Source organism: Roseomonas sp. KE2513, from assembly GCF_016107305.1.
Taxonomy (GTDB): Bacteria; Pseudomonadota; Alphaproteobacteria; order Acetobacterales; family Acetobacteraceae; genus Roseomonas.
In genome coordinates, this window is record NZ_RCVR01000007.1 from 169,335 (window position 1) to 225,772 (window position 56,438).

Below are 56,438 nucleotides of genomic sequence, written 5' to 3' on the forward strand. Positions count from 1 at the left end.
CTGTTCGGCGCGTGCAGGAGCGCATCCTGGCACCCCTCTCGCCGACGGACCGCGCCACCCTCATCCGTCTCCTCGGCGAATTGGCGGAGGTGCACAACGAGGTGACGCCAGCGCCGCTGCGCCGCCGGGCAGTGGGGTAGCCGCTACCCCCGGAAGCGCCCGAGGAAGGCCACGACCTCCTGCAGGGTCGGCGGACGGTGCAACACCGCCCAGCGATCCCTCAGGAAGGCGAGGTAGGCATTGCCCAGCGCGGTCGTCAGCCCATAGGCCACCGCCGCGTTGATCGCACCGCCCGCGATGCTGCCGACCCCGGGCACGAGCTTCAGCAGCGTGCCGAAGGCCCGGGCCGCGACCCTGCCGCCCATCCCCGCCGCGGCCGGGCCGAGCAGCGCGGCGGCGACAGCCTTCAGCGGCATCTCCTCGGCCGGCGTGCCCATGCGGACGGTCACGTCCACGATCATCTTCGCCTGCAAGCCGAAGAGCAGCGCGGCATCGGCGAAGGGCAGGGGGGTGGCCGAGAGGGCGGCGGCCGCCCTCGCATGCGCGGCAATGGCCGCCTCCGCCTCGGCGATCTTCGGCGCGAGGGCGACGAGATTCGCCGCCGCCGCCGCCGCGCGCCGCCCGGCCGGCAGGGCCGCGACGGTGGCCGCCACCAACTCCTCCAGCCCGCGCGCCTCTACCTTCGCGCCGCCTGGAAACAGGCGCGGGGCCGCCACCACCCGCAGCACGGCCGTGGCCTCCGGCACCAGCGCCCTCGCGGCCTCCGAGAGCCGGTCCTCCCCCCAGGCCTTGGTCAGCACGAGGATCACCGGAACCCCGCCCTGCGCCAGCAGGCGAGCGAGATCCCGGTCCGCCGGCTCCACCCGCTCCCCCGCCGAATCGACGCAGAGCCAGGCCACGTGCAGCCGCTCCTCCTCGGGCAGGGCGGACAGGCGGGCCAGCTCCGCCTCCACCGCCTCCCGCGTCTCGCCATAGGCGCCCGGCTCCAGCCCGCGCGTATCGGCCAGGTGCAGCGGCGCGCAGGGGTGCCGGTACCAGGTGGCGGCGGAGGAGACCGGCGCGCCCTCTCCCGCCTCCGCCACCACGCGCCCAAAGACTGCGTTCACCAGGGTGCTCTTGCCCGCCCCGGATCGGCCGGCCAGCAGAACGTTGCAGCGCTGCATCCCCGCCAGACGGTCCTCCACGCCAGGAAGCGCCGCCACCGCGTCATCCAGCAGGGTCGTGCCCCGCCCGAGCAGCCGGCCGAGCCATGTCCCGCGCCGCGGGGCGGGGCGGGTGAAGCCGCGCACCACCGCTGCCCGATCTCCCAGCGCCGAGAGCTTCTTCACCCGCAGCGCCGTCAGCAGGGCGATCAGCCCCGGCGCGGCCTCCGCCCCCTCCACCAGCATCGGCCGCAGGGCCGTCGCGAGCGGCAGGGGGCCGGGATCGGGAAGCCCCGCCGCGGCCGCGATCTCCGCCCGCTCCGCCCGGGTGCAGAGCAGCAGGAGCGGCAGCGGGTCGCCCCCGGCCACGGCACGGCGGGCGTGCTCCAGCGCGACGGCGATCGGGTCGGCCTTGACGGGCTTGCGGCGCATCACGACGACTCTGCCCGGCATGTCCCCTCCCGTCCAACCCCCTCCAGCTCTCCAGGCCCCTGATCAGGAGGGCGGCAGCGCCTCTCTCATCGCCGCCCTGCTCGCGGGCAGCGAGGCGGAGCTGGCGGCGGAGCTGGAACCAGCGGTGGAGGCCTTCATCGGCAACGCCGTCTTCCGCTACGTGGCGGAGGAGGCGCTGGTCGCCATCTCCGTCACCGCCGTCTTCTTCGCTCTCGCGGCCGTCGCGCCCCTCCTGCCCAGCGTCGGCTGGGCCATCGCGGCGGCGGGCGCGGTGCTCCTCTGGTACCTCCTCCACTTCGCACAGGGGGTGATCTCCACCTGGCCGCTCGTCCGCGCCCTGTTCCTGCTGCGCGGTGCTCCGGTCTTCCGCTTCGCCCTCTTCGTTCTTGCCCGCCACGCGATCACAATGCTGGAGACGAAGATGGAGGAGGTGGGCCGCGCCGCCTCCCTCATCCCCCGCCTCGGTCTCCGCGCCGCGCGCCTTGTCTACCAGGACGACCGCGACCGCGTGGCCCTCGCCCTGGCCGACGCCCTCGGCAAGGCCGTGCGGCGGGAACTCCTCTGGACGGCGGCGCTCGGCCTCCTGCCCATGCTCGTGGTGATGTTCGGCTTCCGCTCGGCCCTCATGTGGAAGGCGGGCCTCTACGGCGTCGCCCATATGGCCTGGTGGGAGCTGCTGCTGCTCCCCTTCCGCGGTATCGGCATGGGATTCTAGGAAGCACCCCAGGGTATCGCGCCGCCCCGCATGGCCGCCCGGGCGTTACACCAGGGGCCTCACTGGCCCGGGCGAGGATGCAAGACGATGAGGATCCCCACCCTCTTCACCGCGGACCGCCGGCACGCGATCGGCACCCTCGCCGCCGCGGGGCTGGGCGCGGCCTCCGGCCCGGCCGCCGCGCAGGGCCGCCAGCCCGGCGGGGCGGCGCATGTCGTGCTGCTCGGCGACTCATCCTTCGACAACAAGGCCTATGTGGGCGGCCAACCCGATGTTGTGACGCATCTGCGCGGTCGGCTGCCGCCCCCCTGGCAGGCGACCCTGGCCGCGGTGGACGGCGCGGTATCGGGCGACGTGCCGCGGCAACTCGCGCGTGTTCCGGCAGAGGCCACGCATCTGGTGGTCAGCGTCGGCGGCAATGACGGTCTCCGGCAGGAAGGGGTGTTCCAGCAGGCCGCCAGGAGCGTCGGCGAGGGCGCGGCCAGGCTCGCTGATGTACGCGAGCGCTTCCGGCAGGACTACCGCGCCATGCTCGACGCCGTCCTCGCGCGGGGGCTGCCGACGGCCCTCTGCACGGTCTACGACCCGCGCTTCCCCGATCCGCTGCGCCAGCGCCTGGCCCTGGCGGGCCTCGCGCTGTTCAACGACGTGATTATCCGGGCCGCCTTCTCGCGCGGCCTGCCCCTGCTCGACCTGCGCCTCATCTGCAGCGAGGACGCCGACTTCGCGAACCCCATCGAGCCCTCCGGACAGGGCGGCGGCAAGATCGCGGGGGCCATTCTCCATCTGCTCTCGGAGCACGACTTCGGCCGACAGCATCCCGAAGTCTTCACCGGCAGCCCTCGCCGGTAGTGCCTCAAGCCCTCGCGCGCCGGTCTCAGCCACGCCGAGGCGCCCTCCCGGCCCGAAACTCCCTGTTCGCCAGGAAGGACAACCTGTGGGTGGATGCCGAGCCCGCGCATCACGCTGAGCGCGACGCCGTAACCGCCCGATCCATGCGGACCTCGCCTGCCAAGCCGGGAGGAGGCTGGACCACCCGGTGTCAGCCGCCGTCGTGCCCTTCCGGCAGGAAGGCCCGCGAACGGCTCAGCAATTCCTCCACCCCATGGGCGGGCAGCAGCACCGTCCCATCCTCCCCCACCAGCGCCCGACTGTTCACGGCCGCGATCGCCACCTCCGGCATCGTCTCCGCGATCCGGCTGCGCAGCCGCGCATGGCTTGCCTCCCCGGGCTCCGCATGGGTCAGCACCACGAGGCAGGGGATGCCGGCCGAGCGCAGGGAGGCGGCCAACCCCGCCAGTGTTCCGGTCCCCGCGAAGGAGCGCCCTCCTTCCGCATTGATCACCAGCCAGACGAGATGGGGCCGCCGCTCCGCCGGCAGCGCGGCCAGCGAGGCCTCGAAGGCCCGCACCTGCGCCGCGCTCTCCGCCGCCTCCAGCCCCCGCGTGTCGCCCAGCGCGAGGGGGAGGGGGGACCTCTCCCCGTACCAGCTCGTCCCTGCCGTCACCGGCGCCCCGGCGCCCGCTGGCGCCGTTCCCTCGCCGAGGACGGCATTCACCAGCGCGCTCTTCCCCGCGCCTGTCGGCCCCACGAGCAGGATTCGCCCGCGCCCTACCGCCCAGTCCGGTGCCGCCGCCCTGGAACGGAAAAGGCCCGGGGCGGCGCCGCGAAGCGCCCCCCAGGCCTTTCCAAACAACCGCGCCACCGGCAGCCTAGCGGAAGTTGAAGGGCGGCGGCTCCTCTTCGCCCGTATCGGGCATCGGCACTTCGATACGGACCGTGCTCGGATCTACGCCGGTTCCCTTGTCGATCCAGTAGGTCACACTCTCCGGCCAGAGGATTACGACTCCCACCAGCACCACCTGCAGCACCAGCCAGGGAATGGCGCCCCAGTAAATGTCGCGCGACAGCACCGTCTTTGGCGCGATGCCGCGCAGGTAGAACAGTGCGAAGCCGAAAGGCGGGTGCATGAAGCTCGTCTGCAGGTTAATGCAGAGCAGCACGCCAAACCAGACGAGGTCGATGCCCAGCTTGGCTGCCACCGGCGCCAGCAACGGCACGATGATGAAGGCAATCTCGAAGAAGTCGAGGAAGAAGGCGAGGAAGAAGACGAAAATATTAACGAAGATGAGGAAGCCAATCTGCCCGCCCGGCAAGCCGGAAAGGATGTGCTCCAGCCAGATGGAGCCATCGACGCCCTGGAACACGAGTGAGAAGACGGTGGCGCCGAGCAGGATGAAGATCACCATGGCGGTGATGCGCATGGTGTTGCCCATGGCCTCCCGCAGCAGCGCCCAGGTGTAGCGCCCGTTGGCGACGGCCAGGACGACGGCGCCCACAGCGCCCATGGCGCCCGCCTCGGTCGGCGTGGCCAGCCCCATAAAGATAGTGCCGAGCACGAGGAAGATGAGGACAATGGACGGCACCATCCCCTTGGCCACGCGCCAGATCAGCGGCCAGCCGCGGGCGCCCAGCGCCTCGTCCGGCAGCGGCGGCACTTTGTGCGGCGCGAAGATCGAGACGCCGACGATGAAGAGGATAAAGAGCAGGATCTGCAGGATCGAGGGCCCGATCGCGCCCGCATACATGTCGCCCACCGAGCGCCCGAGCTGGTCGCCCAGCACGATCAGCACGAGGGAGGGCGGGATGAGCTGCGTGATGGTGCCCGACGCCGCGATCACGCCCGTCGCGATCCGCATATCGTAGCCGTACTTGATCATGATCGGCAGGCTGATCATGCCCATGGCGATGACCGAGGCCGCGACGGTGCCCGTGATGGCGCCGAGCACCGCGCCCACGAGGATCACCGCATAGGCGAGGCCGCCCGGGATCTTCCCGAAGAGCTGCCCCGTCCCCTCCAGCAGGTCCTCCGCCAGCCCGCAGCGCTCGAGGATCGCGCCCATCAGCGTGAAGAAGGGGATCGAGAGCAGCAGGTCGTTCGACAGCGTGCCGAAGACACGGAGCGGCAGCACGCCGAGGTAGTCTGTCGTGAAGAAGCCGAGCTCGATCGAGATGAAGCCGAAGAACAGCCCCACCGCGGCTAGGGAGAAGGCCACGGGGAAGCCGATCAGAAGAAACACCACCAGGCCGCCGAACATCAGCGGCGGCATGTAGTCCGCGTTCATGTGAAGGATCGTCCAGTCAGGGTCTGGTGGGTCACTGGAGCGGCCGCTCGTATTCCACGACCGCCTCCCCCTCGGGCTTCAGGCCCCGCAGCAGCGCAATCCGCTTGATGAGCTCGGATACTCCCTGCAGCGCGATCATGAGGAAGCCGACCGGCAGGATCAGCTTCACTGGCCAGCGGATCAGCCCGCCCGCGTTCTGGCTACCCTCGCCCCGCTGCCAGCTGTCGAGGAAGAAGGGCCAGGTCATCCAGGTCAGCAGGATCATGGCCGGAAGGAGGAAGACGATGATGCCCAGGATATCGACCCACAGTCGCGCCCGTGGCCCGAAGCTGCCGTAGAGGATGTCCACCCGGACATGCTCGTTCCGGAACAGCGTGTAGGACGCCCCCAACATCACCATGCCGGCGAAGAGGTACCACTGTACCTCCAGCCAAGCATTGGACGAGTAGGAGAGGCCGTAGCGCACCGTGGCGTTGCCAGCGCTGATCGCGCAGGCCAGCAACGTCATCCAGTCCGCCGCACGGCCGAATAGCGCGTTCACGCTGTCGACCATGCGGCTGAAGGCCAACAAGGGCTTCATCGTCACCAGTATCCTTGTGCCTGCCCGGCCTCAGCGCCGGGGCTGAGCCCCCGCGGCGGCCGGGGCCTGCTGCTCCTGCGCCTGCATAAGGTAGACGAAGCTATCGTAGGAGTTCTCTGCCACCCGGAACCACTGGAGTTGGGTGTCGCGGAAGGCCTTGAAGTGGTCGTAGACCTTCTTGAAGCGCGGGTTCGTTGCCGCCGTCTCGTCATAGAGCTCGAAGGTGGCGCGGTAGCAGGCCTGCATCACGTCGCGCGGGAAGGGGCGGAGCTGCGTGCCGCTCGCCAGCAGGCGGCGCAGCGCCGGCGGGTTCTGCGCGTCGTACTTCGCCATCGTCTCGATCGTGGCGTCCCGGCAGGCGCTGTTCAGCGCATCCTTGTAAATCTGCGGAAGCTCGTCGTACTTCGCCTTGTTGATGTGGAGCGACAGGTTGAGCCCGCCCTCCCACCAGCCCGGGTAGTAGTAGTAGGGGGCGACGCGGTTGAAGCCGAGCTTCTCGTCGTCATAGGGCCCGATCCATTCCGCGGCATCGATCGTCCCGCGCTCGAGCGAGGCGTAGATGTCGCCGCCCGCGATCTGCTGCGGCACCGAGCCCAGCTTCTGGATGACGTTGCCCGCGAAGCCGCCGATGCGGAACTTCAGGCCCTTCAGGTCCTCGACGCTGCGGATCTCTTTGCGGAACCAGCCGCCCATCTGCGCGCCCGTGTTGCCGGCCTGGAGGGAGACGATGTTGTACCCCTCGAAGAACTCGCGCATCACCTCATGCCCGCCGCCGGCATTCAGCCAGGCGTTGAGCTGACGGAAGTTCATGCCGAAGGGAACCGTGCCGTCAAAGGCGAAGGTCGGGTCCTTGCCGACGAAGTAGTAGGAGGCTGTGTGGGCGCACTCGATATTACCCTGCTGCACGGCATCCACCGTGCCGAAGGCTGGAACGATCTCGCCGGCGGCGAAGGTGCGGATCTGGAACTTATTGTCCGTCAGCGCCGCGACCCGCTTTGCCACATGTTCGCCCGCGCCGTAGATCGTATCGAGGCTCTTCGGGAAGGAGGAGGCCATGCGCCAGCGAAGCTCGGGCATGGTCTGCGCGACTGCGGGGGCGGCAAGGGTCGTCGCCGCGGCAGCTGCCAGAGGCGCTCCCGCGACAAAACGGCGTCGATTCATCAGATCTTCGTCTCCCTTTTCGGCCCATCGCGCGCGGGCGTTCCAAAACGCCCCTTAAACTTCCACAACGCCGCTGCCTAGCGTCCTTCTCATGTTGTGAAGCCGGAATGGAGGGTGCCGCACGGGGTGGGTGGCCGCAGTGGTTGCGCGAGCCCTGCGATTTCCTAGGTCAGCCGCGTTTGTTCACCTTTCCTTCACGCTGGCGCCGGAATGCTGTGCGGGCCGGAAGATCCGGCACCCACCCTGGAAAAGGTCTCCGTCCGTGTCCCCCTCCGCCAACCCCTCCCGCCGGGCCTCCCGCTCGATCCAGCCGCGGTTCCTTCCGCCGGTTCACTCCGCCGCCCTCATGCAGGATCCCGCGGGCCTTACCCTGCAGCTGCAGGGAGACTGCGGCGCCATGACCCAGGTTCCGCTGACCCTCGCCGCCCTGCGGGAGATCGCGGCCCTCGCCGGCTCCGCCCTGTCCGAACGTGCTCCGCCCGCCCATGTCGCCGAAGCGCAGTCCACCCGCGTGCCTCAAGGCATGGCGGAGGCCGGCGCCGGCGGGATGTCCCGCTGATGCGGCTGCCTCAGCCCAGCAGCGCCGCCACCCGCTCCGCCAACTCCACCTGGCGATAGGGCTTCTGCAGCACCGGGATGTCGGGCGCTATCGTCCCCAGCTCTGCATAGCCGGTGACAAGCAGGATCGCGAGCCCCGGCCGGAGCGCCCTTGCCCGCTCGGCCAGCTCCGCTCCGTTCATCCGCGGCATGGCGAAGTCCGCCACCATGAGGCTCACGGCCGCATCGCCTTCCAGCATCCGGAGCGCCGCCTCCCCGTTGGGCGCCTCGATCACTTGGTGCCCGAGATCAGAGAGGAAGCCGGCCGTCACCTCCCGCACGGTGATGTCGTCGTCCACCACCAGCACCCGCGCCGGCGCGCGAGCCTGGGCGGCATCGGCCGCCTCCGGGGCCTCGGCATCGCCCTCTCCGGCATCGGCGGGAAGAAAGAGCGCGACGCGCGTTCCCTGTCCCGGCGCGCTCTCGATCGTCAGCCCGCCGCCGGACTGGCGCACCAACCCATAGACCATCGACAGGCCCAGTCCGGTGCCCTTGCCGACCTCCTTCGTCGTGAAGAAGGGCTCTAGCACGCGGGCGAGCACCTCCGGCGACATGCCGCTACCCGTGTCGGTAACGCAGATGCGGACATAATGCCCGGCCGGCAGTTCCGGCACCTCGTCCGCCCCAACCCTGACCTCCGCGGTGGCCAGGGTGATCGTGCCGCCGCCGGGCATGGCGTCCCGCGCGTTGATGCAGAGGTTGAGCAGGGCCAGCTCGAGCTGATCCGGGTCCACGCGGGTGGTGCCGGGATCGGCGCGCAGGTCTCGCCGCAGCTCCAGCGTGCCGCCAGGCGTGGTGCCCAGCGTCCGCGCCAGGAGGTCCGCCATCCCGAGGATGAGGCGGTTCACTGCCACGCTGCGCGGCGCCAACTCGTTCTGCCTGGAGAAAGAGAGCAGCCGCCGGGTAAGAGCCGATCCGCGCTCGGCGGCCATGGTGGCGTTGCGCATCAGCCGTTGCAGCCCCGGCTCATCCTTCACCCGCTTCCCGGCCAGGTGCAGGCTGCCCAGGATGGCGGTCAGCAGGTTGTTGAAGTCGTGCGCGACGCCGCCCGCCATGGTGCCCAGCGCCTGCATCTTGTCGGCCTGCCGCAGCCGCGCCTCCAGTCGCCGGGCCTCCGTCACATCCCGAGCGATGGTGACGAGCACGCCATCGCCGAGTGCGACTCGGCTGACATGAAGCCAGCGGGGCAGCCCGTCGGGGCCCGCGCCCGTTTCGGTCACCTCCGACACCGTTCCCTCGGCAAGGGTTGCCCGCTCCGCCTCGGCCAGGCGCGCGGCCTCCTCGGGTGGCAGGAACTCCTCCTCTCGCTGGCCGAAGCAGGCGGCCACGCTCGACCCCAGCGCCGCGGCCTTGGCGGCGTTCAGGCGGATAAACCGCCCCGCCGCGTCCTTGAAGGAGAGTTGCTCCGGCAAGTTCTCCAGCAGGCCCCGCATCAGCGCGCGCTCGGTCTCGAGCGCGCGGCGCAACTCGTGCCGGTCCCGCGCTGCGGCCACCATCGCCAGCAGCGCCGCGGGTTCCCAGGGCTTGGCGGCATAGCCCGCGATCCGCCCGCGGTTCAGCGCGCCCACCACCGCTTCCAATTCGGCATAGCCGGTCAGCAGCAGCGCCTCGGCGTCCGAATAGGCGCGCGCGCGCTCGAGGAAAGCGTCGCCGGTCAGGCCCGGCATGCGCTGGTCGGACAGGATGACGGCCGGGCGCAGCCCGCCCGCGAGGAGCGCCAGCGCCTCCTCCGGCCGGGTGGTGGTCGTGACTTCGAAGCCTTCCTCCAGCAGGTCCGTCAGGGCGGTGAGGATTTCCGCCTCGTCGTCCACGAGAAGGATCGTGGCGCGCCTGCCCGCCCGGAACCCGTCCCCGCGCTCGCCGGCGGCATCGCTGAGGCCGTCGTTCACGCTGCGCCCTCCAGCGGGACGCGGATGGTGAAGCGCGCGCCGCCGCCCTCCCAGGGCGCGTCGTCCACCGCGATGCTGCCGCCATGGGCCTCCACCACCGCATAGGCAATGGATAGCCCGAGACCGGTGCCCGCGCCGATCGGCTTGGTGGTGAAGAAGGGCTCGAAGATGCGGCCGCGGATCGCTTCGGGCACGCCGGCCCCGCTGTCGCTCACCTCGATCACGTACTCGCCGCTATCTATGAAGGTGGCGAGGCGAATGCGGCCCTGCCCCTCGATCGCGTCCGCGGCATTGCCGACCACGTTCATCACCACCTGGTTCAGCAGGGCCGGGGAGCAGCGAAGGATGCGCGGCGCCGCGAGGTCGCGCTCCACCAGGATGCGGTCCGACAGCTTGTGGGTCAGCAGCACGAGGATGGTGCCGATCGCCTCCGGCACGTCAACCTCCTGCGCCCCCGCCTCGTCCAGGCGGGAGAACTTCCGCAGGTTGCCCACAAGATCCTGGATTCGACGAAGCCCCATGGACATGGAGTCCGCCCGGGCCATCGCCTTGTCCAGCAGCCGCGTCGCCTCCGCATCCTCCGCCACGCGCGGGGACACCTGCGCCAGCAGGCGAGAGACGGTGCCCTGGTGGGCGAGGATGAAGGCGAGCGGGTTGTTGATCTCGTGCGCGATCCCCGCCACCAGCTCGCCCAAGGAGGCCATCTTCGCCGCCTGCACGAGCTTGCCCTGGGTGTCGCGCAGCGCCTGATTGGCCGATTCCAGCTCGGCATTCGCCCGGGCGAGCGCGCCGGAGAGGGCCGCCCGCGCCTCGGCCGAAGCCGCCTCGGCCCGCGCCCGCTCCACCTCACGCAGCTGCTCGCGCATGGCGTTCTCGATCCGCCGGTTCTCCTCGCGCAGCAGCTTGCGCCGCACGAGGGCACGCACGCGGAGCCGGATCACCTCCGCCCCGGCCTCGGCGGGCAGCACGTCGTCGGCGCCGGCCTCGAAGGCGGCGGCGGGTCGGCTGCCTTCCAGCGCGACGATCCGGAACCCGGCACCGGCCTGGCGCAGCGCCTCCAGTTGGCGGAGCAGATCCAGGCCTCCCGTGGGCATGCCTGCGAGGTTCACCAGAACCCCGTCCCAGGGGCCGTCCGTCCGCGCGGTGAACTCCGCGCCGGCGCTGCCGATCGTCTCAACCCGGTCCCCGTCGGCCGCCAGCAGGCTGGCGAGCCAGAGGCGGTGGGTGGGCCCGTCATCGACCAGCAGCAGGCGCGCGGGGCGGAAGCCGGCGCCGGGCGACTCGGCGCCCGGATCGGTTTCGCCCTCCCCCCGCCGCAGCAGTGCCCGCAGACGCAGCAGGATAATCTCCCGCCCGGCAGATTTCGGGGCATAGGCATCGGCGCCGCTCTCCAGCCCCTGGCGCTCGAGGTCGCCGCCTTGGGCATCGGTCAGCATGAGCACAGGCAGCGCTCGAGCGCGGACGTTCAGGCGGATGCGGCGGACCAGCTCGTCCCCGTTGATGCCCGGCAGGTGGTAGTCGGCGATCACCAGGGCGGGCAGGGGACCGTTCAGCGCCTCAAGCGCCGCCTCGGCGCTGCCGGCGCGGCTGACAAGGAATCCCTCCGTTTCCAGCATCCGGCGGAGCTGGAGGGCCTGTGTATCGGAGTCCTCGACGAGCAGGATGCGCGGTGATGCGCCAGTCGCCTGCCATGCCGTTTCCGCGCTCACTGCCCGCCTGTCGCCTCCAATGTCCCCCCGATCGCCCTGAGGAGCCGCGGACCGATTCCATCCAGCGGCAGAGAGGCGCTCACGCCACCGAGACGGACCGCCGCCGCGGGCATGCCATAGACGATAGCGGTCGTCTCGTCCTCCGCGAGAGTAATTCCGCCGACGGAATTAATTGCAACGAGGCCGCGCGCCCCATCCTCGCCCATACCGGTCAGCAGGATGCCCATCGCGCGCGGGCCGAGCGCACGAGCCATGCTGTCGAACAGAACGTCCGCTGCCGGCCGCTGACCGCCCACGGGCGGCGTATCCGTCACCCGCAACAACCCGGCCGGGCTCAGCGAAAGGTGGCGGTTGCCGGGAGCGACGTGCACATGCCCCGGCTGCGGCCGCAGCCCATCCCGCGCGAGCAGCACGCGGGGGGCCACCAGCCCGTCCAGCCAGGCGGCGAAACCCTCCATGAAGGGCGCGCCCATGTGCTGGACGAGGAGGATGGGCGCCGCGAAGTCGGCCGGCAGGGCGCCGAGCACCCGGGCGATCGCGGGTGGCCCCCCCGTCGAGGCGGCGATGCCGACCATGGAGGGGCGCGAGAAGGACGGGGCTCCCGCGCGGGCGGAGGCGGCGCGGCCGGGGCCCGCGCCCATCCCGCCGATGCCGCGCTGCCGGATCACCGGCACCTGGCTCATGATGAAGAGCTGCGTGCAGATCGCCTCGGCCGCGGCCTCCCAGCCCTCCCGCCCCGGGCCCAGCGGCTTCTCCACCACCGTCAGGGCGCCGGCGCGCAATGCATTCATGGAGATGCGCAGCCCGCGCTCCTCCACGGCATCGGCGATCACGACGATCGGGGTGGGGTGCTCCGCCATAATCCGCCGCGTCGCCTCCAGCCCGTCGAGGCCCGGCAGGCGGATGTCCATCGAGATAACATCTGGCCGGACGCGCTCGATCTCGGCCAACGCCTCCTCCGCCGAGGCGACGGCGGCGGCGAGTTCCAGCCGCGGGTCGCGGGAGACGAGGTGCGCGAGCAGGTGCCGCACCACCGCACTGTCCTCGACGATCATCACGCGCACGGGGCGTGGCTCAGGGCTGGTCACCGGCAAGCTCTCACGCGCGGGATCAGACGAGCTGGGCGATCGTCGCCAGCAACGCCTGCTGGTCGAAGCCCTGCTTTGTCAGGTAGGCGCTCGCGCCCAGCTCCATGCCGCGCTGCACGTCGCCGGGACTGTCGCGGGAGGTCATCAGGATCACGGGAAGCCCCGTGAACGACGGATCCGCCCTGATCGCCTCGAGCAGGCCGAATCCGTCCATGACCGGCATTTCAACGTCCGCGAGCACGAGGTCAACCGTTGCACCCGGCGCGCGCAGAGAGTTGAGCGCGTCCGCCCCATCCACCGCGAGGGTCACGCGGTAGCCGCCGGATTCGAGGATGCTGCGTTCCAGCGTGCGCGTCGTGATGCTGTCGTCCACCACCAGAACGTGCCGCCGGGCGGTCGCGGCAGGCGCGGGCACGGCGGCGGGGCCGATGCGCGACGCCTCGCGCAGCCCGCGATCCAGCAGCCCGCCCGGCCGGAGGACGAGCGCGACCGCGTCGTCCTCCATCAGCGCGGCGCCAGAGACGAGCCCGGCATCGAGGCCGGGCGCGTCCACTTCGGTCACGACGAGGCTGCGGGCGTCGTGCAGCGCCGCGACGGTGAGGAGAAGCCGCGCCGTCCCCCGCCCGAGCAGCACCGCCGGCCGAGGCCCCGGCCCGGCCGGCTCCGCCTCCCGGCCGAGCAGGGCAGCGAGCGGCACGACGGGCACCAGCCCCTCCCCGCCCGGCAGGGCCAGCCGCGCGACCGCCCGGCCCTCCGCCGTCGTCATGGCGGAGGGATCGAGGCGCAGCGCCGGCCCCACCGTGATGAGCGCCGTGGTGCCGGGAAGGCCGAGCACCTGCCCGCCCGCCTCCACCAGCAGCAGAGGCCGGCGCCCGGTGGAGGGGGGAAGGGCGATCACCACCTCGGCGCCGCCGCCCGGCCCGGGCCGCAGCGCGGCGGCGCCGTGCAGCGCCATAGCGGCCTCCGCCACGACGGAGAGGCCCATCCCGCGCCCCGAGAGGTTGTCCACCGCCCCCGCCGTCGAGAAGCCGGGCGCGAAGACGAGGGCGAGGAGGTCGTCCGCTGGAACCGGTGGCGCGCCCGGCGGGCGGGGCGCCAGGAGGTTCGCCCGCAAGGCCGCGGCCTCGATGGCCGCAAGGTCGGGGCCCGGCCCATTGTCCCGCACCGTGACGGTCAGCCCCGCCTCCGTCGCCTCCACGCGGAGAAGGATCTCCGCCCGGCCCCCGTCCCGCGGGGCGCCGTGGCCGAGGGCGTTGCGGAGAAGATGCAGCACCGGGTCCTTCAGCGCCTGGAGCACGCGGCGCTCTGCCTGAGCCTCCATGCCCTCGGTCCGGACCGTCACCTCCCGTCCGGCCTCGCGCGCCATCTCCCGCAGGGCGGCGGCGAGCGGCCCGAGCACGCTGCCGGCGGGGACGAGGGCGATGGCCTCCACCTCCTCCCGCAGGGCGTTGGAGGCGCGATCGAGCGCGTCCGCGGTCTCGCGCCCCTCGCGCGCCAGGGCAGCGACCCGGCGCGTGACCTCCCCCAGTGCCGCCTCGAAGCCGCGCAGGCGCGGGGCGAGGGCGGCATCGGCAGGCAGGGCGGTGCGCAGCCCCTCCCAGCCGCGGCGGAGCGCGCGCAGCTCGGCCTCCATGCCGCGCAGCCCGGCCGCCGTGCCGCCGCGCCCGAGAAGCGCCTTCAGCCGGAGGTTGGCGGCCGAGAGCCGCTCCACCCGCGCGGCCTCGACGCGAAGGTAGCCCTCCGCCGGGGTGGGCGCCTCGGCCGGGGGCGGTGTCGAGGGTGGGTCAGGAGGAGGCGCGGCCGGCGGTCCTGGGCGCGGGACCTCGCCCCCGCCGGGCGCGGCGTCCAGCGCCGCCAGTACGGCCTCGAGCGGCGGCGGGGGCGCACCCGCCGCCATGGCGGCGGCCTGGGCCTCGATCGCATCGAGCGCACGGTTCAGCAGTGCCACCAGCGGCGCGGGCAGGCGGGCCTCGCCCCCGGCGGCCGCGTCCGTCTCGCGCGCCAGCAGCCCCTCCAGCCGGTGCGCCAGCGCCTCGACGCCCGCGAGGTCCACCGCGCGCGCGGCCCCCTTCAGGGAATGGGCACGGCGGAACACCTCGCGCAGCGCGGCCGGCTCCAGCGTCACCGCCCCGCCGGCATCCTCCGCCGGAAGGGCGGCGCGCATGGCGGAGAGGTGCTCGCGATATTCGGCCGCGAAGGCCGCCAGCAGCTCCGCGCGGAAGTCAGGCATTGGCAGGGGCGCCGCGGGCGGGGCTAGAGGCGGTAGCGGTCGGCCAGGCGCACCAGCCCCTGGCTCAGCCCGGCCATGTTCGCCGCCGCCTGGTCGAGCTGGCGCGTGCCCGAGGCCGTCTGCTCGCTCGCCTGGCGGATATTGGTCAGCGCGCCCATCACCTGCTCGATGCCCAGCTGCTGCTGGTTCGTGCTGGCGACGATCTGCTGGAAGGTCTGCACCGCCTCCTGCACGCGCGCGGTGATCTCGCGGATTGTTTCCTGGCTGGCCGTCGTGCGCTCGCGGCCCGTCGCGGCCCGCTTCACCGCCTCCTCCGTCAGCATCACGGAGGCGTTGATGCCGCGCTGGATATCGCCGAGATTGGCGCGCACCTGCGCCGTCGCCTCCTTCGCCTGGTCGGCGAGCGACTTCAGCTCGGCCGCCACCACGGCGAAGCTGCGCCCGGCCTCGCCCGCCGCGGCCGCCTCGATGGCGGCGTTGAGCGCCAGCAGGTGGCTCCGCTCGGAGATGTCGTTCACCGTCGCGGTGATCTCGCCGATCGCCTGCGTGCGCTCGCTCAGCGCCACGATGTTCTCGGCCACGCGCTCCGCCTGCTCGCGGATCTTGTCCATGGCGGCGACCGTCTCGGCCACCGCGCGCAGACCGTCGCCGCTGGTGCGGACGGTCGCCTGCGCGGCGGCGATCACCTCCTGCGCACGCTTGCCGATCTGGCTACCGGAATGGGTGATCTCGTCCACCGTCGCCGCCGTCTCCTGCACGGCGGCGAGCTGCTCCTCCACGCTCGCGGCCTGCTGCTGCGTGCTCGCGCGGATCTCGGCCGTCGCGGCATCCAACTGGTGCGTCGCGTCCCGGCTCTGCACGGCCAACTCGCGCAGGCCCCCCACCATGGCGTTCAGCGTGGCGCCCAGGCGGCCGAACTCGTCACGCCCCTCGCGCGCGGGGGCGCCGGCCAGCTCGCCGCGCCCGATGCGCTGCACGAACTCCATCATCGTCTCCAGCGGCCGCGCCAACGCGCGGCGGACGAGCGCTGAAACGCCGATCGCGAGCAGCACCGCCACCCCCATGCCGGAAAGGAGGAGGGTGCGCGCGTTGTTCGACACCTCATCCACCCGCTGCTGCCCGGCGGCGGCGAGCCGCTCCATCGCGCCCTCCACCCGGCTCACCGCGGCGTCCAGCTCGTTGGCGCTGGAGGCGACGCCCGGCTCGGCCGCCATGACGCCCGGCAGGTCGTCGATCTCCATGAGGCGGAGCTTCGCCTCCACCCGATCGCGGTGCCGGGCCAAGAGGCTGCCGACCTCGTTCAGCCCGGCCAGGACGCGCATCCAGCCCTCCCGCCGGGAGGGGGCAATAGCTTGGGCAGAAAAGCCCTGCGCCGAAGTCGTTGCCTCGCCGAGGGCCGTCGCCATGCGCGCGCTCTCCCGCTGCCATTCCGGCGTGAGGGGAGGGGAGGCGGCCGCGCCCGGCAGGGCATGGCGTCCGAGGTAGCCGATCATGATCCGCGCCCGCACGTCGCGCATCGCGGCCTGCGCATCGCGCACCTGCCCCACCTGACGAGAGACAGAAACATCGCGGGTGGCAACGGACTGGCTCGCGTTGCGCACTGTCTCGAACTGGTCGAGCGACCAGAGGCCGAGCGCGATGGTCAGGAGCGTCAGCGTCACGAAGCCCAGCAGGGCGCGGTTGGTGATCGACACGCGGGTTCAGGCTCCGGGCAAGGGGGCGGCGTAGGGAAGCAGGAGGCGATCAAGGTCGAGCACCCCGACCATGCGATGGGCATCCTCGGCCTCGGTGCCGGGGATGGTCGCGCGGAAGGCGATGACCCCGGCGGCGTCCTGTGGGCCGAGTTCGGGCGGAAGCGGCTGGGGCGCCACGGCCGAGAGCGCGCGGCCGACGCGAAGCGCCAGCCGGCGCCCGGCCGTGGGGGAAATCCCGGCGATCGGCAGCGGCCGCAACAGCACGTCGTGCTCGCCCGCCCCGCCCTCCAGTCCGAGCATCCAGGCGAGGTCGAGCACGGCATGGATCCGCCCGGCGCGGGCACGGAGCCCCAGCACCTCGGCCGGGCTGCCGGGCAGGGGGCTTGCCGCTTCGGCCGGCAGCACCGCGGCGACGCGCGCGAGCGGCAGGCCGAGCAGCTCCTCGCCGAGGGCGACCACCAGCACGGGCGCCGCTGGGGGCGCGGAGGGGCCCTCCCCGCGGCGGGCGAGAAGGCGCGTGCGCTCCTCCAGCAGGCGCGCCGCGCGGGCCTCGCCGAGCTGACCGAGGACGCCGGGGTCGGGCAGGAACCGCAAGGCCATCAGCCCCGGCCCTCCGCCAGGTGCTGCCCTGCCAAGCCGAGCAGGGTTTCCGCCGTCATGCCGTCGCCCTCCTCAAGGATCGTCTCGCCGGGCAGGGCGCGGGCGAGGCGGGCTGCGTTGGCGATGCTGCGCCGCCCCGCCTCCACCGCGCCACGGTCCAGCAGCAGCAGGCCAAGGTGGTAGTGCGCCGCGACGAAACCGCTGTCGAGATAGACCGCGCGGCGCAGCGCCGCCTCCGCCGCGGCGTCCTCCCCCAGGCCGCGCGCGACCAGCCCGTCCAGGTGGTGCAGGGCGGCGTCCATCGGATGGTCGCGCAGCCCGGCGCGGAGCATTGCCCGCGCTGCCTCCAGCGCGCCCGCATCGGCCTCGGCGCGGGCCCGGTCGGCCGCGAGGCGCGCGGTGCCGCCCTCCGGCGGCGGGTCGGGTTCCGTCGCCATCCCTGGTTCCTCCTCGGGCGCCTGTTGGAGCGGGGCGAGCTCGGCCGGCGCCAGTGCGGCGGGCGAGGGGGGCGGCTCCGGCATCTTGCCCAGGATGAGGGGCAGAGGCCGCCACGCCGTCGTCCCGGGAAGTGAAACCGGCTGCAGGAAGCTGCCGAAGGTCGGGTCGGGCTCGGAATGGCCGAGCAGCATCCAGCCGTGCGGCGCCATCCTCTCGCCGAGGGCGCGCACGATAGCCGGCACCGCCGCGCGGTCGAAATAGATGAGCACGTTGCGGCAGAGGATGAGGTCGTAGTCGCTCATGCCGAGCGGCATGGTGCCGTCGAGGAGCGAGAGAAGGTTGCCGTACTCGAAGCGCACGCCGCTCCGGTGCTCGCGGCGGAGCTGGAAGGCGCGGCCCTCCTCCATGGCCAGGAAGTCCCGCTCGCGCTCGACGGCGGGCATGCCGCGCAGCGCCCAGGGGCTGAAGCGGGCAGCGCGCGCCGACTCCAACGCCGCCTCGCTGATGTCGGTGCCGAGAATTCCGATGGCCCATTGCGGGTAGGCAGGTCCCAGCAGGCGGCGCAGCAGGATCGAGACCGAATAAGCCTCCGCCCCCGTGGAGCAGCCGGCGGACCAGATGCGCAGCCGCCGCTCCGCCGCACGGCGCCGGATGAGGCCGGGGAGGATGACCTCCCGCAGCGCCTCGAACTGGGCGGCGTCGCGGAAGAAGAAGGTCTCCCCGATTGTTACCTCCGATTCGAGGGCGGCCCACTCGCCCTCGTCCGCCTCCAGCAGGGCGAGATAGCCGGCCGAATCGCCCGTGCCCGTCGCCCGGATGCGCCGCCGCAGCCGCTCCCAGAGCGCGCCGTCCTTGTCCTCGTAATAGGCATGGCCGGTGCGCGCGATGACGAGGCGCTTCAGCGCGGGGAAGGCACCGTCCAGGGGCGCCTCGCCCAGGGGAGCGCGCTCGCGGGGGGCGCTCATGGATGCGCGCTCAAGCGGCCGTGTCCGCCACGCCTCACGTGCCGCTCGTGGGACTGCTCTCGGTCCCGGGAACGGCCCAGCGCGCCAGCCGCGCCCGCGCCTGGGCAGTGAGCGCGCCGAGCACCGCCGCCTCCTCCGCCAGCAGCAGGCGGTCGGTATCCAGCAGGGAGGCGGTGAGATCCCCCACCTCCAGGTTGCCGATGATGAGTCCGTTGAGGGAGCTCTCCGGCACCACAGGCCGGAGCGGTGCGCCGGGCGGCAGCACGTCCAGCACCCGGTCCACCAACAGCGCGAGAGGATCGCTCCCGCTGCCCGCGTCCTCATTCAGGAGGATCAAGTGCCGGTAGGGATGAGGCTGGCCTTGCGGGACGTCTAGAAGACGGGCGAGTTCCACCACGGGCACCGCCGTTCCGCCGAGGTTGAGGAAGCCGGCCAGCGGCTCGGGCAGGCCTGGCGGGGCATCGAGCCGCGGCAGGGGCAGCAGGGCGCGGACGCATTCGCGCGGCAGGGCGCAGACGGCGCCTCCAGTGGCGAAGAGCACTAGGCCGGCGGCGGAGGGCGGCGTCATTGGCGTTCGTCGGCTTCGCGCGGGCGCGCTGTGCGGCGGCCGGGCCTCAGTGGCGGCCGCGGGCGGCCCGATGGCGTGCACCGCCGGCCGACTGCCGCTGCACGCCCTCCGGCAGGGGCTCGGCGCCGTCGGGCCGGCCAGCATCGAAGCCGAGGAAGCCGACTTCCGGCCGCGGCGAGCCGCCATCCCCTGCGAAAAGCCGGGCGCGCAGGGCAACGGGGGCGGCGGGCGCGCCGCGGCGTGGCGGATCGGAGAGCAACCCGGTGGCGCGGGCGGGCGGCGCCTCCTCGTCCAGCGCCGGGGCGCGGGCGGCGGGAACCTCGCGCCCGCCCCGTCCGCGCCGCGCCGTGGGGGGCGGCGCCGGCTCGGCCGGCTCGATCGTGGGGCCGCCGCCGACGCTGCCACGGGCAGAGAGAAGATAGAAGGCGATCTCGTTCCGCCCCTGGTCCACCGCCGCGTCGATCGGGCTGAGCCCGAGCTGGTTGCGCGCGTTCAGGTCGGCGCCCCGCGCCATGGCCTCCCGCGCGGCGGGAAGGTCGCCGCGGGTGATGGCGTCGAACAGCGCGGCGTTGGGGGAGAGGCTGGTCGCGGGCGTCTCGGCCGGGATGGGCTCCGGCGCGCGGCGGGCGGCGAGGCCGGGCAGGGCCGGCGGCGGCGGCCGGCTGGCGGGGCCCGCGCTCGGCGGCGGCGCGTTGCGCCCGATGCCCTGCGCGAGGACCGGCGTCGCGGCCGTCAGTAGCGTGCCGGCCAGAAGGAACGGGGCCAGGAGGAGGGGGAGGGAGGGGCGGCGCATGGACCCCTACCTATAGCCGGCCGCGGACGCGGGAGCCACACCCGCCGTCGCGCGCCCTCAGCTGCAGCCCTGGCCCCGGTAGGTAAAGGAGGCCACCCGCCCCTGCCGCAGGGCGAAAGTCACGTCACACTGCACGGGGGCATAGGTCGTGCCGAAGCCCGCATAGGCGCCGCCATAGTAGCCGCGCCAGGGCCCTCCGAATGGCCCGTAGAAGGGCCCGCCCGCGACGCCGCCGGGCAGCGCGATCGTGCTCTGCTCCTCGTAGGCGAGGAACTTCTCCCCGCCCGTCTCGTAGCTGCGCGTGGGCACGCCGAGCGCGGAGACGAGCTCGAGTTCGGAGCGCCCGACATAGGTTGAGAGGCGTTCCGGAAGGCTCGGCCGGGTCGCGCAGGCCGAGAGGGCGAGGGCCGTGACGGCCAGAAGGGGGAGGATGCGGCGCATGCCCTCTATCTGGTGCCGCCCCCTGCCTGCCGTAAGGCGGGCGATCACGTCTCTGCCCAGCGGCGCAGCAGCGCGGCGCGGGACTTGGCCAGCAGGTCGAAGGCCCGCGACTTGCCCTCGCGCCCGAAGACGTCGCGCCGCGCAGCGTCGAGGTCAAAGAGGATCTCCCGCTGCGCCGGGTCCCGCACGAGGCTCTGCGCCCAGGTTGCCGCCACCAGCCGCTCCCCGCGCGTGACCGGGGCCACGCGGTGCAGCGTGCCGGCCGGATAGGCCACCGCCTCCCCGGCCCCCAGGCGTACGGCCATCTCCCCGGCCGTGGTCTCGATCATCAGCTCGCCGCCGTCATAGGTGTCGGGGTCGGAGAGGAAGAGGGTGACCGCGACATCCGCCCGCAGCGGCGCCTCGCCCCAGGGGTCGGAGGGGACGCCGCCGCCCATCAGCGCGTCGTCCACATGCGTGCCATAGGTCCGCCCAGGCGTGGTGCGGGAGAGAAGCGGCGCGCGCAGCCGGCGGGGCAGCACCGCCGCGCGGAACACCTCGTTCGCCTCCAGCGCCGCGAGCACCATTTCCCCGGCCTCCCGCGCGAGGGGATCCACCGGGTTCGCCTGCTCGTTCCTCTTGACGATGCGGGCGTGCCAGCCGGCCGTGGCGGCGCCCTCCGTAAAGGCGGCCCTGGCCAGCAGGCCGCGCAGCTTGCCGATGTCCTCGGCGGGCAGCACATTGGGGATGCAGAGAATCATCACGTCGAGCCTGACAGGAGAGCTTGCCCATGGGGAGTGGCCCGGTGCGTTTCGGCCCGCTGCGGCTGTGGCTCGGGGTGGGGGCCTTCGCCCTTGCCGGCGCGCCGGTGCCGCCAGGCCAGGCGCAGCCCGCCCCCGCAACGGAGGAGTCCCGCCCGGCTCCGCCGATCGCCCCGGAGGCGATCCCATCGGCCGAGCCGCCGGCGGACGTGCCCGTGGTCTTCCAGGACCAGCCGGCCGCACCCGCTAACCCGGCGCCCCCGCCGGCCGCTGTACCACCGCCAGCCGCCTCGCCCTCGTCGGCAGCCGCGCCGTCGCCTGCCGCATCCTCGCCGGCCGCGGATCCCGCGCCGCCGATCCCGCCGGCCGCCGTTCCCGCCCCCGAGCCGCCGCCGGCCGACCTGCCGGTGGTCATCCCCGGGGCGACACCTGCGCCGTCCCCGGCCGTGGCTCCCGCGCCAGCCGCGCCCGCGCCCGTCGTGGTGCCGCCCGCCCCGGCCGCGACGCCGCATGCCGGCCATGGTGGCATGACTGCCGGCCAGGGCGGTGAGGGTGGCGAAGGAGGCGAGGGCGGCGAGCGCGGCATCACCTTCGGCGCCTCGCCGGAGGTGGCTTTCGCCGCGCAGCTCATGCTCGTTCGCGGCCATCTCGCGATCGGGATGGAGCTGGCCCGCGCCGGCAACTGGGACGACGCGGTGTTCCACTTCCTCCACCCCATGGAGGAAATCTATGACGACCTGCGCCCCGAGCTTCGCCGCCGCCGCGCCCCCGGCTTCGCCGCCGCGCTGGAGACGCTGTCGAACCGGGCGCGCGCCAAGCGCGGCGGCCCGGGGCTGGAGGCCGCCTATCGCGACGCCGTCTCGCGGGTGGATCGCGCCCTGGTGGCCGGCGTGCCCGCGCGCCTGCGCAACTCGGCCCCCTTCGTGACGGAGGTCGCGGCCCGCACCATGCGCGCCGCCGCCGCCGAGTACGAGGCGGCGATCGAGGACGGCCGCATGGCCAATGTCGTGGAGTACCAGGACGGCCGCGGCTTCCTCATCGAGACCGAGGCGCTGCTGAACCGCAACGCCGCCACCCTGCGCGCCGGCCCCCGCGGCGCGCGGGACTGGGCGGAGGCGCAGGAGGCACTTGCCGCCCTTCGCACGGCCTGGCCGACCCCGCGCCCGCCCGCTACCCCGGCGATGAGCGTCACGGATCTCATCGCGGCCGTCGCGCGCTTCGAGCGGGCGGCGCTGCGCTGGCGGTGAGGCCGCGCGTCCTCGACGGGCTGCTGGCCTCGGCGCTCCTGCTGGCGTCGGCGTTGAGCCTCGGCGCGCTGGTCTCCCCGGCCGGCTCCGCCGATCCAGGCTCGGCCGCCGAGGACGCGGCACTCCGTGCCGCCTATCGCCGCCCGGCCGAACCGCCACCAACCCCTGCCGATAACCCGACCACCGCCGCCCGCGCCCAGCTCGGCCGGCGACTCTTCTTCGATCCCTCGCTGTCCTCCACCGGCAAGATGTCGTGCTCCAGCTGCCACCAGCCGGCGCATGGATTCAGCGACGGCCTCTCCCTCGCGCGTGGGGCGGAGGGGAAGCCGCTCCGCCGCCGCTCTCCCACCATCTGGAATCTCGCCTGGGCGCCCTTCCTCTTCTGGGATGGTCGCGCCGAGGGGCTGGAGGCCCAGGCCGCCGCCCCGATCGAGGCGCATGAGGAGATGGGCCAGCCCCTCGGCACCCTGGTCGAGCGCATGGCCGCCGACCCCTCCTGGCGCGCCGCCTTCGCCGCCGCCTTCCCGGGCACGACGCCCGCGGTCACGCAGGACAACCTCGTTCGCGCCCTCGCCGCCTGGGAGCGCACGCTCGTCTCCCCCCGCACCCGCTTCGACGCCTGGGTGGAGGGCGACGACCGCGCGCTGAGCCCCGCCGAGCGCCGCGGCCTCTCGGTGTTCAACGGCCCCGCCGGCTGCGCCACCTGCCACGAGGGCTGGGCCTTCACGGACTACGCCTTCTACGACATCGGCCTGCCGCAGCGCCCCGACGCGCCTCCCGACCTCGGCCGCGGCCCGGTGCTCGGCGAGTCCCGTGCCGACCACGCCTTCAAGACGCCCACCTTGCGCGAGGCGATGCGGCGCGCGCCATACATGCACGACGGCTCCCTGCCGACGATCGAGGCGGTGCTGGACCACTACGAGCGCGGCGTGGTCGATCGCCCGACGCTGCCGCCCGAGCTGCCGCGGCGCCTGTCCCTCGATCCCGGCCAGCGCGCGGACCTGGTCGCTTTCCTCAACACCCTGACCAGCGCCCCCGACGCGCCGCTGCCCGAGATGGCGACACCGCCCGTGGCGCCCGCTCCGCCGCCTGGGCTGACGCCCGTGGCCCGCGCGCGCGTCTCGCAGAAGAACCGCCAGTTCGCGCCCCTGCGCGTGGCCCTCACCCCCGGCGGCACGCTCGAGATCGTCAACGACGACACCACCGCGCACAACATCCGCATCGATTCTCCGGACCTGCAGCGCAACAGCGGCATCCAGGATCCCGGCCAGACCGTCACTTGGCGAATCCAGACCGCCGGCCGCTACGTCGCCTTCTGCGGCATTCACCCGAGAATGCGCCTCGAGGTCACCGTTGCCGCGCCCTGAGGATTGGCCGAGGTATGACCGCCGATCTCGCGGTGGGCGGAGCGCTGCCGGGAGCAAGTAATTAAAGAAGCGTTACGTGATCTTCTTTGAGAGAGGCCTTCCAAGGCGCCCGCAATGGAAGTGCGGTGTGTCTGAAAGAGAAGCTGGGCCCGGATAGCCCGGTCGCGGCCGAATGCTGCGGCGATGATGCGGATCGCGGGCGGGCCCGATGACCGTTCGGCCGTCGTCAGGGCCATTTGCCTCAGCTTCCTGGCCCTTCTCATGATCTATCTCGAGCTTCGATGAGTTCTTTTGCCCCGCTTCCGGGGCCTGGGCGTCATCGCCCCCTGGCGCGAGGGCGCCGCGCGGAAAAGGATAGGGCAGGGGGGAGGCCCCCCCGGCTCCGACGCGAAGGACACCCCGCCTTGCCCGATCCCGCCCTCCTCGCCCGCCTGCGCAGTGCCGTCGACCATAACTTCGAGGCGCAGACCGCCTTCCTGACGGAACTCGTCCGCTTCCCCAGCCTGCGCGGTCGCGAGGCGCCCCTGCAGGACTGGTTCGCCCGCACCATGGCTGCCCGCGGCTACGCGGTGGATCGCTTCACCCTCGCGGACGTGCCCCTCGCATCGCACGAGAAGGCCGCGCCCATGGTGGATGTGGATCCGGCAGCCTCCGTCCAGGTTGTGGCCACCAGTCGTGCCCCGAACCCAGGCGGGCGGAGCCTCATCCTTCAAGGCCATATCGACGTGGTGCCGGAGGGTCCCGCGGAGATGTGGACGCACCCGCCCTATGCCGGCGTGGTTCGCGACGGATGGCTCTACGGGCGCGGCGCGAACGACATGAAGGCGGGCGTCTCCGCCATCGTCTTCGCCATGGACGCCATCCGCGACGCCGGCCTGCGCCCGGCCGGCGACGTCCACCTCCAAACGGTGACGGAGGAGGAGAGCACCGGCAACGGCGCCCTCGCGACCTTGCTCCGCGGCTACCGCGCCGATGCCTGCCTCATCCCCGAGCCCACCGGCGGCACGATCACCCGCGCGCATACGGGCACGCTCTGGTTCCGGCTCCGGGTGCGCGGCGTGCCCGTGCACGTGGCGGTCGCGGATGCCGGCACCAACGCCATCCTTTCCGCCATGCACCTCATCCGCGCGCTGCAGGACCACACGGTGGCACTGAACAGGGCGGCGGAGCGCGATCCCTCCTTCGGCGCGGTGCGGAACCCCATCAAGTTCAACCCGGGCGTCATCCGCGGCGGCGACTGGGCCTCCTCCACCCCCTCCTGGTGCGAGGTGGATTGCCGCATCGGGCTCACCCCCTCCATGGAGGTTTCCGAGGTGATGGCCGGCGTGGAGCGCTGCGTGGCCGAGGCCCGCGCCGGCGACGCCTTCCTCGCCAACAACCCACCGGAGATCACCTGGCACGGCTTCCAGGCCGACGGCTACGTGCTGGCGCCGGGCAGCGAGGCGGAGCGCGTGCTGGCCACCGCGCACGAGGCCGCCTTCGGCGCACCGATGGAGGAACGCCTCTCCACCGCCGTCAACGACACGCGCTACTACGGCCGCTACTACGCCATGCCCGCCCTCTGCTACGGCCCGGGCGGAGAGGGCAACCACGGCTTCGACGAACGCACCAATCTCGATCTGCTGCGCAAGGCCACGCTCTCGATCGCCGGCTTCATCGCCGACTGGTGCGGAGTGGAGGAGGCCTGAGCGCCTTCCCCAGGAGAAAGGCAATGCGCCGCGGGGGCTGGCGAGCCCCCGCGGGCCGGGTTCAGGCCTGGCGGGCGCCGCGCCGGCGATAGGCAAGGCCGAGGCCGAGCACGCCCGTGAGCATGAGCGTCATCGAAGCCGGTTCCGGTACCGCGACGGGACGGATCGCGCCCGCGGCGACCGGCAGGTTGGGATCGTAGGTGCCGGCGGTCGGCCCTGCGAGGGCGAAGCCCCCGTGCATGTCGAAGACCCGAAAATCGAGCGGCAGCAGGTCGGCCGTCGTGAAGCCGGGCTCCGTCACATTCTGCCCGAGATCGAAGACGGCGTTGTAGATGAGCGTCGTGGTCGCCGCGGTGACGCCGAGAAGCTCTGCCTTCGTGCCCGGATCGTGTGGCGCGAGGGAGAGGATGACGGGACCAATCTGGCTGACCGCCTCGGGCGTGGTCACCACCCCGTCGTTGTTCAGGTCGCCGTTCGGCGGCACGGGCGGCGGCGGCGCGGGCGTGTCGAGCGGGACGCCGGGGGAGATGTCCTGCCCGTGCACGTGCAGGAGGTGCGGCTGCCCCGCGACCACGTTGTTCGCGACGAGGTTGAAGGAGAGCATGCTGCCGTCGAGGCTGAACCGGGCCGTGCCGGTCACGCCGGAGCCGTTGGCTGGATCGAGGGCGGCTTCGTAGAGCAGCGGCGCGGCCGAGGCAGCGGCCGGCAGAAGAAAGCAGGAGAGGGCTAAGGCAATAGTCGAGGATCGCATGGTCTTCTCCAACCGGGTGGCAGGGGCCACCGCCGGCGTTCCGTGAGGCGCAACGCCAGTAACCAAGCGTTCTGCTTGGTCAAACGACTGACGGTCAGCTCCCGCACAAGAAAGAGACCGCGTGCAACAGGGAGAAGGCTGTTCTGCAACGATCTTTCGGGGCGCCATGCGGAAAAGCCCTGGTCACCCTACTAAAATGAGAAGGACGTTACGCCGTGACTCCGCGGCTTTCTCAGAGATCGTCATTATTGCCATGCGCCATCTTCATCTTTCCGGCGGATCTGGTCCGTCCTCCGCCGGCAGCTTCGGCCTAGCGCCCCTCTCGCCGCCAGGCGATCACCGCGACGCCGAGCACCAGTAGTAGTGCCAGCCAGGGCGGCAGCAGCGGCAGGGCGGAGATGCCGGTCACCGTGTGGTCCTCCCGCCGCACGAGCCCGATCCAGCCCGGCCCCGAGGCGTCGCGCCCGGTGGATACGCGGCGGAGGTCGGGCAGGGCGGTGCCGTCGCTCATCCAGCGCGCCGTGCCGCCGGAGGAGGCGACGAGGGACTGCATCCGCGCGGGGTCGGCGCGCAGGTCGGCCACCTCTGGCGGGTTGGCGGCCTCGGCCGCGGCAAAGGCGGTGCGCGTCCCGTCCGTCGCGGACCAGACGCCGGCGCGGGTGGCGGGCAGTTCCACCACGCCCCGGCCACCCTCGCGGCGCTCTGGCGTGTGGCGGGTCCGGGTGCCGTCCGGCGCGGTGACGGTGATCTCCGGCGGCGGTGCGTCCGCGAGGCTGCGGCGCGTGACGGTCAGCCTTCCCTGAGCAATGGAGGCGGTCAGGTCCTCCTCCTCCAGCTCCGGCTCGCGCATCAGCCAGTGCGCGATGCGGCGCAGCAGTTCCGCCTGCGGGCCGCCGCCGTCATGTCCGCGGGACCAGAGCCAGATCTGGTCCGACAGCAGCAGCGCCACCCGGCCCTCGCCCACGCGGTCCAGCTGCAGGAGCGGGTTGCCGTCGGGCCCGTTCATGACCGTGGAGCCGCCGCGGGGCTCGGCGCGCAGCATGCGGTACCAGCGGCCCCAGCTCGCGGCATCGGCGGCGGCGGCATTGGCGCCCGTCAGCCCCTCGGTGACGGGGTGGCGCAGCCCGGTGTCGCTCACCTGCGCGCGGAAGGGCGCCTCCAGCAGCGCCTGATTGCCGGGCAGCGGCCGGGCGGGAAGCACCGCGCCAAGCGGCGTGTTGGCCAGGGATTCCCGCCCCGTGAACTCCGGCCCCACCGAGAGCAGCAGCGCGCCGCCCTGGCGCACGTGCTCGGCGATGTTGCGCAGGTATTGCGGCGGCAGGATGCCTCGGTTGGAGAAGCGGTCAAAGACGATGAGATCGAATTCGCGCAGCTTCTGCTGGAACAGCTCGCGCACCGGAAAGGCGATCAGCGCCAACTCGTTCAGTGGCGTCAGGTCGTCCTTCTCCGGCGGGCGAAGGATGGTGAAGTGGACGAGATCGACGTTCGGGTCTGCCTTCAGCAGGCGGCGCCAGGTGCGCTCGCCGGCATGGGGCTCGCCGGAAACCAGCAACACGCGCAGCCGGTCGCGCACGCCGTTCACGGTGACAATGGCGGTATTGTTGAGCGTGGAGACCTCGCCGGGGCGCTCCTCGGCGGTGATCTCGATAACACTCGGGCCGCCGCGCTCGATCGGCACGGCGATGCGCTGCTCGCGGCCGGGCTGCACGCTCTCGGTGCGGGGCGCGCCGCCGTCGCGGCGGATGGTGAGCCGCAGCGGCTGGGCATTGCCGGCGGGCACGCCGAGGTCCTCCACCACCAGCCGCAGCTCCACCCCGCGGCCGACGATGCCGAAGCCCGGCGCCTCGATGATGCGGAGCCGCCGGTCCACCTCGCCCGCGCGGCCGGGCAGCAGAACGTGCAGTGGCGCCTCGATCGGCAGGTCGCGCGGCACGTCGTGAACCTGCCCGTCCGTCAGCGCGATGACGCCCGCCAGCCGCGCGCGCGGGATGTCAGCAAGGCCTCGCTCGATCGCGGCGAAGAGGCGCGTGCCCTGGCTGCCGCCCTCCTCCGCGGTGACGGTCCGCAATTCCAAGTCCGGCAGCCGGCCGGCGCGCGCCTCGATGGCGGCGCGCGCGCGCTCGACCGCGGCGCCGCGCCCGGCGACGGTCGTGGAGGCGCTGTTGTCCACCGCCAGCAGCGCGATGTCCGGCCGCATCTCCCGCGTCTGCTGCACGAGGCGCGGGTTGGCGATGGCGCCGAGGATCAGCAGGAAGGCCAGCGCCCGCCACCAAGCCCCGCGCGCGCGCCGGACGATCGCGGGCAGCAGCGCGAGCACCGCGAGCACGGCCAGGGCGGCCAGCAGCCAGTAAGGAAGAATGGGCGCGAGATCGATCGAGGAGAGGGAGCGGACCATCAGTTACCCAGGCGCTCCAGAATGGCGGGCACGTGCACCTGGTCGCCCTTGTAGTTGCCGGTCAGCGCGTAGATCACGAGGTTGACGCCGAAGCGGTAGGCCAGCGTCCGCTGCCGCGCCCCGCCCGGCAGCACGGCGTAGGGATTGGCGCCGCGCGCATCCACCGCCCAGGCCGCCGCCCAGTCGTGCCCGCCAATGATCACGGGGCTCACGCTGTCATTTGCCCGGTCCGTGTCGCGCGCCACCCAGACGGGGCCGCCCGCGTAGCGGCCGGGCAGGTCGGAGAGAAGATAGAAGGCGCGGCGGAGCACGTGGTCCTCCGAGACCGGAGCCAGCGGCGGGACCTGGAGGTTGCGTGTCAGCCGCCGCAGCGCCGCGTCCGCGCCGAGCGAGACGCCCTCGCCCGATCCCTCGTTCCGCGTGTCGAAGACGATGATCCCGCCATTGCGCATGAAGGCGTTCAGCGCGGCGATGGCGCCGGCATCCGGCGCAGGGGCCTCGGGCAGGACCACCCAGTAGAGCAGCGGATAGAAGGACAGGTCATCGCTCCCCGGGCGAAGTGCCACGGGCTCCGCGAGGCCGGCGGCGGTCCGGCGGTTCACGTAGTCCGACAACCCGACGAGCCCCTGGCGCGAAACCTCGTCCGCCTGCGCGTCACCTGTCACGACATAGGCAAGGCGGGTCGCCAGCGCCGCCGCGCCGTCGGGCGGCGCACCCTGCGCGTTCGCGACGGCAGGCAGGAGCAGGACGAGCGCGACCACCGCCGCCCGCGCGCGCAACCCGAGGTCGCGGCTCTGGAGCGAGAGCAGCAGGTCGAGCGCCAGCAGAACCAGCGCGGCCGCCAGCAGCCAGGGGCCGAGGTCGCGCTCCGGCGGCGCGCTGCCAATGCGGCTCTCGCGCGCTCCGGAGGGGGCAGGAGCCATGGCGGCGGGCGGCGGCAGGCGGGCCGAGAGGTTGAGCGCGCGGCGCTCCCCGCCCTCGCCCACGGTGCCGTACCAGCCCGGCGGGTTGCGCGGGCCGGCCACGACGCTGTCGATCGCGGCGGCTGGGACCGGCCCGGCGGCGGGCGGCGGCGCGCCGAGGCGGCCGAAGCCGTCCAGCGTCTCAATTGGCGCGAGGCTGGCCGCGCCCTCTCCGCCGGCCACGCCGGCCGAGAGCGCGACGAGGCGGCGCAGCATGTCGATGTAAAGGCCCGAGAGCGGCAGGTCCGACCAGTCCGCATTGGCGGTGACGTGGAACAGCACGATCCGCCCCGCGCCCCGGTTCTCGAAAGTGACGAGCGGCGTGCCGTCCGAGAGACGGGCCCAGCTGCGCTCCGCTAGGCGCGGAATAGGCTCGGCCAGGACCTGCGTCGTGACGGTCACCTCCGGCGGCGGCACCAGCCCGGCGAAGGGGCTCCCCTCGGGGAAGGGGGCGAGGGTCTGCGGCCGTTCCCAGGAGAGCGCGCTGCCCAGCGCCCGCTCCCCCGCGCGCAGCGGCACGGGCAGCAGGCGATCGCCCCGCTCCGCGAGGCGCGGGCCGGCGAAGCGCAGCAGCAGCCCGCCACCCTCGACGAAGCGCGTGACCGCCTCGATCTCCGGCCCGTCCGCGAGCGGCCGGTCGGCGAGCACCAGCACCGAGAGGCGGCGGGAAAGAAGTTGCTCAAGCGTGCCGCGCCGGATCTCGGCCGTGGGGGAGAGGGCGCGGTCGAGATAGTAGAGCGAGCCGGTGAGCGGCGTGTCCGCCGCTTCCTCCTGTGCGGCCAGCAACCCCACGGGGCGGCGGCGGAAGCGCTCGTCCAGCAGCACCATGCCGGCGGCGCCGGGCGCATCCCCCTCCAGCGCGAGTTGGGTGACGCTGTTGCGGATCTCGATCGGCAGTTCCAGAGCCCCTTCCGCCTCCGTGGCGCCGGCAGCCAGCGGCAGGACGGCGCGGCCGAGGGCGCGGCCGTCCGGCGTCATGGCGAGCACGCCGGCCTCCCCCGCCGCGCCACCGGGCGGGCGGCGAAGGCTGAGGACAAGGCGGTCGGCCTCCGCGCGCGGCGGCAGGAGGACGCGGGCAGAACCCGGCGCGCCGCGCGCCACCTGCAGCGGCCCGGCGGCGGCGAGCGCCGCCATCAGTGCCGCCCCGTCATCCGTGCCGTGCGCGAGGTCGTCGGTGACGTAGAGGCTGGAGAACCCGCTCTCCCGCCAAGCGGAGAGAGCGGCCAGCGCTGCCGGCCGGTCGGGTGCCCAGGGCTGCGGGCGCAGCGCGGCGAGGCGCGCGCGGGCCTCCTCGGCCGGCATCCAGGCGGTGGGGCGGGGCGCCTCGCCCGTGGCGGAGGGGGCGGTGGCCAGGATGGCGGCGCGGCGCCCGGCGCGGGCGGCGGTGTCCAGCGCGGCGCCGGCGGAGGCCACCCGGTCCGGCCAGTCGGCGGCCGAGGCCCAGCCGTTGTCGATCGCGACCAGCAGCGGCCCTTCCTCCGCATCACCGAGCGCCGCGTTCCAGACGGGGCGGGCAAGGCCCAGCACGATGAGGGCGGCGGCCACCAGCCTCAGCAGCAGCAGCCACCAGGGCGTGCGGGCAGGGGTCTCCTCCACCGCCGGCAGATCGCGCAGGAAGCGGGCCGGGGGGAAGGACTGGGTGCGCGGCGTCGGCGGCGTCACCCGCAGCAGCCACCAGAGGGCGGGCAGGGCGGCGAGGGCGAGCAGCAGCCAGGGCGCGGTGAAGGAGAGGGCGCCCATCAACCGCGGTATCCGCCCGTCTCGGCCATCATCGCGCTCCCCCTGGCGCCAGCGCCTGCCACAGCGCCATCAGCGCGGCCTCCGGCGGGTGATCGGTGCGGTGGGCGAGCAGCCGGAAGCCGAGGGAGCCCGCCAGCACGGCCAGCCCTTCCCGATGGGCAAGAAGCCTTTCCTCGTAGAGCGCGCGGATACCTTCCACGCGGGGAACCAGGGCGTGGTCGGTGCCATCAAGCGGCTCGAAGCGGACCCGTCCGCCATAGGGCAGGGTTTCCTCCGAGGGATCGCGCAAGGTGACGAGGGTGGCGCGCACCCCGGCCGCGGCCAGCGGCGAAAGGGCGGTGCGTAGCTCGTCCAGCGGCGCCAGGAAGTCGCTGAAGAGGACCGCGCGGCTGTGGCGCGGCAGGCTTTCATCGGCCGGCGGGCCGGACTGGCCCTCCAGCCGCATCGCCAGCGCCGGCAGGGCGCCGCGCCCGGACAGCCCGCGCCCGCCGCCGAGCAGCCGCACCCGCTCCCCTCCGCGGAGGAGGAGGGAGGCGAGCGCGAGGAGGAGAAGTTCCGCCCGCTCGCCCTTGGTCGGCCGCCCCGCCGCGCCGGACCAGTCCATCCCCGGCGCCGCGTCGCGCCAGAGGGCGACGGTCTGGGCAGATTCCCACTCGGTCTCCCGCAGGTAGAGGCGATCGGATTTCGCGCTCTGCCGCCAGTCCACCCGGGCGGCGTCGTCGCCGGGCAGGTAGGGGCGGAACTGCCAGAAGGCGTCGCCCTGGCCGGAGCGGCGCCGGCCGTGCACGCCCTGCATCACCGTGGCGGCCACCCGTTCCGCGGCCACCACCAGGGGCGGCAGCCGCGCGGCGGCGGCCTCGGCGCGAAGGGGAAGCGCGGCCTCGGCGCCCCCCCTAGCCAAGATCGGCCTTCAGGGCGTCGATCACCTCGGCAAGCCTGATTCCCTCGGCCCGGGCGGCGAAGCCCAGCGCCATGCGGTGGCGGAGGATGGGCTCGGCCAGCGCCAGCACGTCCTCCACGCTCGGGGAGAGACGGCCGTCCAGCACGGCGCGCGCGCGGGTCGCCAGCATCAGCGCCTGCGCCGCGCGCGGCCCGGGGCCCCAGGCGAGGTGCTGCTTCACGGCCGGAAGCGTGGCCGTATCGGGCCGCGCGCCGCGCACGAGGCGAAGGATGGCGTCCAGCACCGCCTCCCCCACCGGCAGGCGGCGGATGAGGGACTGGGCGGCGATCAACTCCTCCGCTCGCAGCGCCTCCTCCGGCCGCGCCTCGCGCGCGCCAGTGGTGGCGAGCAGCATGGCGCGCTCGGCGGCCGCGTCGGGGTAGCCGATCTCGATCTCCAGCAGGAAGCGGTCGAGCTGCGCCTCGGGCAGGGGATAAGTGCCCTCCTGCTCGATCGGGTTCTGGGTCGCCAGCACATGGAAGGGGGCGGGCAGGTCCAGCACCTGGCCGCCGACGGCGACGCGCCGCTCCTGCATCGCCTGGAGCAGCGCGGACTGGGTGCGGGGCGAGGCGCGGTTGATCTCATCGGCCATCAGAAGCTGGCAGAAGACGGGTCCGCGCAGGAAACGGAAGGCGCGGCGCCCCCCTTCCGCCTCCTCCAGCACCTCGGAGCCGAGGATGTCCGAAGGCATGAGGTCGGGGGTGAACTGCACGCGGCGGGCATCGAGGCCCATCACCGTGCCCAGCGTCTCCACTAGCTTCGTCTTGCCGAGGCCAGGGACACCGACGAGCAGCATGTGCCCGCCGGCCAGAAGGGTGACGAGCGCCTGCTCCACCACCTCCTCCTGCCCGAGGATCACCCGGCCGACAGCGGCCCTGACGCGCGCCAGGCGAGCGGAGAGCGCCTCGGCCTCACCGAGCAGCTTCTCTGCATCGGCTGTCGCTTCCTTTGTGCCGGGCACTTCAACCACGGGTGGCCCCTTCTCATATTGCCCGAGGGTAACGCCCTGACCCTCGCCACTCCGGGCTACATGGAGGCGTGCCGGGCGAATGGGGAGGGTAGGGCCCTTCGATGGCGCGGAGGAAGTCACATGGCGCTGGGGATGCATGATGTTACAGGCGGTGGGAAAAGCGCCGCGCCGGTTCTGGCGTCCATGATGGCGCCTCAGCCCGTGCGGATGCCTCGAACGATCTGCGGCGACTTTCACATGCGGATCGCCCGCGACGGCACCTGGTACTACCAGGGCAGCCCGATCGGGCGACGACCGCTCGTCTGCCTCTTCGCCTCCGTTCTCAAGCGGGAGGCCGATGGCAGCTACTGGCTCGAAACGCCGGTGGAGCGAGGCCGCATCGAGGTGGAGGACGCGCCCTTCGTCGCGGTGGAGCTGAACTGGGGCCACTGCTGCAGCGGTCCCACCTGCGACGGCGAGGCCGGCGGCACGCGCCGCGCCCGGCAGTGCCTCACCTTCCGCACCAACCTCGACGAGATGGTGACCGCCGACGAAAACCACCCCATCCGGGTGGAGGTGGACCCCGTGACGCGCGAGCCGCGGCCCTACGTCACCGTCCGCCCCGGCCTGGAGGCGCGGATCAGCCGTCCGGTTTTCTACGAGTTGGTTGCCCTTTCCCAAACTGAGGTGGTGGACGGGCGCGAGGTGACGGGCGTCTGGAGTGAGGGCGTGTTCTTCGTGATCGACGACAGCCCTTCCGAGGAGGAGTCCGATCTGGACGACACCCTCTCCGTGGACGACGAAGTGGCGTGACCGCGCCGGAGGCGATCGATCACCTCCCGGCGCCGCTCGCGCCGGCCCGGACGCTTTTGCCCTCGGAGATTGAGGCTCGGCTCTCCGATCCCACGCGCCTCGCGCGCGGCGCGGCCGATGTCACAGCGGAGGAGGGCGTCCGTCGCTCCGCCGTGCTGGTGCCGATCCTCTTGCACCAGGAGCCGACGGTGCTGCTGACGCTTCGCGCCGCCACGCTTTCGGCCCATGCCGGGCAGGTGGCCTTCCCCGGCGGCCGCATCGAGCCGGGCGAGACGCCCGAAGCCGCCGCCATCCGGGAGGCGGCGGAGGAAGTGGGGCTGGACCCGCGCCTGCCCCGCATCGCGGGGCGCCTGCCGGCCATGGTGACGGGCACGGGTTTCCACGTGATCCCTATCGTCGCGCTGCTCGACCCGCCGGTCACCCTCACCCCTGAACCCGCAGAGGTGGCGGAGGTGTTCGAATACCCTGTCTCCCGCCTGCTGGACCCCGCTTGGCCCGAGCGGCGCAGCGGCGTTTTCGGCGGCCGCGCCCGCCAGTACTGGACTTGGCCACATGAAACCCAGCTCATCTGGGGTGCCACGGCCGCCATGCTGCGGAGCCTTGCCCTCGTTCTTCGTGACGACGGTTAGGCCGACTCCGGAGAGGGCCGGCTCTTTCTCGGCACTTTTCCTGCATGTGCAGTCGCCTCAGGTGAATGACCCGAGGCGCACCGGCCGTTCAATGGTTCGAACCAGTAGAAAAAGATGATGGAGAGGGGCCTCGGTGAGAGGAAGAGCCCCTTCTTCCCCTCGCCCGGTGTTACCAGAACCGCCGAAGAGGAAAGCGCCTACCCACCCAGCGGCAGCGGCATCACGATATCGCAGACGAGCCCTGTTTTCGCCCAGGACAGGCTCACCGAGCCGCCGAGTTGCTGGTTCACCGTGCCTTCCAGTACCCGGGAGCCGAAGCCGCGGCGGTCGGGCGTGCCGGGCAGTGGGGGGCCGCCTGCTTCCGCCCAGCGGAGCCGCAGGTTCGGCCCCTCGGCGATGTCCCAGGTGATGGAGAGTTGGCCGCCCGGTACCCCCAGGGCGCCGTGCTTCGTCGCGTTCGTCGCCAGTTCGTGCACCGCCATGGCGAAGGGCTGGGTGGCGCCGGCCGGCAAGGTCACGGGCGGGCCTTCAAGACGCGCGCGCTGTCCTTCGCCGCCGAGGAAGGATTGCAGCTCCCCCTGGAGAAGGGCGCGCAGGTCCGCGCCCGACCAGCGGTCCTCGGCTAGCAAGGTCTGGGCGCGGGCGATCGCGGCCACCCGGCCGACGACGGTGTGGCGGTAGGTTTCCAGGTCCTCCGCCCGGGTGAGGCGGAGCATTGCCTGCACCACGGCCAGCGCGTTCTTCGCGCGGTGGTCCACCTCGCGCATGAGCAGGGCGCGGCGCTGCTCGGCGGCTCGGCGCTCAGTGATGTCCTGCGCGACGCCGGCCACGCGGAGCGCCGCGCCGGTCGCCGCGTCCCGCTCCACGACCGCGCCGAAAGAGGAGACCCAGGCCCATTCGCCCCCGGGGCGGCGCACGCGGAACTCTGCCTCGAAGCGCGGGCTCTCGCCGCGGACCACCGCCCAGAAGCGCGCCTCGACGTCATCGCGCTCCTCCGGATGCATCGCCTCAAGCCAGCGCTCGAGGGGGAAGTCGCCGGGGGGGAGCTGGGGAAGCGTGCTCATCAGCGGGCCGGCGCGCGAGCCGGTGCCGTGGCGCAGGTCGAATTCCCAGGTGCTGAGGCGCGCGGCCTCCACCGTGAGGCGGAGCCGCGCCTCGCTGGCACGGAGCGCCGCCTCGGCCGCCTTGCGGTCGGTGATGTCGAAATGCGCCCCGTAGGTCAGGTCCCGGCCGGCCAGGCGCAGGCCCTGCGCGCGCACCAGCACGTCCCGCACCTCGCCGGTGCGGGTGCGGTGGCGCGCCTCGAACTCCTGCAGGCCCGGCCGGATGGTTCCGGCGCGGCCCTGTTCCCGGATCGCCGCCGTCTGCCCGAGGGCGTCGATGTCGGCGATATTGAGGCGAGTGAACTCCTCGCGCGAGTAGCCGTAGGTGGCGCAGGCGTGCTCGTTGACCTCCAGCACCTTGTGCGTCGCAGGGTCGATGACGATCACCGAGAAGGGCGCGCTCTCGAAGAGGACGCGGTGGCGGGCCTCGCTCTCCCTCAGCGCCGCCTCGGCCCGGGCGCGGGCGACTGTCTCCTGGGTTCGTTCCGCCACCTGGCGGAGGAGATCGACCTCGGCGGCGAACCAGCGCCGGGGGCGGTTGGCGTGCACGTAGAGGATGGCGTGCAACACCCCCGCCTTCAGCAGCGGGGCGGCGATGAGCGCGCGGGTGCCAAGTACCGACCAACTCGCCCGCTCCTGTGCGCCGTCGGTGCGCGGGTCCGTGGCGCAGTCCTCCACCACCACGGTCCGGCCCGCCCGGATCTCGGCGACCAGGGCCTGGCCGAAGCCCTCCAGGCGGCGAAGCTGGCCGCCCAGGCTGACCGCCTGTCCGTCGGTCCAGTCCCTCTCCACCCACATCGTGCCGGCCTGCGCATCCACCTCGCCGTAGCCGGCGCGGGCGGCGCGGAGATGGGCGCCGAGCATGGCGGCCGCGCAGGCCATGGCGGCGCCGGCGTCCGACTGGATGCGAAGCTGGTCCTCGAGAAGGAGGCGGAAGGCGGCGTCCTCGGGCGAGCCGGCGGGGTCCATCGCCAGCAGGGCCGCACGGATCACCTCTGCCGAGTCGCGATAGGCGCCCGTGGAGAGCCGGGCCGCAAGCAGGGATTCGATCTCGGGAGTCAGCGCGAGGGTACAGGGTTCGGCCGGCATAACGGCCTAAAGCGGCCTCAGCCCTCCCGCGATGTCAATGCGGCATGCCCGCGGGCGGTGTGCGTCAGTCCCGCCCCGTTCCCATCAGGCCGGCCGCGCGCAGGGCGCGCACGATGGTGGCGCCAGGGCCGCTGAGCAGCGGGTCGGCATCCGCCTGTCCCGGCATCCGCGTCACCGGCCCCTGGCTGGGGGTAGGCCTGCGCGTCTGGATGGGCACGGGCGGGAAGACCTTCGCCCGCGTGGGGTGGGGTTGCTCCGCGGCGGGGCGCGGAGCCGCCCCGGCCGGGGATCCGGCCGCAGCGGCCTCCGCGCGGAAGACGGGCTCCTCGGCAGGGCGGGCCTGGGCCGGCTGCGGACGCGCCGTGGCGGTGCCGATGCCCCAGAAGCCGAGGATGGCGTGGGAGGAGGAGATGCCGACGTCCAGCATATAGGCGCCGGCCGCGCCCGCGCGGTCCCCGCCCTCGCCGGGGCGCAACGGCACGCCGTGCGCCATGCCAGCGATGCGGTGGCTCTCGACCATGACCCGCCCATCGGGCGCGCGCCAAGTGAGGTGCGTGTCGCCGGAGGCGGCGGCCTCGGTCACCGGCCGCGCGGCCGCCAGGCCGTGCAGGTCCAGCCACTGCTTCACGCTCTCCTCCGCATTGCTCGGGACAACAGTGGTATCGGCCCCGCCGTGCCACACCGAGACGCGGGGCCAGGCACCGCGATGCGGGGAGGCGGCGCGCACGGCGGCACCCCGCTCGGCCGCGCCGAGGGAGAGGGGGCGCGACATGGCCCGCAGCGCCTCCGCCACGCCGAGGCCCGCGCCATAGGGCAGGCCTGCGATGATGGCGCCGCCCGCGAAGACCTCGGGATAGGTGGCGAGCATCACCGCCGTCATCGCGCCGCCCGCCGAAAGGCCGGTGACAAAGACGCGCGCAGGGTCGATCGTGTGTGTCTCGAGCATCTTCGCGACCATTTGGCGGATGGACAGCGCCTCGCCGGCCCCGCGCGCGATGTCGCCCGACTCGAACCAGTTGAAGCAGAGGGAATGGTTGTTGGCCCGCTGCTGCTCCGGCAGCAGGACCGCGAAGCCCAGCCGGTCCGCGAGCGAGGACCAGCCGCAGCCCTCGTCATAGACGGCGGCGTTCTGGGTGCAGCCGTGCAGTGCCACCACCAGCGGTGCGCCGCGCGGCAGGTCGGCCGGCACGTGCACCATCATCCGCAACGCGCCGGGGTTGGAGCCGAAGCCCGTGACCTCCGTCAGCGCGGACCCGCCCCCGGTCCCGCCCGCCCGCGCCGTGGCCTCGCGCCGGCGGCGCTGTAGGCGGACGAGCGCGCTGAGGTCGATCTTAGGGTTAGGCATGAAAAATCCTCTGGCGCGGAGCGGCGAAAGGCCCGCCCGCTCCCCTCGACATCGATGTTGCGGTGCAGCATTACAACGGGCGAGACGCGGAATGGTTGGACTTCCATCCTTCGGGCGGACCTTTCGCCTTCAAGCCGTCGCGAGGCTGAGCACGAGCCCGTAGTGGCAGGCCGCCGCCGCAAGCACGAAGCCGTGCCAGATCGCGATGTTGTAGCGTAGCTTGGTCGCGAGGTGGACGAGCACGCCGAGGCTGTAGAGCAGCCCGCCCGCGGCGAGGAGGCCGAGCTGCCAGCTGCTGAGGGTCTGCGAGAGGGGCACCAGCGCCACCACGCCGACCCAGCCGAGGACGAGATAGGCCGCGATCGAGCCGCGCTCGAAGCGCGCGGGGGCGAGGAGCTTCATGGCGGCGCCGATCAGCGCGCCCGTCCAGACGAAACCAAGAAGGACGGCTCCCAGGGTACCGCCGATCGCGAGCACGGAGACCGGCGTGTAGGTGCCGGCGATCATGATGAAGATAGCCGCGTGGTCCGCCCGGCGCAGCAGCGCACGGCGGGGCCCTGCGGGTGACAGGTTGTAGGCGGCCGAGAAGGCGAAGGTGGCGACCAGCCCCGCCATGTAGGGGGCCAGTGCCATGGAAAGCGTGGCGCCCGGCGGGAAGGGCGCCTGGAGGACCAGGAGAAGGCAGCCTGCTGCCACGGCGAGGAGCCCCGCGGCATGGACCGCGGCATCGGCGCCCCGTTCGGCGCCGCTATAGGGAGGTGGATCGGACATGGCCCATCCTGGGGCCGAAGGGCGGCGGCCTCCAAGCGACCAAAGGGGGCACATGTCTGGGGGGCGCGGGCCGGCGGGTCCGCGCCACCGGGTCAGCGGCGGGACTTGCCCCGCTCGATCTCGCGCTCGATCGCGCCGCGCTCGGCCGAGCCGAGCTTGCGCGCGATCTCGCGCACGATGGCGACGGAGACGCGGTGCCGCTTGGCCAGGTAGGCGATTGTCTCCTCCAGCCCTGCGGCATCGGTCCGGTCGGTTCCGGAAGTGGTCTTGGTTTGCGACACGCGTGCCTCCGTGATTTGGCAGGGGCCGTCCGTGCGCTGCGCGCCGGTGGCCTGAAGGGGTTCGTTAAAAAAGGGCTGGCGGCGCGGGGCCGTGGCCCCGTGCGGCCGGCAGCGTCAGCCGGTGACGGGCCAGCCCTTGCCGAGTGCGGCGGCCCGGCCGGCGCGGAGCTGGCTCTCGCGCACCACGCGCTCGTGCCCGTCGCGCTCGCTCTTCACACGGTACTCGCGGTCAGAGGCGTCGTTGGGGAGGAGGCGGGTGATCACGTACTGGCCCGTCATCCCGGGCGGGGTGAGGACCCCGGCGACCAGCTCGACGCTCTGGCCGATCTCGTAGCTGTGACGCTGCATGGTGGTTCCTCGCATGGGCCGGCGGGGGCGCCCGCGCCGCCCCGCGTTGAAAAGGGTTCCCCGGCGTGCGGGGCCGGGACGTCTGGGGACCGGCGGATCAGCCCGCGGCCAGTTTGCCGGGGGAGGCGTCGCCGTGCCGGCAGCCGCCCTGCGCGGGCAATCCTGGCGGACCGTTCCCAGGGCGCATGACGCTGCCTCCCCTGGTCTCGTCGAGCCAGGTCAGGGTGCGCGTCGGCATGGCTGGGATCCGATCGTCAAACAGGTGCCGCCCCGTGGCGTCACGAGGCGGATCAAGCTTCGAGGAGTGACGGACACCGGGCTCGGCGCTCGTAACGAGCTGATGAGAGCAGGCCGGACCAGACGAGGTTGATGCATCTTACTTAGGCGGGGAGGCCATTAACTTCAACCTTGTCGCCCCCGCAGCGAGGGGTGGCGAGCGCAGCCCTGACCGGCGCTGGCCGACCCGCCCCTGTGGTTGCGCAGGTGCGGACCCACCCAGATATGCGGAGGGATATGACCATCCTGAAAATCGGCCTGCTGCTTTTCGTTCTCTTCTACCTCCTGCCGCTCGGGGTTTCCGCCGCCCGCTACGGGGCGGGCGGGGCGGCGCGCGACTGGTGGAGCGCCGACAGCTCTAGCGCCGGACTGCTGCCGCCCGCTCGCAGCCCGGGCGCGGTGGTGCGGGTCTTCGCGGCGCCGACGGTGCGCTGGCGCGGCATCTTCGCGGTGCATTGCTGGATCGTCTTCAAGCCCGAGGGTGCGGGCGCCTACACGCGCTACGACTACACCGCCTGGGGCGAGCCGATCCGCATGAACGGCTTCGAGCCGGACGGCCGCTGGTTCGGGAGCGTCCCGGAGGTGGTCTTCGCGGCGGACGGGGCTGCGGCGCAGGCGCTGATCCCGCGCATGCGCGAGGCCATCACGGGCTATGCCTGGCGGAACCAGGGCGACTACCGCGCCTGGCCCGGTCCGAACTCGAACACCTTCGTCGCGGCGGTGATGGACGCCGTGCCGGGTATCCCCGTCAGCCTGCCGCCGACGGCGATCGGTAAGGACTATCCCTATGACGGCCGCTGGCTGCGGGCCACGGCCTCCGGCACTGGATTCAGGCTGACGTTTGGCGGCTATGGGGGCCTTACGCTCGGCTGGGTGGAGGGGCTGGAAGTGAACATCCTCGGCGCCGTCGCCGGGATCGACCTGCGGCGGCCCGCCATCAAGCTTCCTGGCATCGGGCGAATCGGGATGCGCGGACCGGACGGGTCAGGCACGCCACCGGCGGTCGCTGCGGTCCAGTAGGGAAGGGGCTGCGGCTGTAAGACGGCAGGAGAAAAAAGGTCGGTTTTTCAGGTGCTTCAGGCCGATTTTTTGTCTCGAAACGTGAGCAGTGTCGCAATCGTTACGGACAACACGGAAGGTTGTAGAAGAATGGTTCAACTAGCAAACGACCTGTGATATCCATGCATTATGTTCCGATATCGACTTGAAATAGGTGCGCTCGGCGGCCGTGCCTGCGCTCCGGCGGGCGGCCCTGCTCGCCCGGCGAGCTGACCCGGTGACGGACGCCGCATCCGCGCCGCTGCGCCGCTCGGTTGGCGCGCCGCCAGGGCGCCGCGCCCATGGGATGGCGCGCGAGCAATCGATCGTCGCCGCCGCGGCCGATCTCTTCGCCGAAATCGGGCTTGAGGCGACGACTCGCGACTTGGCCGCGCGCCTCGGCATCACGCAGCCGCTTCTCTACCGCTACTTCGACAACAAGGAAGCGCTGATCGACCGCGTCCTGGACGACGCCTTCGCCGGTGACTGGAGGCCGGAATGGGGTGCGCTGCTGGACGACCGCGCGATACCCCTGCGCGAACGGCTGGTCTCCTTCTACGTCGCCTATTCCGAGGAAGTGCTGACCTACCGGCGCGTTCGCCTGCTGATGTTCTCCGGCCTGAAGGGGCTCGCCCGCAGCCGGCGGGTGGTGGAATCCCTGCGTGGACAGGTGCTGCAGCGCGTGCTGGCCGAGAGCCGCCACGCCTTCTCTCTTCCCGCCGCCTCCGCGGGCTGTGCGCGTGACCTGGAGACGGTCTGGAACCTGCACGACGCGGTGATCTCGCTCGCGATGCGGCGGCACGTCTTCGGTCTTCTGGAACCAGGCGACCTGCGTGCGGCCATCGTGGACAAGGTGGACGCCTTCATTGGGGGAGCCCCGGCGCTGATGGCGCGGCACTCGACCAGCGTCCCGGATGCCGCGGACGACTCCTCGAGCTGGGCTGTAGAGAGCCTGACGACCGGCGGCTCGGTCTGGGCTAGCCCTTCACCGGTTGAGGTGCCGGCTATCGTCGCGACGGGTGAGTTGAGCGCGGCAATCCTGCAGAAGAGCGAGCCGTCACGGTTGCGTCCTCTCGACTGACGATCCGCGGCTGAAAGCCTCAGCCCCCGAGAGTCCTACAAGCTGGGTGCCGCCTTCGTCTTGTGCGGGTTCACGCCCTGGCTGGCCTCGGCTGGCTGGGGCCGGGCACGGCGGCGGCTGATCCGCTCCTGCTCCGCGCGTTCCAGAGTAACGGTGTGCAGCCATGGCCGCTCTTCGGTCCTGGGTGTCCTGCGATGTGCCATGTCGCCTGTCGTCTTGTAGATGAACCGAGATGGCTCAACGCTATACTTCAAGTATGGAACGGTTTCAGGTTGAATGCATATCGGGTCAGAAGAATCCGCCTTCAGAACTTAAAATAGAACTGAATCTGCAATATTATATCACGTTCCTGACATACTTCTGATTGGCCGTGGAAAGAGGGTTTTGGTGCTGGGGGTAAGAGTTACTGTCCCGCCGCGCCGAGATGTTGATCAAAATGATCAGCAAAACGCCGCTGAAAAACGGAATGTTCTACGATGCTGCCGTAGTTCATCCAAAATCTCGGGCGGGAGAATTTGGTGTTGGACCGGAAAGATTTCGAGGATCCCACCGCGCTGAACGCGGACGGCGACCTTGCGGAACTCGATGAGCCCTTCCTTGAGGAAGACGTCGAGGCGGATGGCGGCGCAAAGAACGCCGAGGGCAAGCGCAAGCGGAAGAAGGCGCCGGGTTCGACGCGGCCGCGAACGAACTCGATTGAGGGAGCCCTGGCGGGGATCGGTGGCTCGGACCATCCGCGCTCGGCTGCGGCATCCGATCATGTGGAGCAGGGCGCGCGGCAGGGATGGCTCGCCCAAGGTTCAGGGCTCGGCGCGGTCACGCTTCTCGCGCCCCTGCTGGCGGGCGCGGAGCATGCCTGGGCAAACCCGGTACTGGCGGGTGAAGGGGACGGTGCCAATTCGTTGCTGCACCATGCCTGGTCGGGCAGCCTCACGACCGTCCACGTCTTCGGGAGTGGTGGGGTGCCCACGCGGGCCCTCGACGCCGCGCCCGCAGGGCCGTCGATTGCCTCCTCGGATCCCTTCGGCGCGCCGGCCGCGCTGCACGCCTCCCAACCGCTGGCCGAGTTGGGAACTACCGGGCATCTCGCTCTCGGCTTTCCGGAACTCTGGGTAGCCCCGCCCGTGCAGCCCGCCCAGGCGGCCGCGACTGGCAGCGCCGCCGCGCCGGCCCCGCCCGCGGTTCAGCCCGACCGCCAGGACGCCCCGCCTGAACCGGGTGCAAGCCGAGCAACGGTAGCGGGCGAAGTTGAACGGACGGACGCGCGCCCTGCCGGCAGGGAGGCTGCGCCCGCGCCGGTCCCCGCTGTGGCGCAGCCGGCCCCCGCGCCGGCAAGCGACAGCGGCAATTCCCCCGGCAAGGGCTTTGCCTTCCAGGCCCTGGCACCGTCGCTGGAGGGCGCGACGATCTCATACCCGGTTCAGGCAGCAGCATCCCCGCTGAACAAGGCCGTTTCCGACTGGGCTTCGGCCCCCCTGTCCTCGCGCCCCGCCGTGGTGGAGGTACAGGAGCGGGCTCGGGCGGATCAGGGCGCGACCGAGAGCGGCCCATTGAAGGCCGCTGCGCAGTCGGGGTCGGTTACGGACCGGGGCGAGGGGCAGGAAGCAGCCCATCGGGCAGTGAACGACCGGGGGCGGGAGGATGCCTCGCCGGCCGACAAGACTTCCTCGGACGCCCGGTCGGAAACCTCCTCGCCCAAGTCCTCGAATGCGTCGGCAGAGGTCGAGCAGGGGAACCGGGCGAACGAGAATCAGGCTTCGAACGCGGTCGACGGCCACGTTGCCTCCAAGGTCGGACAGGCGGCGACGGCGCCAGTGGCTTCGTCCGTTGTTGGTCACGGCACGGCTGCCGACCCGGTCACGAAGGCGCCCGCCGGTAGCGCACCTTCGGCGGTGACGACGCCCGCGGCAGCGGTGCTGGATGCCCTGCCCAAGGCCAATCCGGATGCGGCTGCCAATCCTGTGACGAAGGCGCCGGCTTCGACGGTCCTGCCCCCCGCGGCGGCAGTGCTGGATACCCTGCCCGCGGCCGGCCACGGCGCGGCCGCGAGCCCCACCGCGGAGGCGGCTGCGGGTCACCCGGTCGCTACCGTTCCGGCGCCCGCAGCAGCGGTGTTGGGCGCCTTGCCCGTCGCCGGCCACGGAGCCGCGCAGGCGGGCCCGGCCGTAAAACCCGCCCCCAACTCCTCGCCTGCGGCAGCGGCACCGGATGCCGTGGCCGTGGTGGGCCACGGCCCGGGGCAGGCCGATCAGGCCCCGGTGGTGGGTCACAGCCCGTCCTCTACTGCCCTACCGCCCGCGTCGAGCACGCTGCCCTTGGCGGGAATTGGTTCTGCGCACGCGACTCCAGTGGTGCCCGCAACCGGCAACACGGCCTCGTCCGCCATCCCGCAGCCCTCGGCACCGTTGTCGGACGCGCTCCCTGTTGCCGCCCACGGTCACACAGAGGGCGCGGCGGCTGTCGGTAACCCCGCATCCGTCGTTCCTGCGCCGGCGGCGCCACTGGTCGACGCTGTGCTCGCGGTTGCCCATGGCCCCGCCGAGGGGAAGGCGGCTGCCGGCAATCCGCCATCGATTGTTCTTCCGCCGGTGGCGCCACTGCTCGACGCTGTGGCCGCGGTTGCCCACGGCTCCGCCGAGGGGAAGGCGGTTGCCGGCAACCCGGTATCCATCGTTCCTACGCCGGCGGCACCACTGCTCGACGCTGTGTCCACGGTCGCCCACGGCTCCACAGAGGGGAAGGCGGCTGCCGACAACCCGGCATCCGTCGTTCCTCCGCCGGCAGCGCCGTTGCCCCATGCTCTCCCCGTAGTCTCCCAGGGTCTCGCCGGGGGCACGATGCCTGCGGGCAACACGGCATCGGTCGTTCCTCCGCCGGTGGCGCCGCTACCCGACGCTCTGCCCACGGCTGCTCATGGTCTGGCGCCGGTGGATCAGGCCGGGACGGGGAAGGCCTCCTCCCCGCCCGTCCTCCAGCCGCCGACGCCGGCGCCGATACAGGACGCGCTCTCCGCCGATCACGGTTCGCCGCAGGTGAGCGGGCCTGCGAAGGCGGTGATGGGCGGGTCCGCGCCGGCGGTCCTTCCGGTGGTGGATGCGCTACCCTCCGCCGGTCATGGCCCGGCCCATGCCGGTCCGATAGCGAAGGCGGCCGATCCCGGGCTTTTCGTCTCCATCCTCGACCCCGGCTTGATGATCTCATCCGCCCAGCCCGGGCGGAGCGCGGCTGGGCGCGCCGCCGACATGGAAGGCCCTGCCGCTCAACACTCCGTTGCGGAAACCGTCCCGGATCATCCGGGGGCGTCCTACCCGCTCCAGGCCGGGAAGGGCGTTGAGGTCCCGCTCGTGCTCCCCGTAGGCGATTCCGCGCCGGCGCATAACGTGCTCGCCTCCGCGCCACTCCTGCACGAAGGAACGCACGGCCTGTCCCAGCCACCGGCCCATGACTGGCATCTGTAGAGGGGGAGCCGCATCCGGTTCCTCCTGCTGACCACTTGCCTGAGGCGACGTAAGGGGCGAGTGACCACCCTGGTCGGGGCTGGCGGCGGTGATGGGGCAAAGGGTCCGGCATGCAGCGGCGTGCCTCCCCCGCTTCCACCAGGGCGCGCGAACTGGCACATGTCTTGCTGAAAGCGCTTTCAGATCGCGCCTACCCGCCCTGATGGCCCCATCAATCGGAGCACCCATGGACCGTCGCTCACTTTGCCTGTCCGGCCTCTCGCTGGCGGGCCTGTCGCTCGCGACGGCTCGCCCGGCACCCGCGATGAACAGGCCGCTTCAGAAGGTCCGCATCGCCGTCAGCACCACTGTGCTGAATGTCGGCTATCCGATGCTGACCCTGCCGCTGACCCTCGGCTACTGGCGGGAGGAGGGCTACGACGTCGAGCTGATGCCGGTGGGGGCCTCGCTCCAGTCCATCCAGCAGATGGTCGGCGGCAATGCCGAGTTCGGCGAGGTCAACGCCAGCGTCATCGTTCAGGCGAATTCCAAGAACGACCTTCCCGTGCGCATCGCCATGGGCAACGGCGTCATCGACTGGTCCGTGGCGGTGAACGCGGACGGGCCGATCCAGTCGGCGAAGGACCTGAAGGGCAAGACGATCGGCGTCTTCAGCCTCGCCACGGGCGGCATCGCCTATTTCAACAGCTTCCTGCGCAGCAATGGCCTGGACCCCGCCAAGGACGTGGAGATGATTCCCCTTGGCCTCGGCGCCCCGCCGATCGAGGCGATGCGCTCCGGCCGGGTGCAGGGCCTGCTCTACTGGGCGGCCGCCGTCGCTTCATTCGAGAATGCCGGGCTGAAGCTGCGCAAGCTGATCGGCGAGGACTGGCGCGGGTACCCGGACTACACGCTGGCCGTGATGCAGAGCACGGTGGATAGGAACCCGGACATGGTCACGGGCATCGCCCGCGGCATGGCCAAGGCCACCGTCTACGCGCTGGCCAACCCGGATTGCGCGCGGCAGCTCCACTGGGACCGCTACCCCGCCACCAAGCCAACCGGCGCCGACCCGGCGACGCTCGTGCGCTGGGACCTCAACACCCAGCAGGCCCAGCTCGACAGCATGAAGGACGCCTTCACGCTCAATGGCGGCAAGCTCTGGGGCAATGCGGACCCGGCCGTCTATGACCGCCTGGTGCGCTTCATGGTGGAGAACAAGCAGATCGATAAGCCCGTCAGCGCGGGGTCCCTGATGGTGCGGATCCCCGACTATTTCGAGAAGATCAACCGCTTCGATGTCGCCGCCGTGCAGGCTGCTGCCGCGGCGTGCAAGTCCTGATGGCGGAGGGCGCTTTCCTTCGCATCAGTCAGGTTGCCAAGACCTACGCCGCCAAGGACGGCAGCAGCGTCCAGGCCCTGACCGCGATCGACCTCGACATCCGCGAGGGCGAGTTCGTCACGGTCGTCGGGCCCAGCGGCTGCGGCAAGAGCACGCTGCTGAAGATCCTCGCGGGGCTGCTGCCGCGCTCCGCGGGGGAGGTGACGATCCAGGGCCGGCCGCTCGCCGGGCCGAACCCCGCGCTCGGCGTAGTCTTCCAGGCCCCGGTGCTGCTGCCCTGGCTCACGATCCTGGAGAACGTGATGCTGCCGGCCAAGGTCCAGAAGCTCGATCCTGCCCTCGCTCGCACGCGGGCGCGGGAACTCCTGGCGATGGCGGAGCTGGACGGCTTCGAGAACCGCTATCCCTCCGAGCTCTCCGGCGGGATGCAGCAGCGCGCGGGCATCTGTCGGGCGCTTGTGCACGACCCGTCCATCCTGCTCATGGACGAACCATTCGGGGCGCTGGACGCGATGACGCGCGAGACCATGAACGAGGAATTGCAGCGCATCTGGAGCGAGAAGCGAAAGACCGTGCTGCTCGTCACCCACAGCATCCCCGAGGCGATCTACCTGGCCGACCGCATCGTCGTCATGGCGCCGCGCCCCGGCCATATCGTGGAGGTGGTGGAGGTGGACCTGCCGCGCCCGCGCACGCTGGACATGCAGAACACACCGGAATTCGGCCGCTACGTGCGCCGCCTGCGCGAGCACTTCCGCGCCGGCGGGATGGTCGCGGCATGATGCGCGGGCGATCCCTAACCGCCGGGCCGGTGCTGCCGGTGCTGATGGCCGTGCTCGTCTTCGGCGGGTGGGAAGCGGCGGTGCACCTGCTTTCCATCTCCAAGATCGTCCTCCCGCCCCCCTCGGCCATCGTGCTGGCGCTGTGGGAGGCCGTGGGCTCCGCCGAGTTCCACTGGCATCTGCTGATCACGCTCTGGGAGATCGTCGCCGGCTTCGCCCTCGGCTCCCTAGGCGGGCTTGCCTTGGGCTTCATCGTCGCGCTCTCGCCCTTGGCCGAGCGCCTCGTCTATCCCTACATCGTAGCCTTCCAGACGCTGCCAAAGGTGGCGGTGGCGCCCATCATCGTCATCTGGTTCGGCTACGGCCTCAGCTCCAAGATCATCATCACCGCAACCATCGCCTTCTTCCCGCTGCTGGCGAACACGATCATGGGGCTGCGCGCGGCGCCTGCGGACCAGATCGAAATGCTCGTCTCCTGCACGGCCACGCGCTGGCAGGTGTTCCGGATGGTGCGGATGATGGCGGCGCTGCCTTACATCTTCGTAGGGCTGGATGTCGCCATCGTGCTCTCGGTCATCGGCGCCATCGTCGGTGAGTTCGTTGGTGCGAAGGCCGGCCTTGGCTTCCTGCTGATGCAGAAGAACTTCAACTTCGACATGGCCGGCACCTTCGCCATCCTTGTCGTGCTCTCGCTGATCGGTGTCGTGCTGCACGCCATCGTCCAGGCGGTGCAGCGCCGCGTCATCTTCTGGATGGACACGGCCGGCGACCGGCCCGTCTCCCTTTGATCCCCGCCTCCGTCAGAGAAACCGCCATGTCCAACGCCCCCCGTGCCGCCACCGCCGAGGAGGTCCCCGTCCTCGACCTCACCGCCCTGAACGAGGGCGGTGACCTCGGCCCGCTCGCGGCCCAGCTGCGCCAGGCCTGCGTGTCCACCGGCTTCTTCTACGTGCGAAACCACGGCATCCCGCAGGACGTGTTCGACGGCGTGTTCGATGCCACCAAGCGCTACTTCGACCTGCCGGCGGAGCAGCGGCTTGGGCACCGCATGGACGATCGCTTCCGCCGCGGCTTCATGCCGCAGGGCATCAACCAGCATCCCGGCTTCGCGCCCGACCTGAAGGAGAGCTACGAGATCGGCGTGGACCTGCCGCTCGACCACCCCTCCGTCGCGGCCGGGCTGCCGCTGCATGGTCCTAACCGTTGGCCCGCCGAGTGCCCCTGGCTGAAGGAAGCTTCCGAGGCCTATTTTGAAGCCGCGAAGGCGCTCGGCCTCCGTCTCACCCGCGTCTTCGCCGTCAGCCTCGGCATGCCGCCCGAGCACTTCCTGCAGTGGTGCACGAATCCTGTCGTGCAGATGCGCCTCTTCCACTACCCGCCGCAGCCGCCGGTGACGGACGAGAACGCCTTCGGCGTCGCGCCGCACTCCGACTACGGCATGATCACTCTTCTCTCCCAGGATCCGATCGGCGGGCTGGAGCTGCAGAAGCGTGACGGCGAATGGGTCAGCGCGCCCTTCATCCCCGGCACGCTGGTCGTCAACCTCGGCGACCTGTTCCAGCGCTGGACGAACGACCTCTACCGCTCGAACCTACACCGCGTGGTGAACCGGACGGGGAAGGAGCGCTTCTCGATCCCGATGTTCTTCAACCTCGACTACGACGCGCCGGTCGCCTGCCTGCCCACCTGTCAGTCGCCCGAGAACCCGCCGAAATACGAGCCGATCAGCTCCGGCGACTACCTGCTCAGCCGTTTCCGCACGGTGCAGAAGTACCGCGACGCCGCGGCCTGACGGGGTGTCCGCGCCCACGAAGATCACGGTGCGGGAGGTCGCTTCCGCCGCCGGGGTCTCGATCGCCACCGTCTCCCGCGTGCTGAACCAGCCGGCGCTGGTCCAGCAGAGCAAGCGGGAAGCGGTGGAGAGGGCGATGGTGGCACTGGACTACATCCCCAATCGCCAGGCGCGCTCGCTGATGTCGCAGCGAACGGGGAGCATCGGCCTGCTGGTGCCGACCATCGCCAACCCGCTCTTCGCCCCCGTCATCGCAGCGATCGAGCGGGTGCTGGACGCGGCCGGCTACGCCCTGCTCATCCACTGCACGCAGCGCGACCCGGCGCGCCAGCAAAAGCAGGTGCGCCATCTGGTGGAGCGCGGGGTGGACGGGCTCATCCTCACTGGCACGAGCATCGCGCCGGACCTCGCGGCGCTGCTGGATCGTACGAGTACGCCGGCGGTGGTCCAGGATGCCCTGCTGCTGCCGCCCGGCGCCCCGGCCGTCGCCTTCGACAATGCGGCCGCCATGGCGGTCGCGGTGCGCCACGTGCATGGCCAGGGTCACCGCGCGATCGCCCTCTTCTCCGGCCCGCTGCACAACACCCCGGCCGTCGCGGAGCGCTTTGCCGGCGCGGAGCGGGAACTCCGCGCACTTGGCCTCCATCTGCCGGCAGCCTGGCGCGTGCTGGCCGAGGATTACGACAACACCGCCGTGCGCGACGGCGCCGCCCGGCTGCTCTCCTGCGCGGAGCGCCCGACCGCGGTGGCCTGCACCGGCGATATTCTCGCCCTTGGCCTTGTCGCCGAGGGGCACCGCCGCGGCCTCCGCGTTCCGCAGGATTTCTCGGTGATCGGCTGCGGCGACACCGACCTCGGCCGCTACGTGGAGCCGCCCCTGACCACCGTGCGCATGCCCTGGGAGCGGATGGGCGAGGCCGCGGTGGAAGGCCTGCTCGCCCTCATTGAGGGGCGCCCGACCGCACCGCTCACCGTCCTGCCGCACGAGCTGATCGAGCGGCACTCCGTCCAACCGCCGACCCCCTTCGCGAGAGTTCCCTGATGTTCGACGCCTCGATCTCGCCCTTCATCGCCGCCCTTCCGAAGGCCGAGCTGCACATGCACCTGGAGGGCTCGCTGGAGCCCGAGACGATCTTCCGCCTTGCCGACCGCAACGGGCTCCGCATCCCCTATGCCAGCACGGACGAGCTGCGCGCGGCCTACAACTTCACGGACCTGCAGTCCTTCCTCGACCTCTTCTATCTCGGCCTGACGGTGCTGCAGACGGGCGAGGACTTCTACGAGATGACCAAGGCCTATCTCGACCGCGCCGCGCAGGACCGGGTGCGGCACGCCGAGGTGTTCATCAGCCCCCAGGCACATCTTCGCCGCGGCATCGCGATGGAAGCCATCATCGAGAACATCCTGCGCGCCTTCGACGATGCGGCGCGCGAGCACGGCATGACCGGCGGACTGATCGCGGGCATCCAGCGCCAGTTCGACGAAGATGATGCCCTGTCCATGCTACGCGAGCTCCGGCCCTGGCGGGACCGGATCATCGGCCTGGGCACGGGCGGGCCGGAGAAGGGGAACCGCCCCGCGAAGTTCCGCCGGGCCTATGCCCATGCGCGGGAGGACCTCGGCTGGCGCACGACCATCCATGCCGGCGAGGAGGGCGGCGCCGACTTCGTCTGCGAGGCCATCGACGAGCTGAAGGTGGACCGCATCGACCACGGCGTGCGCTGCGAGGCGGATCCGAACCTCGTGCGGCGCCTGGCCGATACGGGCATGCCGCTGACGGTCTGCCCCTGCTCGAACGTGATGCTTCGCGTCTTCCCGGACATGAAGGCCCATAACATCCGGCGGCTGCACGAGGCGGGACTTTGCCTGACCGTGAACTCGGACGACCCCTCGTATTTCGGCGGCTACGTGAACGAGAACTTCGCCGCCATCCAGCAGGCGCTCGACTTCTCTGACGAGGATCTCTGGGGCTTCGCGCGGAACAGCTTTCTCAGCGCCTTTATCCCCGAGGCGGACCGGCAACGGCACTTGGCGGAACTCGACCGCCACCGGCCCGCGGGCGGTTGAGCGTCTCAGATAGTCCTCTGACATAAGGAGCGCTGGAACGGCTGCTTGTCGCCTTCCGGAACCAGCCGCGGTTGGTTCTGGCGATCCATGATGACGTGCAGGTAAGCAACGAGCATCGCATCAAGCGGCGTTGCTTACGTGATGAGTGTCGCGCCGGCGAAGCAACGTCCGCTGGTCCGTCCGTGTGATACCTTGTCTGGTGGCCTTGCGGACCCCAGCGGGGGCAGCAAACAGCGTCGAAAAACCCGCGTGTCTTTCACAACCCTTCATCGCCCTGATCAGATGAGGCTTCTCGTCCTCTTCCAGCCCCCGATCACTCTTCCGGACCGATCCTGCAGTCGGCAAGGCTCTTCTAGCTGTGTTCGCGGAGGATCGTTCTCGCTTCCCACTCATCACGGGCTCTTGTCAGCGGAATGCCCGGAAAGGGCTCGCGCAAGGTCCAAAGTTATCATTTGATGCCTACAACCAGGACGGGAGAGAGGTAGTGGCGCAGCAACTAGGACACGGCAACGTTTTCGAGCGGCTCGCCGCTCTTGACCAATACAATGCCCACTTGGAAGTGAGGCTCCAGGACGCTCTGTCGGCACCACGGCCCGACGCAGAAAGAGTCACCCGGCTCAAGACAGAGAAGCTTCGAGTGAGGGATGCGATTGCAGCCCTGGCCCATTATCTTGAGCATGGACCTTCTCAAAACGTTCAGAACTTCCGCAGTGCTGGGGCACGGCATGCGAGCGAAGCATCGCCCATGCACGCTCTGTAGCTCCGTAAAGGTTGAGCCGTTTCGCAGACTCAGCCTCAGGAACTTGCGTGTGGGGAGGCAATTGGTCGCAGGGGTTGATTCGCAGCAAAACCAACAGCTTCGGTGCCGCTTAAACGAGTGGTGTCCCCGGCGGGATTCGAACCCACGGCCCCGGGATTAGGAATCCCGTGCTCTATCCTGCTGAGCTACGGAGACACGCTTGCTTAGCCTAGCGTCCCGGCTGCGGACGGGAAAGGGCCGGGCTCTTGAACTGCCCGCCAAACCGGCCCTCACTCCTTCGATGCCGCAAGATCCCCGCCTCGACCTCGAGATGGCCGTCTTCACCGAAATGATGACTGCCCGCGCCGCTGCCTTTCCCGCGCCGCAGCGGCTGGAACGGCCGCTGGACGCCGCCCGCGCTGCCAATGACGCGCTCAACCTGACGCTGTCCAACCCCGAGCCCGTCATGGCCGAGAGCTCGGATCGCTGGCTGCCCATCCGCGGCCGCCGCCTGCTCTGCCGGCTGCATCGCCCCAGCGATGTGGCGCCGCTGCCGGTGCTCGTGCACGTCCACGGCGGCGGCTGGGTCTGGAGCAACGTGGACACGCACGATCCTCTCGCTCGCAGCCTGGCGGCCGGCTCGGGCTGTGCTGTTCTCGCCCCCGACTACGCCCTGAGCCCTGAGGCCGTCTTTCCCCAGGCGCTGGAGGAGGTCGCGGCGGTCGTCCGCTGGGTGGCTGCCCATGGCGCCGAATGGGGCCTCGACCCCGCCCGCGTCGTGCTCGGGGGTGATTCGGCCGGGGCAAACCTCGCTCTCGGTGCCGCCCTTCTGCTACGCCAATCGGATCCCGGCCTCCGCCTGCGCGGCCTGCTGCTGGACTACGGCGTCTTCGATGACCGCATGGCCACGCCAAGCTATGCCGAGTTCGCCGAGGGCTACGGGCTGACCGCGGAACGGATGCGCTTCTTCTGGGACTGCTACGCGCCCAACCCTGCCGACCGCCTCTCGCCCTATGCCGCGCCGATCCGGGCGGACCTCCGCGGCCTTCCGCCCTGCCTCGTGCAGATCGCCGAGCTGGACGTGCTCTCGGACGAGAACCGCGCCATGGCCCGCGCGCTGCGCGAGGCTGGCGTTGAGGTGGAGGAGGAGACCTTCCTCGGCACCCTGCACGGCTTCCTTCGCGCGCGGGACCATGTGGCCGCCGCCCGCCGGGCGATTGGGGCCGGCGCCGCCTGGCTCGCCCGTACGGCCTGAAGGCCCGCGCTCAGCGCCGCCGGAAGCGCTCCACGGCGGAGACGAGCGCGGTCCGCACGCCTGGCTCCAGCGCGGAGTGTCCGGCATCGGGCACCACCGTCAGCCGCGCCATCGGCCAGGCCTCGGCGAGTTCGAAGGCGGAGGTGGGCGGGCAGACCATGTCGTAGCGACCCTGGACGATCTCCGCGCCCACATGGGCCAGCCGGTGCATCCCCGCCAGCAGGCCATCGGGCGGCAGGAAGAGCTTGTGGGCGAAGTAATGTGCCTCGATCCGCGCGAGGCCGAGGGCGGAGCGGTCCTGCGCGAAGGAGGCGACGGTCTCGGGGCTCGGCAGCAGGGTGCTGCACAGGCCCTCATAGTTGCTCCAGGCCCGTGCGGCGGCCATGTGCACGGCAGGGTCCGGGTCCGTCAGGCGGCGGAGATAGGCGCCGAGGAGGTCGCCCCGCTCGGCCGGCGGAACGTGCTCGGCGAAGGCCGCCCAGGCATCGGGGAAGACACGCTTCAGGCCGTAGAGGAACCACTCCACCTCGTCGTCCCGGCCGAGGAAGACGCCGCGCAGCACGCAGCCCGCCACCCGCTCCGGATGGGCCTGCGCGTAGGCAAGGGCGAGTGTGGAGCCCCAGGAGCCGCCGAAAAGCAGCCAGCGCTCGATCCCGAGAAAGCGCCGGAGCGTCTCGATGTCGCTGACGAGATGCGGCGTCGTGTTCTCCCGCAGTTCGCCGAGTGGGCGGGAGCGGCCGGCGCCGCGCTGGTCGAAGATTACCACCCGCCAGTGCAGAGGGTCGAAAAAGCGGCGATGCACCGCGCCTGCTCCCGCGCCGGGCCCGCCATGGAGGAAGAGCACGGGCTGCCCACGCGGGTTGCCCACCTGCTCCCAGTACATGACATGGGATGGCCCGCCGGGCGTGCCCTCGCCAGAATGGGAGAGCGGCAGCAGGCCAGTCTCGTAGGGCGCAATATCGGGGAAAAGATCGCCGCGCGGCATGGCCCCTTCTTTGCCAGGGCCGGAGGTCCCTGCGCAACATGCCGCCGGAACCCTTGACGTCGTTTTCCGCCGGTTAAAACCTCTTCGCTTGCGCGCTTCGGACGACTACTTAGGAGGCGATGAACCGTCCAACCCCCGGCCCGTTCCATGCCGCGCGCAACGGCCCGCAGCCCGGGCCCCGCCTGGGCAACCTGCGTGCGGCCGAGGTGCGCTGCGCCGTCTGCGGCACGACCAGCCGTCAGACCCGGTTCCGCGCCATGCCGCCCGAGAGCGCGCCGGACCTCGACCTGCGGCCTGGGGAGCCGCTGCGCAGCACAATGGCCTCCTGGCTGCAGCAATGCCCCCATTGCGGCTATGTCGCGCCCGAGATTGCCCACGCCCATCCGGCGGCAATCGAGGCGGTGGGCACCGCACCCTTCCGCGCGCTGATCGCCGATACCAGCCACCCCCCGCTCTCCCGCCGCTTCCTCGCCTATGCCTATGTGCTGGAGGAGACAGGCGCCCTGCACGCGGCGGCCGAGGCTACGCTTCAGGCCGCCTGGGCCGCGGACGATGCGCGCAAGCCCGAACTCGCCCGTGCGTGGCGGGGCGATGCCGTGGCCCTCTGGCGGGCCGGTCCGCCGCTCGATGCCGAGCAGACGATCCGCGTGGTCGATGCCCTCCGCCGCGCCGAGGCCTTCGATGACGCGGGCACTACGGCCGAGCAGCTCGCGGCGAGCCATCCGCCGGACGCCGTGGCGGGCGTTATCGCCCTCGAACAGCGTCTGATCGCGCTGGAGGATTCCGGGCGCCATACCGTCGCCAGCGCTCTGCCGCCCCCCTCTCGCCGGCCGCATGTCAGCCACGGCAGCATCGCGCGCCGCGGGGCTACCCCGGGCGGGAGCCTCTGGGACCGTCTCCGCGGATTGTTCCGGCGCAAGCGTTAGGGGCGGGTTGGACGAGCCACCGCCCTCGTTGTAAGAAACGTTATGTTATAACGTATTGATGGAATGCCTCATGCAGCGTCGCGCCCTTCTAACCGCCGCCCTCGTCATTCCCGCCATCCGCCCAGCAGCGGCTCAGGCGGCGCTGCCGGTCGTCGCCAGCTTCTCCATTCTGGGCGACCTCACCCAGCAGGTGGCGGGGGAGCGGCCCCTGGCTCTGACGGTCCTCGTCGGCCCTGACGCGGACGCGCACGATTTCCAGCCCCGGCCTTCCGATGCCGAGCGGCTTCGCGGCGCCGCCCTGCTGGTCCGCAACGGCCTCGGATTCGACGACTGGCTGCGCCGCCTCACGGGCGCCGCGCGCTTCGGCGGCACTGCCGTCACCGCCAGTGACGGCGTCACGCCCCGCATGGCGGGGGAGGAGCGCCGCCACGACCACGGTGCGCGCCGCGACGCCGGGCCGCCCCACGATCCCCATGCCTGGGGGGATCCGCGCAACATCCCTCTTTACCTGCGCAACATCGCGACCGGCCTCTCCGCCGCCGATGCCGGCAACGCCGCCCTTTATTCCCGCAACGCGGAGGCCGCCTCCGCCCGCTTCCTGGCGCTCGACGCGGAGTGCCGCGCCGCCTTCGCCACAGTACCGGAAGCCCGGCGGAAGGTCCTCACCAGCCACGACGCCTTCGGTTATTTCGGCGCAGCCTACGGCATCCGGTTCCTCGCGCCCCAGGGCGTGAGCACCCATGCCGAGCCCTCCGCCGCCGGGGTTGCCGCCCTCATCCGCCAGGTGCGGGCGGAGGGGATCACGGCCGTCTTCCTTGAGAACATGGCCAATCCCGCGACACTGGAACGGCTGGCGCGGGAGGCAGGCGTGCGGGTCGGCGGGCGGCTCTATTCGGACTCGCTATCGCCGCCCGACGGCCCGGCGCCGACCTACGAGGCCCTCATCCGCCACAATACCGGGCTGCTGGTGCCGGCCATGCGGGGCGCCTGACGCGCTGCCTCCGCCCCACGTGAAGCGGAGGCGCCCTTTCGCTCCGGCAGGGCGGGCCCAGGTCAGCGCTTGGAAACGGGAGCCTCTCCAATGCCGATCATCGCCTCCTTCGCCCTCTCCCTAACGGGTCTCAGCATCGGGATCCCGCTCGGCACCGCCCTCGCCGCTGGCATCCTTCTCGGCCGCCGCGCGCTCGGGGGGATGCGCTGATGCTCCCCAACCCCTTCCGCCCCGTTCGCAGCGCGCTGCTCGGCCTTCACGCCGCGGGTGTGGTGGCGACCCATATAATGGCCGGCGCCGTGCTCGGCGCGCTCGGCGTCGCCGCCGTCGCGGGGATGCTGGGCAAGCGGATCGCCGAGACGAAGAGCCAGCGCTGAGCCG

At 71.8% G+C, this 56,438-nt stretch carries 51 protein-coding genes and 1 tRNA gene (1 of these 52 only partly in view); 23 read left to right on the plus strand and 29 right to left on the minus strand.

The genetic code is table 11. From position 1 onward, the window contains the following. Positions 1-140, plus strand: the end of a protein-coding gene (locus D9599_RS09625) for a MarR family winged helix-turn-helix transcriptional regulator (protein ID WP_198381014.1). The gene continues 322 nt to the left of window position 1, outside the view; the window shows 140 of its 462 coding nt (coding positions 323-462); the start codon falls outside the window, past its left edge; the stop codon is at positions 138-140. Between the two features lie 3 nt (positions 141-143). Here D9599_RS09625 and D9599_RS09630 read toward each other — a convergent pair whose 3' ends face one another. After that, a complete protein-coding gene (locus D9599_RS09630; RefSeq protein ID WP_198381015.1) occupies positions 144-1,595 on the minus strand; it encodes a GTPase in 1,452 nt (483 codons plus the stop codon). Between D9599_RS09630 and D9599_RS09635 the strand changes: the two genes are divergently transcribed. Together D9599_RS09635 and D9599_RS09640 are read left to right on the plus strand one after the other, a co-directional pair. Then, a complete protein-coding gene (locus tag D9599_RS09635; protein ID WP_198381016.1) occupies positions 1,594-2,310 on the plus strand; it encodes a hypothetical protein in 717 nt (238 codons plus the stop codon). The genes D9599_RS09630 and D9599_RS09635 overlap by 2 nt on opposite strands. A gap of 87 nt (positions 2,311-2,397) precedes the next feature. Next, positions 2,398-3,162: an SGNH/GDSL hydrolase family protein gene (locus D9599_RS09640; protein WP_198381017.1), complete on the plus strand. Its 765-nt coding sequence runs from the start codon at positions 2,398-2,400 to the stop codon at positions 3,160-3,162. 190 nt (positions 3,163-3,352) lie between these two features. Here the strand turns inward: D9599_RS09640 and D9599_RS09645 are convergent, their stop codons facing one another. From D9599_RS09645 to D9599_RS09660, 4 genes are read right to left on the minus strand one after another with little or no spacing between them, the layout of a single operon-like run. Continuing rightward, positions 3,353-4,015: a GTPase domain-containing protein gene (locus tag D9599_RS09645; protein ID WP_309228591.1), complete on the minus strand. Its 663-nt coding sequence runs from the start codon at positions 4,013-4,015 to the stop codon at positions 3,353-3,355. Between the two features lie 7 nt (positions 4,016-4,022). Continuing rightward, positions 4,023-5,435, minus strand: coding sequence for a TRAP transporter large permease subunit (locus D9599_RS09650; protein WP_198381019.1), 1,413 nt, complete (start codon positions 5,433-5,435; stop codon positions 4,023-4,025). Positions 5,436-5,466: 31 nt separating this feature from the next. Next, a complete protein-coding gene (locus tag D9599_RS09655) occupies positions 5,467-6,015 on the minus strand; it encodes a TRAP transporter small permease subunit (RefSeq protein ID WP_198381020.1) in 549 nt (182 codons plus the stop codon). A gap of 30 nt (positions 6,016-6,045) precedes the next feature. Continuing rightward, positions 6,046-7,176: a TRAP transporter substrate-binding protein gene (locus tag D9599_RS09660; RefSeq protein ID WP_198381021.1), complete on the minus strand. Its 1,131-nt coding sequence runs from the start codon at positions 7,174-7,176 to the stop codon at positions 6,046-6,048. A gap of 262 nt (positions 7,177-7,438) precedes the next feature. Between D9599_RS09660 and D9599_RS09665 the strand changes: the two genes are divergently transcribed. Next, positions 7,439-7,735 carry a hypothetical protein gene (locus tag D9599_RS09665; RefSeq protein WP_198381022.1) on the plus strand — a complete coding sequence of 99 codons (297 nt, stop codon included), beginning with the start codon at positions 7,439-7,441 and terminating at the stop codon, positions 7,733-7,735. Positions 7,736-7,745: 10 nt separating this feature from the next. On the opposite strand, the gene D9599_RS09670 is transcribed toward D9599_RS09665, so the two are convergent. Genes D9599_RS09670 through D9599_RS09720 form a run of 11 tightly spaced genes read right to left on the minus strand, consistent with a single transcriptional unit; the run spans position 7,746 to position 20,928 of the window. Next, positions 7,746-9,662 (minus strand): response regulator, encoded by a 1,917-nt coding sequence (locus D9599_RS09670; RefSeq protein WP_309228592.1) that lies wholly within the window; start codon positions 9,660-9,662, stop codon positions 7,746-7,748. Next, complete coding sequence (locus tag D9599_RS09675) at positions 9,659-11,371, minus strand: ATP-binding protein (RefSeq protein WP_309228593.1); 1,713 nt, start codon at positions 11,369-11,371, stop codon at positions 9,659-9,661. Before D9599_RS09675 ends, D9599_RS09670 begins: the two co-directional genes overlap by 4 nt. Continuing rightward, positions 11,368-12,426, minus strand: coding sequence for a chemotaxis-specific protein-glutamate methyltransferase CheB (cheB, locus tag D9599_RS09680; RefSeq protein WP_198381076.1), 1,059 nt, complete (start codon positions 12,424-12,426; stop codon positions 11,368-11,370). The genes D9599_RS09675 and cheB overlap by 4 nt, the downstream gene beginning before the upstream one ends. A gap of 55 nt (positions 12,427-12,481) precedes the next feature. After that, on the minus strand, positions 12,482-14,689 hold the full coding sequence (locus tag D9599_RS09685; RefSeq protein WP_198381023.1) for a response regulator: 2,208 nt from the start codon (positions 14,687-14,689) through the stop codon (positions 12,482-12,484). Between the two features lie 23 nt (positions 14,690-14,712). Next, the gene (locus D9599_RS09690) at positions 14,713-16,383 is read right to left on the minus strand and encodes a methyl-accepting chemotaxis protein (RefSeq protein ID WP_198381024.1); all 1,671 of its coding nucleotides are present in this window, start codon (positions 16,381-16,383) and stop codon (positions 14,713-14,715) included. A gap of 6 nt (positions 16,384-16,389) precedes the next feature. Then, positions 16,390-16,983: a chemotaxis protein CheW gene (locus D9599_RS09695; protein WP_198381025.1), complete on the minus strand. Its 594-nt coding sequence runs from the start codon at positions 16,981-16,983 to the stop codon at positions 16,390-16,392. After that, on the minus strand, positions 16,983-18,386 hold the full coding sequence (locus D9599_RS09700) for a protein-glutamate O-methyltransferase CheR (RefSeq protein WP_198381026.1): 1,404 nt from the start codon (positions 18,384-18,386) through the stop codon (positions 16,983-16,985). The genes D9599_RS09695 and D9599_RS09700 overlap by 1 nt, the downstream gene beginning before the upstream one ends. 34 nt (positions 18,387-18,420) lie before the next feature. Next, a complete protein-coding gene (locus D9599_RS09705; RefSeq protein ID WP_198381027.1) occupies positions 18,421-18,954 on the minus strand; it encodes a chemotaxis protein CheW in 534 nt (177 codons plus the stop codon). 46 nt (positions 18,955-19,000) lie between these two features. After that, on the minus strand, positions 19,001-19,747 hold the full coding sequence (locus D9599_RS09710) for an ankyrin repeat domain-containing protein (protein WP_198381028.1): 747 nt from the start codon (positions 19,745-19,747) through the stop codon (positions 19,001-19,003). A 57-nt stretch (positions 19,748-19,804) separates the two neighbouring features. Next, the gene (locus D9599_RS09715) at positions 19,805-20,188 is read right to left on the minus strand and encodes a hypothetical protein (protein WP_198381029.1); all 384 of its coding nucleotides are present in this window, start codon (positions 20,186-20,188) and stop codon (positions 19,805-19,807) included. 44 nt (positions 20,189-20,232) lie between these two features. After that, complete coding sequence (locus D9599_RS09720) at positions 20,233-20,928, minus strand: Fe2+-dependent dioxygenase (protein WP_198381030.1); 696 nt, start codon at positions 20,926-20,928, stop codon at positions 20,233-20,235. A gap of 29 nt (positions 20,929-20,957) precedes the next feature. Between D9599_RS09720 and D9599_RS09725 the strand changes: the two genes are divergently transcribed. The 3 genes from D9599_RS09725 to D9599_RS09735 all read left to right on the plus strand — a co-directional run bounded on the left by D9599_RS09725 (position 20,958) and on the right by D9599_RS09735 (position 25,230). Next, on the plus strand, positions 20,958-22,175 hold the full coding sequence (locus tag D9599_RS09725) for a hypothetical protein (RefSeq protein WP_198381031.1): 1,218 nt from the start codon (positions 20,958-20,960) through the stop codon (positions 22,173-22,175). After that, positions 22,172-23,542: a cytochrome c peroxidase gene (locus tag D9599_RS09730; RefSeq protein ID WP_198381032.1), complete on the plus strand. Its 1,371-nt coding sequence runs from the start codon at positions 22,172-22,174 to the stop codon at positions 23,540-23,542. The genes D9599_RS09725 and D9599_RS09730 overlap by 4 nt, the downstream gene beginning before the upstream one ends. Before the next feature lie 404 nt (positions 23,543-23,946). Further along, positions 23,947-25,230 (plus strand): ArgE/DapE family deacylase, encoded by a 1,284-nt coding sequence (locus D9599_RS09735; RefSeq protein ID WP_198381033.1) that lies wholly within the window; start codon positions 23,947-23,949, stop codon positions 25,228-25,230. 61 nt (positions 25,231-25,291) lie between these two features. On the opposite strand, the gene D9599_RS09740 is transcribed toward D9599_RS09735, so the two are convergent. The 5 genes from D9599_RS09740 to D9599_RS09760 all read right to left on the minus strand — a co-directional run bounded on the left by D9599_RS09740 (position 25,292) and on the right by D9599_RS09760 (position 32,988). Beyond that, positions 25,292-25,981, minus strand: a complete 690-nt coding sequence (locus D9599_RS09740) for a PEP-CTERM sorting domain-containing protein (RefSeq protein WP_198381034.1) — start codon at positions 25,979-25,981, stop codon at positions 25,292-25,294. A 310-nt stretch (positions 25,982-26,291) separates the two neighbouring features. Next, on the minus strand, positions 26,292-28,376 hold the full coding sequence (locus D9599_RS09745) for a hypothetical protein (RefSeq protein ID WP_198381035.1): 2,085 nt from the start codon (positions 28,374-28,376) through the stop codon (positions 26,292-26,294). After that, positions 28,376-31,078: a DUF4159 domain-containing protein gene (locus tag D9599_RS09750; protein WP_198381036.1), complete on the minus strand. Its 2,703-nt coding sequence runs from the start codon at positions 31,076-31,078 to the stop codon at positions 28,376-28,378. Before D9599_RS09750 ends, D9599_RS09745 begins: the two co-directional genes overlap by 1 nt. A 28-nt stretch (positions 31,079-31,106) precedes the next feature. Continuing rightward, complete coding sequence (locus D9599_RS09755; RefSeq protein ID WP_232480317.1) at positions 31,107-31,979, minus strand: DUF58 domain-containing protein; 873 nt, start codon at positions 31,977-31,979, stop codon at positions 31,107-31,109. Further along, the gene (locus D9599_RS09760; RefSeq protein WP_375373043.1) at positions 31,972-32,988 is read right to left on the minus strand and encodes an AAA family ATPase; all 1,017 of its coding nucleotides are present in this window, start codon (positions 32,986-32,988) and stop codon (positions 31,972-31,974) included. Before D9599_RS09760 ends, D9599_RS09755 begins: the two co-directional genes overlap by 8 nt. Before the next feature lie 207 nt (positions 32,989-33,195). Here D9599_RS09760 and D9599_RS09765 point away from each other — a divergent pair, with 207 nt between their 5' ends. Together D9599_RS09765 and D9599_RS09770 are read left to right on the plus strand one after the other, a co-directional pair. After that, positions 33,196-33,780 carry a DUF1285 domain-containing protein gene (locus tag D9599_RS09765; protein ID WP_375373045.1) on the plus strand — a complete coding sequence of 195 codons (585 nt, stop codon included), beginning with the start codon at positions 33,196-33,198 and terminating at the stop codon, positions 33,778-33,780. Beyond that, on the plus strand, positions 33,777-34,409 hold the full coding sequence (locus D9599_RS09770; RefSeq protein ID WP_309228594.1) for a CoA pyrophosphatase: 633 nt from the start codon (positions 33,777-33,779) through the stop codon (positions 34,407-34,409). Before D9599_RS09765 ends, D9599_RS09770 begins: the two co-directional genes overlap by 4 nt. A 197-nt stretch (positions 34,410-34,606) precedes the next feature. Here the strand turns inward: D9599_RS09770 and D9599_RS09775 are convergent, their stop codons facing one another. The 6 genes from D9599_RS09775 to D9599_RS09800 all read right to left on the minus strand — a co-directional run bounded on the left by D9599_RS09775 (position 34,607) and on the right by D9599_RS09800 (position 39,584). Further along, positions 34,607-36,601: a PAS domain S-box protein gene (locus D9599_RS09775; RefSeq protein ID WP_198381039.1), complete on the minus strand. Its 1,995-nt coding sequence runs from the start codon at positions 36,599-36,601 to the stop codon at positions 34,607-34,609. Between the two features lie 64 nt (positions 36,602-36,665). Further along, complete coding sequence (locus D9599_RS09780) at positions 36,666-37,946, minus strand: PHB depolymerase family esterase (protein WP_198381040.1); 1,281 nt, start codon at positions 37,944-37,946, stop codon at positions 36,666-36,668. A 129-nt stretch (positions 37,947-38,075) separates the two neighbouring features. Next, the gene (locus D9599_RS09785; RefSeq protein ID WP_198381041.1) at positions 38,076-38,717 is read right to left on the minus strand and encodes a PAQR family membrane homeostasis protein TrhA; all 642 of its coding nucleotides are present in this window, start codon (positions 38,715-38,717) and stop codon (positions 38,076-38,078) included. A gap of 92 nt (positions 38,718-38,809) precedes the next feature. Then, positions 38,810-38,998: a hypothetical protein gene (locus D9599_RS09790; RefSeq protein ID WP_198381042.1), complete on the minus strand. Its 189-nt coding sequence runs from the start codon at positions 38,996-38,998 to the stop codon at positions 38,810-38,812. A 114-nt stretch (positions 38,999-39,112) separates the two neighbouring features. After that, entirely contained in the window at positions 39,113-39,346 is a 234-nt protein-coding gene (locus D9599_RS09795; RefSeq protein ID WP_198381043.1) for a hypothetical protein, read from the minus strand. Positions 39,347-39,443: 97 nt separating this feature from the next. Further along, positions 39,444-39,584, minus strand: coding sequence for a hypothetical protein (locus tag D9599_RS09800; protein WP_198381044.1), 141 nt, complete (start codon positions 39,582-39,584; stop codon positions 39,444-39,446). Positions 39,585-39,859: 275 nt separating this feature from the next. Between D9599_RS09800 and D9599_RS09805 the strand changes: the two genes are divergently transcribed. The 10 genes from D9599_RS09805 to D9599_RS32435 all read left to right on the plus strand — a co-directional run bounded on the left by D9599_RS09805 (position 39,860) and on the right by D9599_RS32435 (position 51,921). After that, positions 39,860-40,642: a DUF3750 domain-containing protein gene (locus D9599_RS09805; protein WP_198381045.1), complete on the plus strand. Its 783-nt coding sequence runs from the start codon at positions 39,860-39,862 to the stop codon at positions 40,640-40,642. Between the two features lie 208 nt (positions 40,643-40,850). Further along, positions 40,851-41,741, plus strand: a complete 891-nt coding sequence (locus tag D9599_RS09810) for a TetR/AcrR family transcriptional regulator (protein ID WP_198381046.1) — start codon at positions 40,851-40,853, stop codon at positions 41,739-41,741. 521 nt (positions 41,742-42,262) lie between these two features. Then, on the plus strand, positions 42,263-45,199 hold the full coding sequence (locus tag D9599_RS09815) for a hypothetical protein (RefSeq protein ID WP_198381047.1): 2,937 nt from the start codon (positions 42,263-42,265) through the stop codon (positions 45,197-45,199). Positions 45,200-45,425: 226 nt separating this feature from the next. After that, a complete protein-coding gene (locus D9599_RS09820) occupies positions 45,426-46,520 on the plus strand; it encodes an ABC transporter substrate-binding protein (RefSeq protein ID WP_198381048.1) in 1,095 nt (364 codons plus the stop codon). Next, the gene (locus D9599_RS09825) at positions 46,520-47,302 is read left to right on the plus strand and encodes an ABC transporter ATP-binding protein (RefSeq protein ID WP_198381049.1); all 783 of its coding nucleotides are present in this window, start codon (positions 46,520-46,522) and stop codon (positions 47,300-47,302) included. Before D9599_RS09820 ends, D9599_RS09825 begins: the two co-directional genes overlap by 1 nt. Next, positions 47,299-48,090, plus strand: coding sequence for an ABC transporter permease (locus D9599_RS09830; protein WP_198381050.1), 792 nt, complete (start codon positions 47,299-47,301; stop codon positions 48,088-48,090). Before D9599_RS09825 ends, D9599_RS09830 begins: the two co-directional genes overlap by 4 nt. Positions 48,091-48,116: 26 nt before the next feature. Beyond that, positions 48,117-49,094 (plus strand): isopenicillin N synthase family oxygenase, encoded by a 978-nt coding sequence (locus D9599_RS09835; RefSeq protein WP_198381051.1) that lies wholly within the window; start codon positions 48,117-48,119, stop codon positions 49,092-49,094. A gap of 4 nt (positions 49,095-49,098) precedes the next feature. After that, the gene (locus tag D9599_RS09840) at positions 49,099-50,136 is read left to right on the plus strand and encodes a LacI family DNA-binding transcriptional regulator (protein WP_198381052.1); all 1,038 of its coding nucleotides are present in this window, start codon (positions 49,099-49,101) and stop codon (positions 50,134-50,136) included. Then, the gene (locus D9599_RS09845) at positions 50,136-51,161 is read left to right on the plus strand and encodes an adenosine deaminase (RefSeq protein WP_198381053.1); all 1,026 of its coding nucleotides are present in this window, start codon (positions 50,136-50,138) and stop codon (positions 51,159-51,161) included. The genes D9599_RS09840 and D9599_RS09845 overlap by 1 nt, the downstream gene beginning before the upstream one ends. Before the next feature lie 484 nt (positions 51,162-51,645). Then, positions 51,646-51,921 carry a YdcH family protein gene (locus D9599_RS32435; RefSeq protein WP_198381054.1) on the plus strand — a complete coding sequence of 92 codons (276 nt, stop codon included), beginning with the start codon at positions 51,646-51,648 and terminating at the stop codon, positions 51,919-51,921. A gap of 118 nt (positions 51,922-52,039) precedes the next feature. Here D9599_RS32435 and D9599_RS09855 read toward each other — a convergent pair. Then, positions 52,040-52,116, minus strand: a tRNA-Arg gene (locus tag D9599_RS09855). 85 nt (positions 52,117-52,201) lie between these two features. On the opposite strand from D9599_RS09855, the gene D9599_RS09860 reads away from it, so the two are divergent. Then, a complete protein-coding gene (locus D9599_RS09860; RefSeq protein WP_198381055.1) occupies positions 52,202-53,155 on the plus strand; it encodes an alpha/beta hydrolase in 954 nt (317 codons plus the stop codon). 10 nt (positions 53,156-53,165) lie between these two features. On the opposite strand, the gene pip is transcribed toward D9599_RS09860, so the two are convergent. Further along, positions 53,166-54,140, minus strand: a complete 975-nt coding sequence (pip, locus tag D9599_RS09865; protein ID WP_198381056.1) for a prolyl aminopeptidase — start codon at positions 54,138-54,140, stop codon at positions 53,166-53,168. 119 nt (positions 54,141-54,259) lie between these two features. Here pip and D9599_RS09870 point away from each other — a divergent pair, with 119 nt between their 5' ends. The 3 genes from D9599_RS09870 to D9599_RS09880 all read left to right on the plus strand — a co-directional run bounded on the left by D9599_RS09870 (position 54,260) and on the right by D9599_RS09880 (position 56,434). Beyond that, positions 54,260-55,066, plus strand: coding sequence for a hypothetical protein (locus D9599_RS09870; RefSeq protein ID WP_198381057.1), 807 nt, complete (start codon positions 54,260-54,262; stop codon positions 55,064-55,066). 70 nt (positions 55,067-55,136) lie between these two features. After that, entirely contained in the window at positions 55,137-56,057 is a 921-nt protein-coding gene (locus tag D9599_RS09875) for a metal ABC transporter solute-binding protein, Zn/Mn family (RefSeq protein WP_198381058.1), read from the plus strand. Between the two features lie 209 nt (positions 56,058-56,266). Next, a complete protein-coding gene (locus tag D9599_RS09880; RefSeq protein ID WP_198381059.1) occupies positions 56,267-56,434 on the plus strand; it encodes a hypothetical protein in 168 nt (55 codons plus the stop codon). Positions 56,435-56,438: the final 4 nt, after the last annotated feature.

Bases quoted from the DNA above. Each gene is read 5' to 3' on its own strand.
- D9599_RS09635 (WP_198381016.1), top strand. From the start codon at position 1,594: ATGTCCCCTCCCGTCCAACCCCCTCCAGCTCTCCAGGCCCCTGATCAG.
- D9599_RS09630 (WP_198381015.1), bottom strand. From the start codon at position 1,595: ATGCCGGGCAGAGTCGTCGTGATGCGCCGCAAGCCCGTCAAGGCCGAC.
- D9599_RS09640 (WP_198381017.1), top strand. From the start codon at position 2,398: ATGAGGATCCCCACCCTCTTCACCGCGGACCGCCGGCACGCGATCGGC.
- D9599_RS09650 (WP_198381019.1), bottom strand. From the start codon at position 5,435: ATGAACGCGGACTACATGCCGCCGCTGATGTTCGGCGGCCTGGTGGTG.
- D9599_RS09655 (WP_198381020.1), bottom strand. From the start codon at position 6,015: ATGAAGCCCTTGTTGGCCTTCAGCCGCATGGTCGACAGCGTGAACGCG.
- D9599_RS09660 (WP_198381021.1), bottom strand. From the start codon at position 7,176: ATGAATCGACGCCGTTTTGTCGCGGGAGCGCCTCTGGCAGCTGCCGCG.
- cheB (WP_198381076.1), bottom strand. From the start codon at position 12,426: ATGATCGTCGAGGACAGTGCGGTGGTGCGGCACCTGCTCGCGCACCTC.
- D9599_RS09685 (WP_198381023.1), bottom strand. From the start codon at position 14,689: ATGCCTGACTTCCGCGCGGAGCTGCTGGCGGCCTTCGCGGCCGAATAT.
- D9599_RS09695 (WP_198381025.1), bottom strand. From the start codon at position 16,983: ATGGCCTTGCGGTTCCTGCCCGACCCCGGCGTCCTCGGTCAGCTCGGC.
- D9599_RS09700 (WP_198381026.1), bottom strand. From the start codon at position 18,386: ATGAGCGCCCCCCGCGAGCGCGCTCCCCTGGGCGAGGCGCCCCTGGAC.
- D9599_RS09705 (WP_198381027.1), bottom strand. From the start codon at position 18,954: ATGACGCCGCCCTCCGCCGCCGGCCTAGTGCTCTTCGCCACTGGAGGC.
- D9599_RS09710 (WP_198381028.1), bottom strand. From the start codon at position 19,747: ATGCGCCGCCCCTCCCTCCCCCTCCTCCTGGCCCCGTTCCTTCTGGCC.
- D9599_RS09715 (WP_198381029.1), bottom strand. From the start codon at position 20,188: ATGCGCCGCATCCTCCCCCTTCTGGCCGTCACGGCCCTCGCCCTCTCG.
- D9599_RS09720 (WP_198381030.1), bottom strand. From the start codon at position 20,928: ATGATTCTCTGCATCCCCAATGTGCTGCCCGCCGAGGACATCGGCAAG.
- D9599_RS09725 (WP_198381031.1), top strand. From the start codon at position 20,958: ATGGGGAGTGGCCCGGTGCGTTTCGGCCCGCTGCGGCTGTGGCTCGGG.
- D9599_RS09740 (WP_198381034.1), bottom strand. From the start codon at position 25,981: ATGCGATCCTCGACTATTGCCTTAGCCCTCTCCTGCTTTCTTCTGCCG.
- D9599_RS09745 (WP_198381035.1), bottom strand. From the start codon at position 28,376: ATGGTCCGCTCCCTCTCCTCGATCGATCTCGCGCCCATTCTTCCTTAC.
- D9599_RS09750 (WP_198381036.1), bottom strand. From the start codon at position 31,078: ATGGGCGCCCTCTCCTTCACCGCGCCCTGGCTGCTGCTCGCCCTCGCC.
- D9599_RS09765 (WP_375373045.1), top strand. From the start codon at position 33,196: ATGCCTCGAACGATCTGCGGCGACTTTCACATGCGGATCGCCCGCGAC.
- D9599_RS09775 (WP_198381039.1), bottom strand. From the start codon at position 36,601: ATGCCGGCCGAACCCTGTACCCTCGCGCTGACTCCCGAGATCGAATCC.
- D9599_RS09780 (WP_198381040.1), bottom strand. From the start codon at position 37,946: ATGCCTAACCCTAAGATCGACCTCAGCGCGCTCGTCCGCCTACAGCGC.
- D9599_RS09785 (WP_198381041.1), bottom strand. From the start codon at position 38,717: ATGTCCGATCCACCTCCCTATAGCGGCGCCGAACGGGGCGCCGATGCC.
- D9599_RS09795 (WP_198381043.1), bottom strand. From the start codon at position 39,346: ATGCAGCGTCACAGCTACGAGATCGGCCAGAGCGTCGAGCTGGTCGCC.
- D9599_RS09800 (WP_198381044.1), bottom strand. From the start codon at position 39,584: ATGCCGACGCGCACCCTGACCTGGCTCGACGAGACCAGGGGAGGCAGC.
- D9599_RS09805 (WP_198381045.1), top strand. From the start codon at position 39,860: ATGACCATCCTGAAAATCGGCCTGCTGCTTTTCGTTCTCTTCTACCTC.
- D9599_RS09820 (WP_198381048.1), top strand. From the start codon at position 45,426: ATGGACCGTCGCTCACTTTGCCTGTCCGGCCTCTCGCTGGCGGGCCTG.
- D9599_RS09825 (WP_198381049.1), top strand. From the start codon at position 46,520: ATGGCGGAGGGCGCTTTCCTTCGCATCAGTCAGGTTGCCAAGACCTAC.
- D9599_RS09830 (WP_198381050.1), top strand. From the start codon at position 47,299: ATGATGCGCGGGCGATCCCTAACCGCCGGGCCGGTGCTGCCGGTGCTG.
- D9599_RS09835 (WP_198381051.1), top strand. From the start codon at position 48,117: ATGTCCAACGCCCCCCGTGCCGCCACCGCCGAGGAGGTCCCCGTCCTC.
- D9599_RS09845 (WP_198381053.1), top strand. From the start codon at position 50,136: ATGTTCGACGCCTCGATCTCGCCCTTCATCGCCGCCCTTCCGAAGGCC.
- D9599_RS09860 (WP_198381055.1), top strand. From the start codon at position 52,202: ATGCCGCAAGATCCCCGCCTCGACCTCGAGATGGCCGTCTTCACCGAA.
- pip (WP_198381056.1), bottom strand. From the start codon at position 54,140: ATGCCGCGCGGCGATCTTTTCCCCGATATTGCGCCCTACGAGACTGGC.
- D9599_RS09870 (WP_198381057.1), top strand. From the start codon at position 54,260: ATGAACCGTCCAACCCCCGGCCCGTTCCATGCCGCGCGCAACGGCCCG.
- D9599_RS09875 (WP_198381058.1), top strand. From the start codon at position 55,137: ATGCAGCGTCGCGCCCTTCTAACCGCCGCCCTCGTCATTCCCGCCATC.
- D9599_RS09880 (WP_198381059.1), top strand. From the start codon at position 56,267: ATGCTCCCCAACCCCTTCCGCCCCGTTCGCAGCGCGCTGCTCGGCCTT.